This window comes from Sphingomonas faeni (assembly GCF_023195535.1).
Taxonomy (GTDB): domain Bacteria; phylum Pseudomonadota; class Alphaproteobacteria; order Sphingomonadales; family Sphingomonadaceae; genus Sphingomonas; species Sphingomonas faeni_B.
In genome coordinates, this window is sequence record NZ_JALPNF010000002.1 from 170,705 (window position 1) to 226,272 (window position 55,568).

General features: G+C 64.9%; 56 protein-coding genes and 2 pseudogenes (2 of these 58 running past the window's edge). 24 read left to right on the forward strand and 34 right to left on the reverse strand.

Going from position 1 to position 55,568, the window contains the following annotated elements; all coding sequences use genetic code 11:
- The 4 genes and pseudogenes from rpoD to SPHN_RS05225 all read left to right on the forward strand — a co-directional run.
- Positions 1-906 carry the 3' portion of an RNA polymerase sigma factor RpoD gene (rpoD, locus tag SPHN_RS05210; protein ID WP_248521739.1) on the forward strand. Its footprint begins 1,122 nt before the window's first position, so 906 of the gene's 2,028 nt are visible here — the last part of the coding sequence; its start codon lies off the left edge, out of view; it ends in the stop codon at positions 904-906.
- A 140-nt stretch (positions 907-1,046) separates the two neighbouring features.
- Positions 1,047-2,222, forward strand: a pseudogene (locus SPHN_RS05215) (DUF262 domain-containing protein).
- The gene (locus SPHN_RS05220; protein WP_248521741.1) at positions 2,212-2,841 is read left to right on the forward strand and encodes an MAE_28990/MAE_18760 family HEPN-like nuclease; all 630 of its coding nucleotides are present in this window, start codon (positions 2,212-2,214) and stop codon (positions 2,839-2,841) included. The pseudogene SPHN_RS05215 and the gene SPHN_RS05220 overlap by 11 nt, the downstream one beginning before the upstream one ends.
- A 66-nt stretch (positions 2,842-2,907) precedes the next feature.
- The gene (locus SPHN_RS05225) at positions 2,908-3,447 is read left to right on the forward strand and encodes a pseudouridine synthase (RefSeq protein ID WP_248521742.1); all 540 of its coding nucleotides are present in this window, start codon (positions 2,908-2,910) and stop codon (positions 3,445-3,447) included.
- A gap of 332 nt (positions 3,448-3,779) precedes the next feature.
- Here SPHN_RS05225 and rplS read toward each other — a convergent pair whose 3' ends face one another.
- Positions 3,780-4,172 carry a 50S ribosomal protein L19 gene (gene rplS / locus SPHN_RS05230; protein WP_248521743.1) on the reverse strand — a complete coding sequence of 131 codons (393 nt, stop codon included), beginning with the start codon at positions 4,170-4,172 and terminating at the stop codon, positions 3,780-3,782.
- On the reverse strand, positions 4,169-4,900 hold the full coding sequence (gene trmD / locus SPHN_RS05235) for a tRNA (guanosine(37)-N1)-methyltransferase TrmD (RefSeq protein WP_248521745.1): 732 nt from the start codon (positions 4,898-4,900) through the stop codon (positions 4,169-4,171). The genes rplS and trmD overlap by 4 nt, the downstream gene beginning before the upstream one ends.
- Before the next feature lie 108 nt (positions 4,901-5,008).
- Between trmD and SPHN_RS05240 the strand changes: the two genes are divergently transcribed.
- Entirely contained in the window at positions 5,009-5,914 is a 906-nt protein-coding gene (locus tag SPHN_RS05240) for an NAD(P)/FAD-dependent oxidoreductase (protein ID WP_248521747.1), read from the forward strand.
- Between the two features lie 98 nt (positions 5,915-6,012).
- Here SPHN_RS05240 and rimM read toward each other — a convergent pair whose 3' ends face one another.
- The 4 genes from rimM to ffh form a co-directional block, all read right to left on the reverse strand.
- On the reverse strand, positions 6,013-6,513 hold the full coding sequence (rimM, locus tag SPHN_RS05245; RefSeq protein WP_432715055.1) for a ribosome maturation factor RimM: 501 nt from the start codon (positions 6,511-6,513) through the stop codon (positions 6,013-6,015).
- On the reverse strand, positions 6,491-6,631 hold the full coding sequence (locus SPHN_RS05250) for a hypothetical protein (RefSeq protein ID WP_168371615.1): 141 nt from the start codon (positions 6,629-6,631) through the stop codon (positions 6,491-6,493). The genes rimM and SPHN_RS05250 overlap by 23 nt, the downstream gene beginning before the upstream one ends.
- A 223-nt stretch (positions 6,632-6,854) precedes the next feature.
- A complete protein-coding gene (rpsP, locus tag SPHN_RS05255; protein ID WP_187504196.1) occupies positions 6,855-7,301 on the reverse strand; it encodes a 30S ribosomal protein S16 in 447 nt (148 codons plus the stop codon).
- A gap of 115 nt (positions 7,302-7,416) precedes the next feature.
- Positions 7,417-8,958, reverse strand: a complete 1,542-nt coding sequence (gene ffh, locus SPHN_RS05260; protein ID WP_248521751.1) for a signal recognition particle protein — start codon at positions 8,956-8,958, stop codon at positions 7,417-7,419.
- A gap of 311 nt (positions 8,959-9,269) precedes the next feature.
- Here ffh and SPHN_RS05265 point away from each other — a divergent pair, with 311 nt between their 5' ends.
- The 4 genes from SPHN_RS05265 (at position 9,270) to SPHN_RS05280 (ending at position 14,182) form a co-directional block, all read left to right on the forward strand.
- Entirely contained in the window at positions 9,270-10,895 is a 1,626-nt protein-coding gene (locus SPHN_RS05265) for a putative bifunctional diguanylate cyclase/phosphodiesterase (RefSeq protein ID WP_248521753.1), read from the forward strand.
- Positions 10,896-11,207: 312 nt separating this feature from the next.
- Entirely contained in the window at positions 11,208-12,455 is a 1,248-nt protein-coding gene (mtaB, locus tag SPHN_RS05270; RefSeq protein WP_248521754.1) for a tRNA (N(6)-L-threonylcarbamoyladenosine(37)-C(2))-methylthiotransferase MtaB, read from the forward strand.
- Positions 12,452-13,387, forward strand: coding sequence for a signal recognition particle-docking protein FtsY (gene ftsY / locus SPHN_RS05275; RefSeq protein ID WP_248521755.1), 936 nt, complete (start codon positions 12,452-12,454; stop codon positions 13,385-13,387). Before mtaB ends, ftsY begins: the two co-directional genes overlap by 4 nt.
- Before the next feature lie 183 nt (positions 13,388-13,570).
- On the forward strand, positions 13,571-14,182 hold the full coding sequence (locus tag SPHN_RS05280; RefSeq protein ID WP_332797730.1) for a septation protein A: 612 nt from the start codon (positions 13,571-13,573) through the stop codon (positions 14,180-14,182).
- Between the two features lie 145 nt (positions 14,183-14,327).
- Here the strand turns inward: SPHN_RS05280 and SPHN_RS05285 are convergent, their stop codons facing one another.
- The 9 genes from SPHN_RS05285 to SPHN_RS05325 form a co-directional block, all read right to left on the reverse strand.
- Complete coding sequence (locus SPHN_RS05285; RefSeq protein ID WP_248521757.1) at positions 14,328-14,942, reverse strand: superoxide dismutase; 615 nt, start codon at positions 14,940-14,942, stop codon at positions 14,328-14,330.
- 134 nt (positions 14,943-15,076) lie between these two features.
- The gene (locus SPHN_RS05290; protein ID WP_248521758.1) at positions 15,077-15,691 is read right to left on the reverse strand and encodes a DUF1989 domain-containing protein; all 615 of its coding nucleotides are present in this window, start codon (positions 15,689-15,691) and stop codon (positions 15,077-15,079) included.
- Between the two features lie 5 nt (positions 15,692-15,696).
- Positions 15,697-16,404, reverse strand: coding sequence for a guanitoxin biosynthesis heme-dependent pre-guanitoxin N-hydroxylase GntA (gene gntA, locus SPHN_RS05295; RefSeq protein WP_248521759.1), 708 nt, complete (start codon positions 16,402-16,404; stop codon positions 15,697-15,699).
- 142 nt (positions 16,405-16,546) lie between these two features.
- Complete coding sequence (locus tag SPHN_RS05300; RefSeq protein WP_248521761.1) at positions 16,547-16,894, reverse strand: hypothetical protein; 348 nt, start codon at positions 16,892-16,894, stop codon at positions 16,547-16,549.
- Positions 16,891-17,688, reverse strand: coding sequence for an SDR family NAD(P)-dependent oxidoreductase (locus tag SPHN_RS05305; protein ID WP_248521763.1), 798 nt, complete (start codon positions 17,686-17,688; stop codon positions 16,891-16,893). The genes SPHN_RS05300 and SPHN_RS05305 overlap by 4 nt, the downstream gene beginning before the upstream one ends.
- A 15-nt stretch (positions 17,689-17,703) precedes the next feature.
- Positions 17,704-18,468, reverse strand: a complete 765-nt coding sequence (locus tag SPHN_RS05310; protein ID WP_248521765.1) for an SDR family oxidoreductase — start codon at positions 18,466-18,468, stop codon at positions 17,704-17,706.
- 139 nt (positions 18,469-18,607) lie between these two features.
- Positions 18,608-19,651: a phosphotransferase family protein gene (locus tag SPHN_RS05315; RefSeq protein WP_248522383.1), complete on the reverse strand. Its 1,044-nt coding sequence runs from the start codon at positions 19,649-19,651 to the stop codon at positions 18,608-18,610.
- Between the two features lie 20 nt (positions 19,652-19,671).
- A complete protein-coding gene (locus tag SPHN_RS05320) occupies positions 19,672-20,754 on the reverse strand; it encodes a Zn-dependent alcohol dehydrogenase (RefSeq protein WP_248521767.1) in 1,083 nt (360 codons plus the stop codon).
- A gap of 228 nt (positions 20,755-20,982) precedes the next feature.
- Positions 20,983-22,266, reverse strand: a complete 1,284-nt coding sequence (locus SPHN_RS05325; RefSeq protein WP_056062247.1) for an acyl-CoA dehydrogenase family protein — start codon at positions 22,264-22,266, stop codon at positions 20,983-20,985.
- A 156-nt stretch (positions 22,267-22,422) separates the two neighbouring features.
- On the opposite strand from SPHN_RS05325, the gene SPHN_RS05330 reads away from it, so the two are divergent.
- Positions 22,423-23,667: a TetR/AcrR family transcriptional regulator gene (locus SPHN_RS05330; protein WP_248521768.1), complete on the forward strand. Its 1,245-nt coding sequence runs from the start codon at positions 22,423-22,425 to the stop codon at positions 23,665-23,667.
- A gap of 96 nt (positions 23,668-23,763) precedes the next feature.
- Positions 23,764-24,138 (forward strand): hypothetical protein, encoded by a 375-nt coding sequence (locus SPHN_RS05335; RefSeq protein WP_248521770.1) that lies wholly within the window; start codon positions 23,764-23,766, stop codon positions 24,136-24,138.
- 162 nt (positions 24,139-24,300) lie between these two features.
- On the opposite strand, the gene SPHN_RS05340 is transcribed toward SPHN_RS05335, so the two are convergent.
- Entirely contained in the window at positions 24,301-25,605 is a 1,305-nt protein-coding gene (locus SPHN_RS05340; RefSeq protein WP_248521772.1) for a spinster family MFS transporter, read from the reverse strand.
- A 450-nt stretch (positions 25,606-26,055) separates the two neighbouring features.
- Between SPHN_RS05340 and SPHN_RS05345 the strand changes: the two genes are divergently transcribed.
- Positions 26,056-26,751 (forward strand): glutathione binding-like protein, encoded by a 696-nt coding sequence (locus SPHN_RS05345; protein ID WP_248521774.1) that lies wholly within the window; start codon positions 26,056-26,058, stop codon positions 26,749-26,751.
- A 404-nt stretch (positions 26,752-27,155) separates the two neighbouring features.
- On the opposite strand, the gene SPHN_RS05350 is transcribed toward SPHN_RS05345, so the two are convergent.
- Together SPHN_RS05350 and SPHN_RS05355 are read right to left on the reverse strand one after the other, a co-directional pair.
- Positions 27,156-27,953 carry an SDR family NAD(P)-dependent oxidoreductase gene (locus tag SPHN_RS05350; RefSeq protein WP_248521776.1) on the reverse strand — a complete coding sequence of 266 codons (798 nt, stop codon included), beginning with the start codon at positions 27,951-27,953 and terminating at the stop codon, positions 27,156-27,158.
- The gene (locus SPHN_RS05355; RefSeq protein ID WP_248521778.1) at positions 27,950-28,564 is read right to left on the reverse strand and encodes a glutathione S-transferase family protein; all 615 of its coding nucleotides are present in this window, start codon (positions 28,562-28,564) and stop codon (positions 27,950-27,952) included. Before SPHN_RS05355 ends, SPHN_RS05350 begins: the two co-directional genes overlap by 4 nt.
- A gap of 75 nt (positions 28,565-28,639) precedes the next feature.
- Here SPHN_RS05355 and SPHN_RS05360 point away from each other — a divergent pair, with 75 nt between their 5' ends.
- The 5 genes from SPHN_RS05360 (at position 28,640) to SPHN_RS05380 (ending at position 33,936) form a co-directional block, all read left to right on the forward strand.
- Complete coding sequence (locus SPHN_RS05360; RefSeq protein WP_248521780.1) at positions 28,640-30,223, forward strand: class I adenylate-forming enzyme family protein; 1,584 nt, start codon at positions 28,640-28,642, stop codon at positions 30,221-30,223.
- 91 nt (positions 30,224-30,314) lie between these two features.
- Positions 30,315-31,091: an acyl-CoA thioesterase gene (locus SPHN_RS05365; RefSeq protein ID WP_248521782.1), complete on the forward strand. Its 777-nt coding sequence runs from the start codon at positions 30,315-30,317 to the stop codon at positions 31,089-31,091.
- A 133-nt stretch (positions 31,092-31,224) separates the two neighbouring features.
- The gene (locus tag SPHN_RS05370) at positions 31,225-31,773 is read left to right on the forward strand and encodes an EF-hand domain-containing protein (protein ID WP_248521784.1); all 549 of its coding nucleotides are present in this window, start codon (positions 31,225-31,227) and stop codon (positions 31,771-31,773) included.
- A 69-nt stretch (positions 31,774-31,842) separates the two neighbouring features.
- Positions 31,843-32,562: a response regulator gene (locus SPHN_RS05375; RefSeq protein WP_151992536.1), complete on the forward strand. Its 720-nt coding sequence runs from the start codon at positions 31,843-31,845 to the stop codon at positions 32,560-32,562.
- Positions 32,563-32,586: 24 nt separating this feature from the next.
- Entirely contained in the window at positions 32,587-33,936 is a 1,350-nt protein-coding gene (locus SPHN_RS05380; RefSeq protein ID WP_248521786.1) for a sensor histidine kinase, read from the forward strand.
- Between the two features lie 118 nt (positions 33,937-34,054).
- Here SPHN_RS05380 and SPHN_RS05385 read toward each other — a convergent pair whose 3' ends face one another.
- The 6 genes from SPHN_RS05385 to rpsU form a co-directional block, all read right to left on the reverse strand.
- On the reverse strand, positions 34,055-35,350 hold the full coding sequence (locus SPHN_RS05385; protein ID WP_248521788.1) for an MFS transporter: 1,296 nt from the start codon (positions 35,348-35,350) through the stop codon (positions 34,055-34,057).
- Complete coding sequence (locus tag SPHN_RS05390; RefSeq protein WP_248521790.1) at positions 35,350-37,485, reverse strand: M3 family metallopeptidase; 2,136 nt, start codon at positions 37,483-37,485, stop codon at positions 35,350-35,352. The genes SPHN_RS05385 and SPHN_RS05390 overlap by 1 nt, the downstream gene beginning before the upstream one ends.
- A gap of 105 nt (positions 37,486-37,590) precedes the next feature.
- On the reverse strand, positions 37,591-37,773 hold the full coding sequence (locus tag SPHN_RS05395) for a hypothetical protein (protein ID WP_132740535.1): 183 nt from the start codon (positions 37,771-37,773) through the stop codon (positions 37,591-37,593).
- Positions 37,774-37,820: 47 nt separating this feature from the next.
- Entirely contained in the window at positions 37,821-38,537 is a 717-nt protein-coding gene (locus SPHN_RS05400; RefSeq protein ID WP_248521792.1) for a Crp/Fnr family transcriptional regulator, read from the reverse strand.
- Positions 38,538-38,724: 187 nt separating this feature from the next.
- Positions 38,725-39,303 (reverse strand): FKBP-type peptidyl-prolyl cis-trans isomerase, encoded by a 579-nt coding sequence (locus tag SPHN_RS05405; protein WP_132740541.1) that lies wholly within the window; start codon positions 39,301-39,303, stop codon positions 38,725-38,727.
- A 160-nt stretch (positions 39,304-39,463) separates the two neighbouring features.
- Positions 39,464-39,670, reverse strand: coding sequence for a 30S ribosomal protein S21 (gene rpsU, locus SPHN_RS05410; protein ID WP_055878578.1), 207 nt, complete (start codon positions 39,668-39,670; stop codon positions 39,464-39,466).
- A gap of 165 nt (positions 39,671-39,835) precedes the next feature.
- Here rpsU and cysS point away from each other — a divergent pair, with 165 nt between their 5' ends.
- Positions 39,836-41,263 carry a cysteine--tRNA ligase gene (cysS, locus tag SPHN_RS05415; RefSeq protein WP_248521794.1) on the forward strand — a complete coding sequence of 476 codons (1,428 nt, stop codon included), beginning with the start codon at positions 39,836-39,838 and terminating at the stop codon, positions 41,261-41,263.
- Positions 41,264-41,267: 4 nt separating this feature from the next.
- Here cysS and SPHN_RS05420 read toward each other — a convergent pair whose 3' ends face one another.
- The 9 genes from SPHN_RS05420 to SPHN_RS05460 all read right to left on the reverse strand — a co-directional run bounded on the left by SPHN_RS05420 (position 41,268) and on the right by SPHN_RS05460 (position 48,678).
- The gene (locus SPHN_RS05420; protein ID WP_248521795.1) at positions 41,268-42,209 is read right to left on the reverse strand and encodes a DUF979 domain-containing protein; all 942 of its coding nucleotides are present in this window, start codon (positions 42,207-42,209) and stop codon (positions 41,268-41,270) included.
- Positions 42,206-42,859 (reverse strand): DUF969 domain-containing protein, encoded by a 654-nt coding sequence (locus SPHN_RS05425; RefSeq protein ID WP_248521796.1) that lies wholly within the window; start codon positions 42,857-42,859, stop codon positions 42,206-42,208. Before SPHN_RS05425 ends, SPHN_RS05420 begins: the two co-directional genes overlap by 4 nt.
- 5 nt (positions 42,860-42,864) lie before the next feature.
- The gene (bla, locus tag SPHN_RS05430) at positions 42,865-43,794 is read right to left on the reverse strand and encodes a subclass B3 metallo-beta-lactamase (RefSeq protein ID WP_248521798.1); all 930 of its coding nucleotides are present in this window, start codon (positions 43,792-43,794) and stop codon (positions 42,865-42,867) included.
- Positions 43,795-43,868: 74 nt separating this feature from the next.
- Positions 43,869-45,425, reverse strand: a complete 1,557-nt coding sequence (gene guaA, locus SPHN_RS05435) for a glutamine-hydrolyzing GMP synthase (RefSeq protein ID WP_248521800.1) — start codon at positions 45,423-45,425, stop codon at positions 43,869-43,871.
- Between the two features lie 239 nt (positions 45,426-45,664).
- On the reverse strand, positions 45,665-46,087 hold the full coding sequence (gene rplQ, locus SPHN_RS05440; RefSeq protein ID WP_248521802.1) for a 50S ribosomal protein L17: 423 nt from the start codon (positions 46,085-46,087) through the stop codon (positions 45,665-45,667).
- Positions 46,088-46,267: 180 nt separating this feature from the next.
- A complete protein-coding gene (locus tag SPHN_RS05445; protein ID WP_031395236.1) occupies positions 46,268-47,338 on the reverse strand; it encodes a DNA-directed RNA polymerase subunit alpha in 1,071 nt (356 codons plus the stop codon).
- Between the two features lie 97 nt (positions 47,339-47,435).
- Positions 47,436-47,825, reverse strand: a complete 390-nt coding sequence (rpsK, locus tag SPHN_RS05450) for a 30S ribosomal protein S11 (protein WP_031395237.1) — start codon at positions 47,823-47,825, stop codon at positions 47,436-47,438.
- Positions 47,826-47,909: 84 nt separating this feature from the next.
- Complete coding sequence (gene rpsM / locus SPHN_RS05455; RefSeq protein ID WP_056015521.1) at positions 47,910-48,278, reverse strand: 30S ribosomal protein S13; 369 nt, start codon at positions 48,276-48,278, stop codon at positions 47,910-47,912.
- A 154-nt stretch (positions 48,279-48,432) separates the two neighbouring features.
- The gene (locus SPHN_RS05460; protein WP_248521804.1) at positions 48,433-48,678 is read right to left on the reverse strand and encodes a hypothetical protein; all 246 of its coding nucleotides are present in this window, start codon (positions 48,676-48,678) and stop codon (positions 48,433-48,435) included.
- A gap of 148 nt (positions 48,679-48,826) precedes the next feature.
- On the opposite strand from SPHN_RS05460, the pseudogene SPHN_RS05465 reads away from it, so the two are divergent.
- Positions 48,827-48,991 (forward strand): annotated as a pseudogene (locus SPHN_RS05465) (DUF4160 domain-containing protein); the annotation flags it as partial.
- Positions 48,992-49,058: 67 nt separating this feature from the next.
- A complete protein-coding gene (locus SPHN_RS05470) occupies positions 49,059-49,484 on the forward strand; it encodes a DUF2442 domain-containing protein (protein ID WP_248521806.1) in 426 nt (141 codons plus the stop codon).
- A 7-nt stretch (positions 49,485-49,491) separates the two neighbouring features.
- Here the strand turns inward: SPHN_RS05470 and mutL are convergent, their stop codons facing one another.
- Positions 49,492-51,297 (reverse strand): DNA mismatch repair endonuclease MutL, encoded by a 1,806-nt coding sequence (gene mutL / locus SPHN_RS05475; protein WP_248521808.1) that lies wholly within the window; start codon positions 51,295-51,297, stop codon positions 49,492-49,494.
- A gap of 171 nt (positions 51,298-51,468) precedes the next feature.
- Here mutL and SPHN_RS05480 point away from each other — a divergent pair, with 171 nt between their 5' ends.
- The 4 genes from SPHN_RS05480 to mrdA all read left to right on the forward strand — a co-directional run.
- On the forward strand, positions 51,469-52,512 hold the full coding sequence (locus tag SPHN_RS05480; RefSeq protein ID WP_055878614.1) for a rod shape-determining protein: 1,044 nt from the start codon (positions 51,469-51,471) through the stop codon (positions 52,510-52,512).
- 105 nt (positions 52,513-52,617) lie between these two features.
- Entirely contained in the window at positions 52,618-53,490 is an 873-nt protein-coding gene (gene mreC / locus SPHN_RS05485; protein WP_248521810.1) for a rod shape-determining protein MreC, read from the forward strand.
- 10 nt (positions 53,491-53,500) lie between these two features.
- Entirely contained in the window at positions 53,501-54,031 is a 531-nt protein-coding gene (gene mreD / locus SPHN_RS05490; protein WP_248521812.1) for a rod shape-determining protein MreD, read from the forward strand.
- 26 nt (positions 54,032-54,057) lie between these two features.
- Positions 54,058-55,568, forward strand: partial view of a penicillin-binding protein 2 gene (mrdA, locus tag SPHN_RS05495; RefSeq protein WP_248522385.1) — the 5' portion only. 532 nt of this gene lie beyond the right edge of the window; 1,511 of the gene's 2,043 nt are visible here — the first part of the coding sequence; it begins with the start codon at positions 54,058-54,060; its stop codon lies beyond the right edge, outside the window.

Genomic DNA, 55,568 nt, shown 5'->3' on the forward strand with positions numbered 1-55,568 from the left:
GAGAACTGGCTGGCGACGGTCAACAAGGTCGACAAGAAGTGGACCGCGTTCGTCCTCAACGAGGGCGAGGCGGTCGAGCGCATCCGCGCCGAGATCGCCGACATCACGCAGCAGACCGGCATGGCGCTCACCGAGTTCCGCCGGATCGTCAACATGGTCCAGAAGGGCGAGCGCGAGGCGCGGATCGCCAAGAAGGAGATGGTCGAGGCAAACCTGCGGCTGGTGATCTCGATCGCCAAGAAATACACGAACCGCGGCCTGCAGTTCCTGGATCTCATCCAGGAGGGCAATATCGGCCTCATGAAGGCGGTCGACAAGTTCGAGTATCGTCGCGGCTACAAGTTCAGCACCTATGCGACCTGGTGGATCCGCCAGGCGATCACCCGATCGATCGCGGATCAGGCGCGGACCATCCGTATCCCGGTCCACATGATCGAGACGATCAACAAGCTGGTCCGCACCAGCCGCCAGTTCCTACATGAGCAGGGCCGCGAACCGACCCCGGAGGAGATGGCCGAGCGCCTCTCCATGCCGCTGGAGAAGGTGCGCAAGGTGATGAAGATCGCCAAGGAGCCGATCAGCCTCGAAACGCCGATCGGCGACGAGGAGGATTCGCACCTCGGCGACTTCATCGAGGACAAGAACGCGATCATCCCGGTGGACGCCGCGATCCAGGCGAACCTCAAGGAGACGGTCACGCGCGTGCTGGCATCGCTCACCCCGCGCGAAGAGCGCGTGCTGCGCATGCGCTTCGGCATCGGCATGAACACCGATCACACGCTCGAGGAAGTCGGCCAGCAGTTCTCGGTCACCCGCGAGCGCATCCGCCAGATCGAGGCGAAGGCACTGCGGAAGCTGAAGCACCCGTCGCGTAGCCGAAAAATGCGGAGCTTCCTCGACCAGTAAGGGCTTGGGAATTGTCGATCCAGTTATGGGGTCGTGGTGTAACAACCACGGCCCTTTTTCGTTGGACAACCGTATTGTACGATGGGCCCGCTCAATGTTAGGGTTAGCAAACGCACACTAAATTGGCCGGGACGTTATTCATGACGCTAGAAAAAGAAATAGAAAAAGCGTCTAGGCAAGTATCAACTGACGCCTTTAGCCTTACTATTGGCGAATTGATTAATATGTATCGCGATGGCGATATAATTATAGATCCGGATTTCCAGAGACTATTTCGTTGGGATATCGAAAGGAAATCTCGCTTAATTGAATCGATACTAGTAAGAATTCCACTTCCATCGATTTTTGTTTTTTAGCTCCCTAATAGCCGATGGGAAGTAATTGACGGACTCCAGCGACTTTCAACTATTCTTGAATTCACAGGCGAGCTTAAAGATCCCGATACTAAAGATTCCATAGTTCCGAGAGCTTTGGTCGGCACACAATACCTTCCATCTTTGAGGGGGTCTTTCTGGTCTGACGATTTGAAGAAATCTCAACTCGCGATTGACGCCCTTCGCAAGGTCAGTTCGCCTGAAAGCTGGATCGATAATACTGCTTTTTATTACGCTTTTGACGGCGATACGCAGCGCGCCATCAAGCGAACTAAGATCGGCATTCAGCTTTTAGAGAAGAAGAGCGATCCAAAGAGCAAATACGATCTCTTTCAAAGACTGAACAGCGGTGGCCTAAGCGCCAATGACCAAGAGCTGAGAAACTGTGCGATCGTTATGGTAAATGCCGACTTCTTTGGCGAGATGAAAGCATTTGCCTCGTCCGAGGTATTTAAAAAACTTATTCCTCTTGGAAACCGATCCATTGGAAAATCGAACGACCTTGACAATCTATCGAAGATTATTGCGTTCTCTTTCAAAGATTACCGGATCGGCGTGGATATTGAGGAATATGTAACGCAATCAATGGTAGAATTGGCGAATGAAGGCAAAGAACGTCGTGATGAGGTTTTCGCAACACTGCGTGACGGCATTGATCTCTTAGTCGCTTCATGCGGATACAACGCACTACGTCCATACAGGGACGGCGAGTTTATTGGCCGTATCGGAAGAACATCGATCGAAATAATTTTAGTAGGAATGCTAAAGAATCTTACCGCGATCAAACAAAAGGCTAATCCAAAAGACTTTATTCGCGAACGCATTACTGCCTTTTGGGCATCTGATGACGCCAAAAAGTTTTCGGCAGCTGGCATCGCAGGTACCGATCGAGTTCAATATACGGTACCATTAGGCATCAAGCTTTTTTCCGATGCTGCCTGAAACCGCCTTAACCGAGCGACTTCAAAGCGACATAACCTGGAGAATTATAGAACTTTCAGAGATAGTGAGAGCATGCGGTGAGGCATCAGGCACTCGGCAAAGCGCATTGCTGCGCGCATCAATACCTGTTCTTTATGCACATTGGGAAGGGTATTTTGTTCACGCAGCAAACTCTTACTTAAACTTTGTAGGTGATAAGCGAATACTATTGGTTGATCTTAGAAACGAGTTCTGGGCACTAACCATACGCAAGCGCTACCGTGCCCAACAGGTCGCCGGATCCATTCAATTTAACCGATTTTTGCTTGATATACGCTCAGAAGGGGACAGGCTTTTTAAAAAGGGGAACTTCGAGCGTATAAACGGTGCTTCGAACCTCAAGGTTGAGGTTTTGCAATTTTGTTGCATATGCCTCGGTATTAACTCCGACTGCTTTTTGGAGTATTATGACTTTATAGATAAAGATCTCCTCGATTCACGAAATCATATCGCTCATGGCTCGTCTCTTAAGTTTGCTCCAGAGAGGATTGGAATATTTCGCGATAAGGTTGTTGAGTTGATGAGAATAACTCAGACAGAAATTGAGAATGCTGTTGCGACCGAAAGTTACAAGAAATGAGACTGTTTTGATGAGCAGTCGGCGTAGAAACTAAAAGCTGTCATTGACATCACTTAAAGCCCCGCCATGCCCCGAGTAATCCTGTTCAACAAACCGTACGACGTCCTCAGCCAGTTCACCGACGTGAACAGTCCGACCCCGCGCGCGACGCTGTCGCAGTTCGTCGACGTGCCGGGCGTCTATCCGGCGGGGCGGCTCGACCGCGATAGCGAAGGGCTGTTGCTGCTGACCGACGACGGTCGCCTCCAGGCGCGGATCGCGGACCCGAAGTTCAAGCTGCCGAAAACCTATCTCGTGCAGGTCGAGGGCGATGCCGATCCCGCCGCGCTCGACCGGTTGCGACAGGGCGTCGTGCTGAAGGATGGCCCTGCCCGCGCCGACGTCGAGCGGATCGACGCGCCCGACCTCTGGCCGCGCGTGCCGCCGATCCGGGTCCGCGCGAGCATCCCCGATTGCTGGCTGAAGATAACGATCCGCGAAGGCCGCAACCGCCAAGTCCGCCGCATGACCGCCGCGATCGACCACCCCACGCTGCGGCTGGTCCGGTGGAGCATCGGCGAGTGGACCTTGGCGGATCTGGCACCGGGGACATGGCGCGACGCCTGACGGGCGGTTGAGGCGGGCTGACGGCGGCCTGCGGGCCACCAGACACCGGTACGCCCCTTCAGGCGCGATATTCGCGATCGCGATCGCCCCCCTCACACACTCCGTCATCCTGACGAAAGTCAGGACCCAGAGCCAAACAGCGCAACGTTCGTTACCCTGGGTCCTGACGTTCGTCAGGATGACGTAGTGGGGTTGGGTCATGCCCGGCCAGCGCTAGGCACCGATGGCTTGCAATTGCTCGTGACGCGCTGACTGCCTCCACCCCGCACACAACGAAAAAGGGCGCGGGGACCATCGCCCCCGCGCCCTTCCTCAACTCTAGCAGGCTCCGATTAATCGGCGGCTGCGGTGCCCTTGGCAGGGCGCGTGTCGCGACGCTCGGCGATACGCGCTGCCTTGCCGGTGCGGCCACGCAGGTAATACAGCTTGGCGCGACGCACGGCGCCCTTGCGGACGACTTCGATCGAATCGACGTTCGGCGAGTAGAGCGGGAAGACGCGCTCGACGCCCTCGCCGAAGCTCATCTTACGCACGGTGAAGTTCGAGCCCATGCCCTTGTTCGAGCGCGCGATGCAAACGCCCTCGTAGTTCTGAATACGCGTGCGCTCGCCTTCGACGACCTTCACGCCGACCTTCAGCGTATCGCCAGGGCGGAAATCGGGGATCGTCTTGTTGGCCAGGAACTTCGCGATGTTCTCGGCTTCGATCGTCTGCAACAGGTTCATGTCTCGTCCTCGTGTCGCTGCGCGCCAGAGGGCGACTGAACCCGAGCACCCTCATGGCGCTCCCAAAGGTCCGGTCGCCGTGACCGTGTATCGATCTCCGCACGGCGTTTGCGCCATGCCGCGATCTTCGCATGATCCCCCGATCGCAGCACCTGCGGGATCGTGCGCCCTTCCCATATCTGAGGTCGGGTATAGTGCGGATATTCGAGCAGCCCTGTTTCGAAGCTCTCGTCATCCCCACTAGAAGCCGCGCCCATTACGCCGGGCAGCAGCCGAATGCAAGCATCGAGCAACACCAGCGCCCCCATCTCGCCGCCCGACAGGATGTAGTCGCCGATCGAGACTTCCTCGATATCGCGTGCCTCGAACAGCCGCTCGTCGAAGCCCTCAAACCGACCGCAGAGAATGGTGACGCCGGGGCCTTGCGCGAGTTCGCGCACCCGCTCCTGGGTCAGCGGCTTGCCCCGAGGCGTCATCGCCAGCACCGGCCGCCCATCCGCAACGCTGTCGATCGCGGAGGCCACCACGTCGGCCCTGAGTACCATCCCGGCCCCGCCCCCCGCCGGCGTATGGTCCACCGACTTGTGCTTGTCCGTCGCGAAGTCCCGGATCTGTACCGGCGAGCACGACCACCGCCCCTCCCCGAGCGCCCGGCCCGCAAGCGACGTCCCCAGCGGCCCGGGAAACATCTCCGGATACAACGTCAATATCGTGGCAGCGAAAGTCACAGCGTCCAATTCTCTAAGCGTTTGCGCCAGCGTGCAGCGCCAACTTCGCCCAGCACCTATACGGATCGGCGCAGCGGAACAATTACGCTGGCGAAACGCTCGCGGGGGATGGACGATTGCATCATCATCGGCGCCGGCCCGGCGGGGCTGACCGCGGCCATCTATCTTGCGCGATTCCATCTCTCGATCCGGCTGTTCGATTGCGGCAGCAGCCGCGCAGCGTTGATCCCGTGCACGCATAATCATGCAGGATATCCGGAAGGTATCCGCGGGACAGATCTGCTTGCGCGCATGCTGGCGCAGGCGGAGAATTATGGAGCGGTGCGCGAAGGCGTGCGGGTCGATGCGATAGAGGTCGACGACGACGGCTTCACCGTGCGGCTGGGCGATCGCCGCGCCCGAGCCCGAAGTGTCCTGCTCGCAACCGGGGTCGTGAACAATCGTCCGGACATGCCCGACGCTATCCACGACGAAGCACTCGAAGCCGGCCTCTTCCGCTATTGCCCGATCTGCGACGGTTACGAGGTCACCGACAAGCGCGTCGGGGTGATCGGCACCGGCGACCACGGCATGCGCGAGGCGCTGTTCCTGCGCGGATATACCAAGGACGTGACGCTGATCGCGCCTGAAGGTGGGCACGATCTCGATCCGAAGTGCGAAGCGGCGCTCGACGACGCCGGGATCGTCCGGGTCGGTGGCCCGTGCGGCAACTATGCGATCGAAGGGGGCAAGCTGGCTCTCGATACGGTCGAGGGGCGGCTGGCGTTCGACAGCGTCTATCCGGCGCTAGGCTCGGTCATCCGGTCGGAACTGGCCGTCGCGGCCGGCGCAAGGGCTTCGGAGGATGGGTGCCTGGAGGTCGACTCGCACCAGCGCACCTCGATCCCCGGCCTGTTCGCCGCCGGTGACGTCGTGAAGGGTCTGGACCAGATCAGCCATGCGATGGGCGAGGCCGGCGTCGCCGCCACGACGATCCGCAACATGCTCGCCGACCAGCGGCCGCTGCGGCGGTAGTCAGACACTACAACGGAGGATTGTTTCTCCGCGAAGGCGGGGACCCAGACTGGGCTCCCGCCTTCGCGGGAGAGCAAGGAAGCGGTCGCTAAAGCCTGTTATTCGGCTGCGAAAGACGCTTCGACGACGAGACGGTCGGCATCCCACTCCGGTACCGCTTCGACCCGCATCGGCACCATGAAGCGCTTGCCGGGCTTGTCGTCCACGGGAAGGCGTTCGATCTCGATCACGTCGCCCGCACCGAAATTGTCGATCGCGACGACTCGGCCGATCGCTTCACCATCCGTCGACACGACATCGAGCCCGATCACGTCGGTGTGATAATATTCGCCGTCGTCGAGTGGCGGCAACGATGATCGCGGCACGGTCAGCTCGGTCCCGCGCATCGCCTCGGCGGCATTGCGATCGGCGACTTCGCCGAAGCGCGCGATCATGCCGTTATTGCCGCTGCGGGCGGACTTCAGCGACAGCGCGCCATTGTTGAAGCTCTTATAGCTTCCAAAATTCTCGGCGAAGACCTTCAGCCGCACTTCGCCACCGATACCGTGCGCACCGATGACGACGGCGAGCGTCACGTCATCCTTGCGCGGAGCCTTCATCGCGGCCGGGGGTGTCGTCGGAGCCTTCGGCGGGGTCGTCGGCGGAGACGCCTTGGTTGGTGGCATCTTCGATGTCCTCGGGTGCGGGGGCTGTGCGGGGGTCGGATTCGGGGGCCATCATGCGCTCCTTTTCGGGGGTACCGATGAAGAACGCACGAACGGCGGATCGGGTGCGGAGCGCACCTGTAGTCGGAGCGGGATTACCCGCGTCCTTCGTCACCCCGTACCTGTTCCGGGGTCCACCGTTCCGCGAACCCAATTCTCTCGAATGTGCGGATGCCGGAACGAGCCCGGCATGACGGAGAAGGGGCGGTCGACACGATACCGACCGCCCCCGGATCTTACGAAGCGCTCGTAGCGTCTTCGATTTCAGCAGCGGCGACCTGCTCGGTCTCTTCGTTGCTGCCGGTCGCAGGTGCAGCCTTTGCAGCCGCTTCGGCCTCGGCAGCTTCAGCCGCCTTGGTCGCACGCTCTTCGGCGCGCTCGGTGGCCTTCTCGCCGGGCTTGCCCTTGTTCGGGTTGTTGCGCGCCGAACGCTCGAGCACGCCGGCCTGGTCGAGGAAGCGCGCGACGCGGTCGGTCGGCTGCGCGCCGACGCTCAGCCAATGCTTCGCGCGGTCGGCGTCGAGCTGCACGCGCTGCTCGTTGTCCTTGGCGAGGAGCGGGTTGTAGTTGCCGATCTTTTCGATGAAGCGGCCGTCACGCGGGCTACGCGCGTCGGCAACGACGATCTTGTAGTAAGGACGCTTCTTGGAGCCACCGCGCGCGAGGCGAATATTGATTGCCATGTCGTAATTCCTTCTTGGATTTCGTCACCCCAGCGGAAGCTGGGGTCTTGTGGTTGGTGTCGCGCCCTATCCGCATGAGATCCCAGCTTTCGCTGGGATGACGGACATGGGCAGGTTATTTCTTCTTCAGAAAATCTTCGAAACCGGCAGGCATCTGCGGCATCTTGGGGCCACCAAGCCCTGGCAAACCGCCGCTACCGCCCGGAAGGCCACCAGCGCCAGCCTTGTTGAGCATGTCGCCCATCTGCGGCCCGCCGATCGCGTTGCCGATGCCGCCAAGGCCGCCGCCGAGGCTGCCCTTGCCGAGCATCGCCATCATGCCCTTCATGCCGCCCATCTTCTTGATCTTCTTCATGGCGGTCGACATTTCGAGGTGCATCTTGAGCAGCTTGTTGACCTCCTGAACGGTCGTCCCGGAGCCCTTGGCGATGCGGATCTTGCGCTTGGCGTTGATCAATTCGGGCTTGTTGCGCTCCTTGATCGTCATCGATCCGATCATCGCGTCCATGTGCACCAGCACCTTTTCGCCACCGACCGACGCGACCGCGCCCTGCGCCTTCTTCATGCCGGGGATCATCCCCGCCAGCGCGCCGAGCCCGCCCATCCGCTGCATCTGCGCCAGCTGGGCACGCAGGTCGTTCATGTCGAACTGACCCTTGGCCATCTTGGCGGCCATCCGCTCGGCGTCTTCCGCTTGGATAGACTCCGCGGCGCGCTCGACCAGGCTGACGACGTCGCCCATGCCCAGGATGCGGCCGGCGACGCGCTCGGGATGGAACGCCTCGAGCGCATCGAGCTTCTCGCCGGTGCCCGCGAACTTGATCGGCTTGCCAGTGACCGCGCGCATCGACAGCGCCGCGCCGCCGCGGGCATCGCCGTCCATGCGGGTCAGCACGATACCCGTCAGCGGCACCTGATCCGAGAAGTTCTGCGCGACGTTGACCGCGTCCTGACCGGTCAGCGAGTCGACGACGAGCAGGATCTCGGCGGGCTTCGCGACGTCGGCGACCGCCTTCATCTCGTCCATCAACGCCTGGTCGACATGGAGTCGACCCGCGGTGTCGAGCATCAGGACGTCATAGCCCTGCAACTTGGCCGCCTGCATCGCGCGGCGGGCGATATCGACCGGCTGCTGGCCCTGCACGATAGGCAGCGTCGCGACATCGATCTGCGTACCGAGCGTCGCCAGCTGCTCCTGCGCGTTCGGGCGGTTGACGTCGAGCGACGCCATCAGCACCTTTTTACGCTCGCGGCTGCCTTGCCCGAAATTGGCCTGTCCTGCCGCAAGCCGCTTGGCGATCTTGGCGGTAGTGGTCGTCTTGCCCGAGCCCTGGAGGCCGACCATCATGATCACGGCCGGCGGGGTGACGCCCAGCTCCAGCTCGGAAGCCTCGGAACCGAGCATCTCGACCAGCGCATCGCTGACGATCTTGACGACCTGCTGCCCCGGCGTGACCGAGCGGAGGACATTCTGGCCGATCGCCTTCTCGGTCGCCTTGTCGACGAACTCGCGCGCCACGGGCAACGCGACATCGGCTTCGAGCAACGCGACGCGCACCTCGCGCATCGCCGAACGCACGTCCGCTTCGGTCAGCGCACCCCGGCCGCGAAGGCGGTCGAAGACGCCGCCAAGTCGATCGCTCAGGCTTTCGAACATCGAAATACTCCCATACACCGCCACCAAACGCAAAAGCGCCGGCGGGCGAAACCTCGCCGGCCAGCGTGCATCCTTGGATGCTCGTCCTATGCGCTCCGTAACGGAACGTGATGGGCCACTTACTGGAATGCCGCCGGAGATGCAAGATCGGGGCGTGGGTTAGAATTATCGAGCGCTCACTTCCTTGTTCTCCCGCGACGTGATCAACCAATCGCAGCCACGCCACGCCCTGTCCCGCGCTAACGCCGCCTTAACATCTCCTACACCTCTCGCATGGCACACCGGCAACCAATCAAGGACCGGACACCCCAATGACCGCAAAGTCGGCGGCGACGCGTGCGCCCCGCAACATCAGTCGGGAATTCATGACCGGCGCCGTAACCGGCGCCGCGGTTCTGCTACTCGTCGGCACCGGCGGAGCGGTCCTGGGCAAAGCGATCGCGCACCTGCACGGCAGCACCGCGGTCATCGACCGGACGCTGATCGCGGCGATGCTTCTCAACATTGCGCTGATTCTGTTCGGCTGGTTCCGCTACCGTGCACTCGCCGAGGAACTGAGCGATCTCACCGACGCCGGCCACCGCGCGCAAGCCCTGGCGCAACGCGATCCGCTCACCGGCTTCCTCAATCGCCGCAGCCTGTCCGAGGACGGCGCAACACTGTTCGCCAGTGCCCGCCGCCGCGGCAAGGCGATGGCCATGCTGACGATCGACGTGGATCACTTCAAGGGCGTCAACGACCTGCACGGCTATGCGGTCGGCGACCTGCTGCTCGCCTATGTCGCGGAGACGATCGCGGCGATCGCGCCGGGCGCCAGCCTGCTCGCACGGCTCGGCGCGGACGAATTCGCCTGCACCTTCGTGTTCGACGCCGCGCACAAGAACGTCGCCGACCGGATCGCCGAGCGCATGGTGACCGGCCTCGCGCTCCCGTTCCGCGCCAACGGCGTCGACATCCATATGAGCGTGTCGATCGGTATCGCCCGCTCGGACGTCGACTGCGCCTCGGTCGACGCGCTGTTGCGAAACGCCGACATCGCGCTCCACGCCGCCAAGACCGCCGGACGCAGCCGCCATGCCTGGTTCGACCATTCGATGGAGCGCTCGCTGCAACTGCGCGGCGAGCTCGAATCCGGCCTGCGCAACGCCATCCCTGCGCAGGAAATCGTCCCCTATTTCGAGCAGCAGGTCGACCTGACCACCGGCCGCATCACCGGCTTCGAAGTGCTCGCACGCTGGGAACATCCGACACGGGGCACGATCGCGCCCGACGTCTTCATTCCCATCGCCGAGGAGATCGGGCTGATCGGCGATCTCTCGCTGTCGATCATGCGCCAGGCGTTTGCCGCCGCGCGGGACTGGGACGCGGGACTGAGCCTGTCGGTCAACGTCTCGCCGCTGCAACTGCGCGATGCGTGGCTGGCGCAGAAGATCATCAAGACGCTGGTCGAGACGGGCTTCCCCGCCAGCCGGCTCGAGATCGAGATCACCGAGAGCGCATTGTTCGACAACCTTCCGCTGGCGCAGTCGATCGTGGGCAGCCTGAAGAACCAGGGCATCCGCCTCGCGCTCGACGATTTCGGCACCGGCTATTCGAGCCTCGCGCATCTGAGGGCACTGCCATTCGACAGGATCAAGATCGACAAGAGCTTCGTCACCTCGATTCTGGATAATCCGGAGAGCATGGCGATCGTGAACACCATCGCGCGGCTCGGCGACAGCCTCAACCTACCGACCACCGCAGAGGGCATCGAGGACGCCGCAATCGAGGAACGCCTGCGCGCGATCGGGTGCGCGAAGGGCCAGGGGTATCTCTACGGGCGACCGCTCGGCGCGGCGCAGGTCCGGCGGTTGCTGGCAGAGAAGCGCCTGCTGGCGCAGCGGCCGGATCGCGATGTACCGCCGCCCCGGGGGACTGCACCGCGATTGGCGGGGTAAGGTTTTTTTCGCCCTCTCACACGCCACCACCCCGGCGGAGGCCGGGCCCCAGTTGGACAGGTCGCAGTAACGAAGGACCGTCCTTCACCACCATTGTCTCCCAATTGGGCCCCGGCCTCCGCCGGGGTGGTGTGCCGTGTATAAAGCTGCTCCCTAATTCTCGTTCTCCCGCGCAGGCGAGAGCCCAGGGCCAAGCAGTGGTCCGGTTGGTACCCTGGGCTCCTGCGTTCGCAGGAGAACGGAAAGTCCGACACCCTGGCGCCGCAACGCAAAGCGTGGACTTCGCCCCCCACCCCTCCTAAATCGCGCTCCATGCCATTTGCCCCGCTGCCGGAGGTCATCAGCCTCGGCTGCCGCCTCAACATCGCCGAAAGCGAGACCATTCGCGCGCTCGTCGCCGGGCGGGACATGGTCGTGGTCAACAGCTGCGCGGTAACCAACGCCGCCGTGAAAGCCACGCGCGTCGCGATCCGCCGTGCGAAACGCGACCGCCCCGAGGCCCAGATCGTCGTCACCGGGTGCGCCGCGCAGATCGACCCCGCCAGCTTCGCCGCCATGCCCGAGGTCGACCGCGTCGTCGGCAATGCGGACAAGCTGCAGTCTTCGGCATGGCAGACCCACGACGCGGTGGTCGTGTCCGACATCATGCAGGTCCGCGAGACCGCGCCGCATCTTGCCGCCAGCTTCTCCGCGCACGCCCGCGCCTTCGTCGAGGTGCAGAATGGTTGCGATCACCGCTGCACCTTTTGCGCGATCCCGTTCGGCCGCGGCCCCAGCCGCTCGGTCCCCGCCGGCGCGGTCGTCGATCGGATCTCGGGCCTTGTCGACGCCGGGCACCGCGAGATCGTCCTCACCGGCGTCGACCTCACCAGCTATGGCCCCGACCTTCCCGGTACGCCAACGCTAGGCCAGCTGGTCGAGCGCATCCTGCACCACGTGCCAAAGCTCGAACGCCTGCGCCTATCCTCGCTCGATGGCATCGAGATCGACGACCGCCTGTTCGCCCTGCTAACCGGCGAGCCGCGGATCATGCCGCACGTCCATCTCTCGCTCCAGGCCGGCGACGACATGGTCCTCAAGCGGATGAAGCGGCGGCATTCGCGTGCAGAAAGCGTCGCTCTGGTCGAGCGCCTCAAGACCGCGCGCCCCGATATCGCGATCGGCGCGGACCTGATCGCCGGCTTCCCGACCGAAGACGCGACGATGTTCGCCAACACGCTTGCGCTAATCGACGACTGCAACATCGTCCACCCGCACATCTTCCCCTATTCGCCCCGCGCCGGCACCCCCGCCGCACGGATGCCGCAGGTCGAGCCCGAAGTTCGCCGCCACCGCGCTGCGCTTCTCCGGGAGGCCGGCGAAAGATCGCGAACCACCTGGTTGCAAACCTTGGTCGGCACCCACCAGGACATGCTCGTCGAACGCCCCGGCGACCGCGGCCATATCGGCAATTTCGCAGAAGTCGTACTGGACGAACCCGCCTTACCCGGCGACATCGTCCGCATCACGATCACCGGCGTCACGAGCGACCGCCTCAGCGCAACACGAGAACCATCATGAGCACCACCCCAACCTGGCACGACAAGCTGATCGGCGGCTTCAAGCGCACCTCCGACCGGCTCGTCGGCAACCTCGCCGGCCTCGGCGGCGCGCGGCTCGACAACGCGACGCTCGACGACATCGAGGAAGCACTGATCGCGTCAGATCTCGGCCCCGAGACCGCCGGCCGGATCCGCCACCGCCTCGCCGAAGACACGTTCGAGCGCAACATGGAGGAACTCGGCATCCGCGTGATCGTCGCGGAAGAGGTCGAGAAGGTCCTCGCCACGGTCGCCAAGCCGATCGAGATCGACGCCTTCCCGCGCCCGCAGGTGATCCTCGTCATCGGCGTCAACGGATCGGGCAAGACCACGACGATCGCCAAGCTCGCGCATCTGCTGATGGAGCAGGATTACGGTGTGATGCTGGCCGCGGGCGACACGTTCCGCGCCGCCGCGATCGGCCAGCTCCGCACCTGGGCCGAGCGCGTCGGCGTGCCGATCGTGACCGGCCCCGAGGGCGGCGACGCGGCGGGCGTGGTTTGGGACGCGGTCAAGAAGGCGACCGAGACCGGCATCGACGTACTGATCGTCGACACCGCCGGCCGCCTCCAGAACAAGCGCGAGCTGATGGACGAACTGGCCAAGATCCGCCGCGTCCTCGGCCGGATCAACCCGGAGAGCCCGCACGATATCGTCTTGGTGCTCGACGCCACCACCGGCCAGAACGCGCTCCAGCAGATCGAGGTCTTCAAGGAGGTCGCGGGCGTCACCGGTCTCGTGATGACAAAGCTCGACGGCACCGCGCGCGGCGGCGTCCTGGTCGCGGCGGCGGAGAAATACGGCCTGCCGATCCATGCGATCGGCATCGGCGAGGGGATGACGGATCTGCGGCCGTTCGATGCCAACGAGGTCAGCCGGATCATCGCGGGCGTCGAAAGCGTTCGGAAGTAACGCGCGGAACTGTCCGTCGATACGCCGCCTCGACAAGCTCGACGGCTACTCGGGACGAACGGGTGGTTGGACTCACATGCCTACCCCCATCCCGTTCGTGCTGAGTAAGGATCGAGCTTGTCGAGAGCCTGTATCGAGGTACATGCCCGCACGCACACCTCTCCGCCAGGAACCAAAAACCCAGTGACCAAGCCCCCCCTATCCCCCGGCCTCCGCATGGCCATCGACTATGGCCCGCTGGCGATCTTCTTCGCGGTGAACTTCCTCACCCCTGGCCTGCCGATCGTTCGTGTCGTTGCCGCGACCACCGCGTTCATCATTGCCACCGTCGCCGCGATGATCGTGTCGAAGGTGAAGGCGGGCCATATCTCGCCGATGCTGTGGCTGTCGGGCGCGCTGATCGTCGTATTCGGCGGGCTGACGATCTATTTCCACGACCAGCGCTTTATCCAGATGAAGCCGACGATCATCTACGCGATGTTCGCCGCCATCCTGACCTTCGGGCTCGTCACCGGCCGCCCGCTGCTCCAGTCGCTGCTCGGCACCGCCTATCCCGGCCTGTCCGCCGATGGCTGGCGCAAGCTGACGCGCAACTGGGCAGTGTTCTTCGTTTTCATGGCGGTGCTGAACGAAGCGGTGTGGCGCAACACGACCTGGGATTTCTGGGTCGGCTTCAAGCTCTGGGGTGCGATCCCGCTGACGTTGCTGTTCGCATTCGCCAACATCCCGATGCTGTTGAAGCACGGATTGCAAACGGGCGACAAAGCCGTGACCGACCTGCCGCCCGAAGGGTAACTTAACTATCCGTCATCCCAACTTAAACACGTCATCCCAGCGAAAGCTGGGATCTCCCGGTTCTAGCTGAGACAACCGCCAACCGGGATACCCCAGCTTTCGCTGGGGTGACGGTGGTTATTGGGTAGGTTTGCTCGAGTTGAGCTCAGCCCGCGACCTTCGCGTAGCGCTCACCGACGACGTCCCAGTTCACGATATCCCACCAGGCCTTCAGATAGCCTGGACGATCGTTCTTGTACGTCAGGTAATAGGCGTGCTCCCACACGTCGTTGCCGAGCAAAGGCGCGCCCGGCTCCTTGGCGTCGTCCATCAGCGGGTTGTCCTGATTCGGCGTGCTCGTGACCTTCAGCTTGCCGCTGTCATCGGCGATCAGCCATGCCCAACCCGACCCGAACTGCCCCGCACCCTTGGTGTTGAACTCTTCCTTCAACTTGTCGAGGCTACCGAAATCGCGATCGATCGCCTCGGCCAGCTTGCCCGACGGGGCCTGGCCGGCCTTAGGTGCCATCGTCTTCCAGAAGAAATCATGGTTCCAGAAACCACCGCCATTGTTGCGGACCAACGGCGGCTGCGACGAGATCATGCCAAGGATATCCTCGATCGACTTGCCGGCGAGAGCCGAGTCCTTCTCGACGCCCTCGTTCAGCTTCGCGGTGTACGCGGCGTGATGCTTGTCATGATGAAACTTCATCGTCTCCTGGTCGATCACCGGCTCGAGCGCATCATAGGCGTACGGCAGCGGTGGGAGTTCGAAAGCCATGGGGATTCTCCTTTATGGGGTCGGACGCTCAACGCCCGCAGCCATCAAATGGTCCCCACAAAGTCGTTACGCAAGCAGTCACGATCGCTTGCTCGAGGCACCGGACACAGGCGCAACGGGCAAAGCCGCTAAGCCTAAGTCAGTCGCGGATTCGGACCGATGGCATAATGGATCGGCTTGAAGGTCCCGCCATTCGAGTCCGGCGCCGAACAGGCCGTGAGACCGATCACGAGATCCATCGCGGCGCGAAACACGATCTGATCGCCGGCCTTGCTGATCGGCGGCAAGACCTGCAGTTTCCCGGTTTCCGCATCGATCGGCACGTTCATGAAGCAGTTGAACGCGGTAGGAATTCGGTCAGGCAGAACGCCGTAGGGCGCCAAAGCCGCAGCGAGATTGCCAAAACAGCCGCGATGCGGGGGCAAGGTCGGATAGAAATGATGAAACGTGTCGTACGAACACGGCGTCAGCAGAAAGTCATGTCGCCCGACATCGTCGGCGACGATCTCCAGCATCGGCTGCGAGCGGTTCGAATACAGCACATGCCCGGTCGTCAGATAGATCGTCTCGGCATAATCGAGCGTCCTGCCCGAAGAAATGACCTCGTCCAGATCGTCTGCCGCGAACGCCAGCAAATCCGCGACCTGCTCCCCCCGCGGATCAATCACCGTCAAGATCTCGCCCCGCGCCAGCCGGAAGGCCGTGCCGCTCCGCTCGGGGATCTCGACCACCGCGAGCGCATCGGTCACGCCATTCACTGCGACGACCCCTGATAGGAAAACGGGCAGCGCCACACATCGTCGACCGAGCGCCCGCTATACTGACGCGCCTCGCTCATTTCGCCGTGGCGCGTGAGCATGGGATTCCGCGATCCTGCGATCGCCTCGTCCCGAATCATGATCTTTTCGCGCATCGTCTCGTAACGGCCTTGCGCGCGCAGGGTCGTGAACTGATCATGGAGATTGAACACCATCGACGGACGCGCGAACTGTCGCGCGGGGCGGCTGGCATTGGGATGCAGGCCAACCACGAAGAACGCCTCGCCGCCAAAGCTGAGCGAGAAATGCGGGCTGTCCGGATCGGCGCTCACTCGCTTGTCGTAATCCTGCCCGCGCCAGACATCCTTGTCGGATATCGACTGGATACGGTTCCACAAATGCCGCTCGAAGGTCGGCTCGTCGAACGTCACCGGCTCGTCGAACACAACCGCGAAACTGCGGAACAGCGCCGGGTCCGCGCGGTACGCCGCCGCAAAGGTCAACAACCCGTCATGGATACGAACGTCGTCCCACGCACTGTCGATCCGGTTGCACGACAGCACTTCCAAGGTCCCCTTGGCCACCGCGGCTTTCGCGCCGACGCACGGGAAACTGGCCTCGGCGATGTGATCGCGGAGCAGCGCGACGTGCGCGTCCTGATCCTTGTGACGCCAGGGGAATAAAGATGATTGCTGGATTTCCATAGGGCGAAGGACGCTTTTGAACGCCGCCCGTTCCTTCCATTGCCGTGGGTTAAGGCGATTACCCACCCGTTTCGACGCAGATCATCGCCGCATCCTATAGTAAATTTCGTGTCATCGTAGAGACTTGAACGAGGCAGCCGTCTTATAGACGGGACGCCTTTATTGTAGCGAACCATGCCGCATAGGGGGTCGTCCTGGCCATATGTCGGTTCAAATCGGGAGCCTCGTCCGTCCACCACACCGGACCTCTTTCGCCGAGATGCCGCTTGGCCACGTCAACCGCAGCGTGCGCCGCCTGTTCGGCGTCCGCATCGTCGTTTCGACGAGCCTGCGCCACCGCACGACGGGCGTTCATCAGATCATGCACGAATCGATCCCGATCCGCATCGGACAGATCGGGGTTCGCCTTGCGCCACAACCGACCGCGGACGACGATATAGCGACCGTCGGGCGTCGACAGCGGCGGGTCCTCGTCCGCGCTTCGGGTCATGCGGCGGTCTTGCCATACTCCTGTCGCGTCACCGGGTGGCTCGACGACAGGCCGCCATCGACCGCGATCGCCTGGCCGTTGACGTAGCTGGCGTCGTCGGAGGCGAGGAACAGCGCGACTTTCGCCAGTTCCTCGGGCTGCGCGCCGCGGTGGAGCGGGTTGAGGCGGCCGACGCGGTCCATCTTGTTCGCCTCGCGCGCATAGTCGAACACGGGTTTGGTCATGCCGGTCTCGGTCAGGCCTGGGCAGATCGCGTTGACGCGGACGTTCGAGCCGGTGAGCTGCTGCGCGGAGACGGCGGCGAGGTTGATGACGCCGGCCTTGGACGCGGAATAGGCGGGCGAGCCGGCGCCGGAGCGGATGCCGGCGACGCTGGCGGTGAGGACGATCGCGCCCTTGCCGCGCTCGGCGATGCGCGGGGCGGCGTGCTTGATCGCGAGGAACGGGCCGATCAGGTTGACGCGGAGTACTTCGGTGATGAGCGCGACGTCGGTATCGAACAGGTTCGCCATGCCGCCCGAAATGCCTGCGTTAGCAAACATGACGTCGAGCCCGCCGAAGCTGTCGCAGGCCAGCGCGATCGTGCGGATCACGTCTTCTTCAAGGCCAGCGTCAATGCGGATCGGTTTGGCAGTGCCACCTGCCTCGGCGATCAAGTGGGCGGTTTCATCCGCGCCCTCGGTCTTGTCGGCTACGATGACCTTGCCCCCTTCAGCCGCGAACAGGAGCGCGGCGGCGCGGCCTATGCCCGATCCTGCGCCGGTGACGATGATCGACTTGTTCTCGAAACGCATGGGGTTCCCTTCCGGTTAGATCGTGACGCCGCCGTCGATGACCATCGTCTGGCCGGTCATGAACGCGCTGGCCTGCGAGGCAAGGAAGACGACCGCGCCGGCGATCTCTTCGGGCTCGCCGATTCGGCGGAGCGGGACGCGCGTATTGGCCGCCTCGATCCGGTCGGGGTCTTCCCACAAGGCGCGCGCGAAGTCGGTCTTGATCAGGCCCGGCGCGATGCAGTTCACGCGGACGTTGGACGGGCCGAACTCGACCGCGAGGTTACGCGCGAGCTGCATGTCGGCGGCCTTGCTGATGCAATAGGCGCCGATCACCGGCGAGCCGCGCAGGCCGCCGATCGACGAGATGATGATTATGCTGCCGCTGCGGCGCTCCAGCATCTCGGGCGCGACCATCTGGATCAGCCAGTGGTTGGAGACGATGTTGTTGTCGAGGATTTTGCGGAACTGGTCGTCGGCGATGCCGGCTTGGGGGCCGTAATAGGGGTTCGAGGCGGCGTTGCAGACGAGGGTGTCGATGCGGCCGAAGTGGGCTCGCGTTTGGTCAACGAGGTGCTGGAGGGCTGCCTTGTCGGAAATGCTCGCGGCGATCGCGATCGCGGTACCGTCGCCGTGCTCGGCGTTGAGCTCCGCGGCGACGGTGTCGCAGGCGTCCTGCTTGCGACTGGAGATCACGACTTTCGCACCGTGACCGGCGAGTTCGCGCGCGGATGCGAGGCCGATCCCGCGCGACGATCCGGTGACGATGGCGACCATCCCGGTCAGATCGAACTGCGACATCTTCTGCTCCCGTAGCGACTTATCCCAACCAATTCCGTCACCCCAGCGAAAGCTGGGGTATCCCGGTTGGCTGGTGCTCCGATCCAAACCGGGAGATCCCAGCGTTCGCTGGGATGACGGGAGGATTGGGGGGCATGAACTAAGCCCCCGCCTTCACTGCGAAGCCCCAGGCCGCGTCCGCCAGCCCGTGGATCTTCGCCACCGTCTTCTCCGCCTGCGCGCTCGAGGCGGTGCCGTCGACGATGCGCTTCTTGATGCCCTGGACGATGCCGGTCAGCCGGAAGAGGTTGTAGGCGAAATACCAGTTGAGATCGGGGACGCCGTCCCGGCCGGTCGCGGCGCAATAGCGTTCGACGACCTGCTCGATCGTCGGGATGCCCGTCTCCGGCCCGGTCATGCCTAGCACACCTGAGCGTCCCTCGGGTTCGGTCACCCAGCTCATAAGCAGATACGAGAAGTCGGCGAGCGGATCGCCGAGAGTCGACAACTCCCAGTCGAGAACAGCAGTGACTTTCGGCTCTGACGGCGCGAAGATCATGTTGTCGATGCGGTAGTCGCCGTGGACGATCGAGGTACGCGTCTGCTCGGGGAGCGTGCGCGGGAGCCATTCGATGAGGCGTTCGACCGACTCCATGTGCTCGGTCTCTGCGGCGCGGTATTGCTTGGTCCAGCGACCGACCTGGCGCTCGAAATAATTGCCGGGCTTGCCGTAGTCGCCGAGCCCCGCCGCCGCGTAATCGGTGTTGTGGAGCGCGGCGAGCGTGTCGACCATCGCCTCGTAATGAGCAGTCCGCTCGGGCGGGGTCGCGCCGGGCATCGCGCCGTCCCAGATCGTCCGGCCCTCGACCATCTCCATGACGTAGAAGGCCGAGCCGATCACAGCCGCATCTTCGCAAAGGCCGTAGGGCCGCGGGACCGGGAAGCCGGTCGGATGCAGCCCCGCGATCACGCGGTATTCGCGGTCGACGGCGTGTGCGCTGGGCAGGATCGGCCCAAACGGTTTCCGACGCAGGACATAGGCGCGCTCCGGCGTGTCGAGGCGGTAGGTCGGGTTCGACTGGCCGCCGGCGAACTTCGCGTAGGTGAGCGGGCCGGCATAGCCCGGCACGTTGGCGGTCATCCAAGCCCCAAGCGCGTCGAGGTCGAGCTTGTCGCGCTCGCCGACTTCGATCGTGCCGACCATGCTGGTGGCAGCGTCGCTCGTCACGAGAAGGTGATCACGCTGCGGGTGGTGTCACCGCGACGAAGCTCGTCGAACGCGTCGTTGATCCGCTCCAGCGGCATCCGGTCGGCGATGATCGTGTCGAGGTCGAGCAGTCCGCGCATATAGAAATCGACCAGCCGCGGGATGTCGACGGGGAAGCGGTTCGAACCCATGAAGCCGCCCTGAAGGCGCTTGCCCGACAGCAGGTCCATCGCCGACAGGCCGACCTTCTCGCCGAGCGGCATCATCCCGAGGATCGTCGCGGTGCCGCCCCGGCGCAGGACCTTCACCGCGGTGGCCGCCGACTGCGTACGCCCGACCGCCTCGATCGCGTGATGAACGCCGCCCATGGTGATTTCGACGACCTGCTCGGCGGCAGTGTCGGACAGCGCATCGATACTGTGCGTCGCGCCAAGTTTCTCCGCCATCGCGCGCTTCTCGGGGACGGGATCGAGCGCGATGATCTTCCCCGCGCCTGCGATCTTCGCTGCGTTCACCGCCGCCAGCCCGATGCCACCGCAGCCGACCACGCACACCGTCTCGCCCGGCGTCACGTCGGTGGTGTTGAACACCGCCCCCGCCCCCGTCGTGATCGCGCAGCCGAGCAACGCCGCGCGGTCCATCGGCATGTCGCGGTCGATCGCGACGCAGGCGTGTTCATGGACCAGCATCATCTCGGCATAGGCGCTGAGGTTCAGCATCTGCGCGATCGGCCGGTCACCGAGCATGAGACGTGGTGCGGCGCCTTTGGGACGACGCACGCTGGCATCGATGCACAGCGACATCCGCCCGGTAACGCAGAATTCGCACTGGCCGCAGAATGCGGAGAGACAGGTGACGACATGGTCGCCGACCTTCACGCCGCGCACTTCGTCGCCGATCGCCTCGACCACGCCGCAGGCCTCATGGCCGGGGATGGTCGGCATCGCGTGCGGATAGGCGCCGTCGACGAAATGCAGGTCGGAGCGGCATACGCCGACCGCCATCGTGCGGATCAGCACCTCATGCGCGGTCGGCTTCGAGACGGTCACGTCCTCGATGCTGAGCGGGGTATTGGCTTCGAAAAGGACTGCGGCTTTCATGTCTGCCTTTCGTTGATTTCTGTAGTCGTCATTTTAGCCCCAATCGCTTTCACGCCGCCGGTCGCGCCGCCGCCCGTCTGCCAATAATCCCGTCACCCCAGCGAAAGCTGGGGTATCCCAGTTGGCGGGCGCTGCGACCTGAATGGGGAGATCCCAGCTTTCGCTGGGATGACGGGCGGGGGGCGTCCTTCGACTTCGCTCAGGACGAACGGGGGGATGGGGGTGGGTTTACCGGCTCACCCCGACATCCCCGCTCGACACGCCACCTTTGCGGAAGTCGCCGTATTTCCCGAACTCGTTGCGTGCGATCGAGCGGTTGTGGACCTCGTCCGGGCCATCCGCGAACCGGAGAGTCCGCATCGCCGCCCAGTCATGCGCCAAGCGGAAGTCACCCGAGACGCCGCCGCCGCCATGCGCCTGGATCGCATCGTCGAGAATGCGCAACGCCATGTTGGGCGCGGCGACCTTGATCATCGAGATCTCGATCTGCGCAGACTTGTTGCCCGCCTTATCCATCATGTCCGCCGCCTTGAGGCAGAGCAGACGAGTCATCTCGATGTCGATGCGCGCGGTCGCGATCCGCTCCTCCCACACCGAGAAGTCGGCGATCCGCTTGCCGAACGCCACCCGGTCTAGCAGCCGCCGCGCCATCGCCTCGATCGCGGTCTCGGCAACACCGATGGTGCGCATGCAATGATGGATACGCCCCGGCCCAAGCCGCCCCTGCGCGATCTCGAACCCGCGCCCCTCGCCGAGCAGCACGTTCTCGACCGGCACGCGGACGTTCTCCAGCACCACTTCGCCATGCCCATGCGGCGCGTGATCATAGCCATAGACCGACAGCATACGCTTGATCGTCACGCCAGGCGTGTCCATCGGCACGAGGATCTGGCTCTGCTGCTGGTGCCGCGATCCCTCGAACGACGTCTTGCCCATCACGATCGCGATCTTGCAGCGCGGATCGCCGACCCCGCTCGACCACCATTTGGTGCCGTTGATGACGTAGTGATCGCCATCGCGGACCATCGACGTCTCGATGTTGGTCGCATCCGACGACGCCACCGCGGGCTCGGTCATCAGGAACGCCGAACGGATCTCGCCGCGCATCAGCGGGCCGAGCCACCGGTCCTTCTGCTCGCGCGTGCCATAGCGGTGAAACACCTCCATGTTGCCGGTATCGGGCGCCGAGCAGTTGAAACACTCGCTCGCCCAGCTGACCTTGCCCATCTCCTCCGCGCATAACGCATATTCGAGATTGGTGAGCTGCGTGCCTTCGAATTCGAACGAATCGTCGACGTGCGTCTGGCCCGAATGCGGCGGCATGAAGAAATTCCAGAGCCCCGCGGCCTTGGCCTTCTCCTTCATCTCCTCGATCACCGGAATCACCTTCCAGCGCTCGCCCTCATGCGCCTGCTGGTCGTAATCGGCCTGTCGCGGGCGGATATTCTGGTCGATGAAATCCCGGACCCGATCCCGGAAATACGTCTCTCGTTCGCTCAGCGTAAAATCCATGCGGGCTCTCCGTTCGTCATCGCTTTGGAGGCGGGTTAGACCATACCGCGTATTCGGTAAAGCGTGCGGAGGGCCTCGGAAAGCATGTTTTCAAGTCCGCCCTGAAAGCGCCTAAAAAGCACTGTATCTTCAAATCGAAGCTGTTAGGGTGTTTCGATGAAGGTTCCGGCAGAGGCCAGCGACGAGAGCGAACAGGGGACCAAGCGCTTCCGTGCGAAGCGTGACGCGATCCTCGCCGCGGCGGCAGAAGCGATCAACGAACAGAGTGCCAAGGGCATGACGTTCGCGGACGTGGCGCGGCGCGTCGGGCTCAATACGACGAGCGTTACCTATTATTTCAAGCGCAAGGAAGACCTTGCCGCCGCTGCGTTTGAGAACACGCTCGAATCGCTGATCGCGATGCTCGACGTGGCGATGGAAGAGGCTACGCCGGAGGAGCGCGTGCGGCGCTATCTCGCGCTCAACATGGACCGGCTCGCCCGCATCCAGCGCGGCGAGGAGAAGGCGTTCGCGGTCCTCTCCGATCTGCGTGCGACCGAGGAGCCGATGCGCGGCCGGCTGATGGCGGGCTGGCGCGAGGTGTTCCGTCGGACGCGGCTGTTGTGGGGACCGACCTCATCGCGCGCGCAGACCGACCTCAACGGCGCGCGCGCGCACGTGCTGCTCGAGAACACGTTCTGGCTGCCGATCTGGTTGACGCGGTACGAGCCCGATCAATACGGCCGCGTCGAGGAGCGGCTGATGGATGTGTTCGCGCACGGCATCGCGGGCAAGGATGCGCGCTGGTCCCCTACCCTGCTCGACCTCAGCCATGACGAGGCGGAGCCTGGCCGCGAGGCGTTCCTGCTCGCCGCGACGCGCCTGATCAACGAGCTCGGCTATCGCGGCGCGTCGGTGCAGAAGATCGCGTCCGAACTGAACGTCACCAAGGGTAGTTTCTATCATCATCTCGATGCGAAGGACGACCTCGTCATCGCGTGCTACCGCCGCAGCTTCGACACGATCGCCGATGCGCAGAGCCGCGGTGAAGCCGAGGGCGGGAGCTACTGGCACAAGCTGTCGAGCACCGTCGCAACCTTACTCGACGTGCAGTTCGCCGAGCGCGGGCCGTTGCTGCGTACCACGGCGCTGAGCGGCCTGCCGGTCGGCGTGCGCAACGCGATGGTCGATCGATCGAACGGCATCGCGCGGCGCTATGCGGGCATGATGATGGACGGGATCGGCGAAGGGTCGATCCGCGCGGTCGATGCACTGATCGCGGCGCAGGCGCTGATGGCGCTCCAGAACGCGGCGTTCGACATGCGCAAATGGGCCTCGACGATGCCGCGCGAGCGGGCGATCGCGATGTATGCCTCGACGCTGATGTACGGCCTGTTCGACGATCGGCTGGCGAAGGCCTGACCGTTCTGCCCGGACTGGCCGACGTTCGCAGCCGGAACGGTTTGGTTACGCCGCGTTAACCGCTGAAAGGTGATTTCTGGCCTCCACGGAGGCCGTATGCACACCATAACGACCGATCTTGCGACGGGTATCATCGAGGTCGACGCGTCAGGCTTCTGGACGATCGCGCATGTCGAGGAATTCCTGCGCGACCTGGAGCGCGAGGGACGGCGCGTGCTGGCGACCGGCAAGCGTCATATGCTGCTCTGCAATTTTTCGAAGTCCGCGATCCAGCCGCAGGAGGTGGTTGCGATGCTGCAACGCGTCGCCGTGTCGATGCCGCTAAAGTCGCGCAAGGTCGCACTGTATACCGACGGCAAGCTCGCGCGGTTGCAGGTCAAGCGGATCGCGTCGGTGCGCGACGACATGGCGGTGTTCGACGACCGGGCGACGGCGCTGGCGTGGATGCTGGAAGACGGGCCCAACGGATAGCTCGAGTAAGCAGTAACCCCTCAATCATCCTGCGGCCGCACAGGGAGCGCCCCCCCCCGCCCACGCCGTCATCCTGACGAAAGTCAGGACCCAGAGTTACAGACGCCGTCCCCTACGATCCTGGGTCCTGACTTTCGTCAGGATGACGGACGGAGCGGGCGCCTATCTGGCCAAATCTTCGTCCCGCTTCAGCAGAACCCCCGCGCGCCAGTAATGGAACAGCGCCCACGGCGTCATCAGCACGATGATCACCAGTGCATAGCGCAGCGAATCCTCGCCGAATCCCGGCTTCAGCAGATCGCTCAGCCACCCCACCAGCGTCGGCCCCAGCCCTAGCCCGACCAGGTTGATCACCAGCAGCGTGATCGCCGCCCACATCGCGCGGATCTGCAACGGCGCGAGATGCTGGATCAGCGCGAAGCTCGGCCCAAGATACGAATTGGCGAAGATCAGCGAGACGAAATAGCTGCCGATCGCGATCGCCGGCGCATCGATCAGGTAGAAGGCCAGCGCGAACGGCAGCGACAGCCCCTTCATCCCCAGCACGACCCAAGCCTGGACATGCAGGCCGTGGCGCTTCGCCAGCACGTCTGCGATCTTGCCGCCCGCAAGCGCCGAGACCGCACCGAACAACGCCCCCGGCAACGCGACATAACGCGAGATATCGAGCATCGACACGCCCAGCGAGCGCTGCATATAGCTCGGCCCCCAGCCGGTAAGCGCGTAGCCGATCATCGACGTGAGCGTGACACCGACGACCAGATGCCGCGCCGGGGCACTCGCCCACATCGACGCGAAGCCTTGCGCGACGCTCGGCATCGGCTTCACCTCGGTCGCGCGGGCGGCATCGGACAGGCCGCGGCGCGGCTCGACCATGAACAGGCGGACGAGGACCGCGAGCGCGATCCCCGGTAGGCCGACCGTCATCATCGCGATCCGCCAGCCGTAAGAGTGCGCGACGACTCCGCCGATCAGCGTGCCGAAGCCTGCGCCGAGTACCACGCCGAGCGAATATACCGCCATCGCGCTCGCGCGCTTCTCGGGCGGATACAGGTCGGCGATGATCGAATGGCTGGGCGGGCTCGACCCCGCCTCGCCGATGCCGACGCCGATCCGGAACAGCATCAGCTGCGTGAAATTCTGCGCGAGCCCGCACAGCGCGGTCATCGCGCTCCAGATCGTCAGGCTGGCGGCGATGATGTTGCGGCGGCTGGTCCGATCCGCGAGTCGCGCGACCGGGATTCCCAGCGTCGCATAGAAGATCGCGAACACGAGCCCCGACAGCAGCCCGAGCTGCGTATCGGTCAGCAACAGGTCCGCCTTGATCCGCTCCAGCAGGATCGCGAGGATCTGGCGATCCATGTAACTGAAGAAATAGGTGAAGGTAAGCAGCGCGAGCGTCAGGCCCCGTCGCTTCATCGCCAAGGCATCGGCGATCTCGGGATGGGACTGATACGCGACGGCCATCGGCAATACCTCGAAGTCGAAACAGACCTTACGCTAGGGCATGGGGAGCGTACCAGACAAGCTAAAGCTGCAATCCCCGCACATCTGCGACGAGCCGAGTGCATGACGATGCCGGGCGGAATTGTCGCGACGAAGTAAGGTCTTGCGAGTTTCGGGATATAATCGGTGGTTCGCGAGAAGGACGGCGGAAGATGCGTCCTCATTCGGGTCGCTCTTCCGCCTTATCCCCTCTCCAACGTCGTGGCCGGGCTCGTCTCCGCATCGTCGATGGAGCGAAGCGTCCGGGCAATCTGAATACCGGGTATGCGGCCCCCTCGCATAGATTCGCGGCGTTGCAAAGCGACTTTTGCCCGCCGCCGCATTCTTGGCAAAATCCGACAGCCGTGTCGCGCTTGCTGCACGCGCTGGCCTGCACCATCAGCGGGACGACACACTCGACGGAGTGCCCCGATGATCGACCTGTTTTACTGGCCCACCCCCAACGGCCACAAGATCACGCTGTTGCTCGAGGAAACGGGGCTCGAGTATACGATCAAGCCGGCAAACATCGGTGCGGGCGAACAATTCGCGCCCGATTTCCTGAAGATCGCGCCGAACAACCGGATGCCGGCGATCGTCGATCACGCACCCGCCGATGGCGGCGAACCCATCGCGATCTTCGAATCGGGTGCGATCCTTCTGTATCTGGCGGAGAAGACTGGGCGGTTCGGCGGCGGCGACCTGCGCGGGCGGACTGCGGTGAACCAGTGGCTGATGCGGCAGATGGGGGGGCTGGGGCCGATGCTCGGGCAGAATCATCACTTCAATCGGTATGCCCCGGAGAAGATTCCGTACGCGATCGATCGCTACGTGAAGGAGACCAACCGACTGTACGGCGTGCTCGACCGCCAGCTCGAAGGGCGCGACTTCATCTCGGGCGAGTATTCGATCGCCGACATGGCGGCGTACCCGTGGATCGTGCCGTACGAAGCACAGGGCCAGCGGCTGGAGGATTTCCCGAATTTGAAGCGCTGGTTCGAATCGATCGCGGCGCGGCCGGCGACGATCGCGGCGTATGAGAAGGGCAAGGCGGTGCATGACATCAGCGTCCCGATGACCGACGAGGCGAAGAAGACGCTGTTCGGGCAGACTGCTGCTGCTCGGTAGGGAGCTCCCTACTGCTCGGCAATCGTCTGGACTACCGCCACGTCCAGATGATGACACCACCCCGGCGAAGGCCGGGGCCCAATTGGAGGACGTCACTGAGCAGCGGAAGCGCATAATTGCTAAAGCCACGCCAATTGGGCCCCGGCCTTCGCCGGGGTGGGAGCTTGGCGGTAGGAACCGCTCGATACTCGACTAGCCTCTCGTTCACCCAGATTAGTCTGACGTAACGATCCTCCCCCGCCAGGGGGAGGTGGCTGGCTCTTGCCAGACGGAGGGGGCGGAAAGGAGCGGCTCCTGTTCCGTGTCCTCCCCCTCCGTCGCCTACGGCGCCACCTCCCCCTGGCGGGGGAGGATTGAAGTTGTTGCGCTTCCCACGGTCATTCAGATCTTCCAGCTCGCACCCCTCACCCGTCCCGACCCGGCCTCCGAGACAGGGCGACGTCGAGATGCCCGCCGCCATCCAGCAGCAACACCTCGCCCGTCATCGCCCGGCTCATCGGATCGAGCAGCATCTCGATCGGCCCCGCGACGTCGTCGGGCCCGGTCGCAAAACCCATCGGCACCGACGACGCGACCTTGGCGTTGAGTTTCGCGAACCCCTCCTCGCCCAGCTTCTTCTCGTACCAGCCGGTCGCGACATACCCCGGCGCGACGGCGTTGACCCGGATTTCCGGCGCGAGGACACGCGCGAGGCTCTTCGTCATCGTCACCAGCGCGCCCTTCGATGCGGCATAGGCGACCGACGATCCCATGCCGAACACGCCCGCGACGCTCGCGACGTTGACGACCGCGCCCATCGGGCTCGCGCGCAACGCCGGGGCGCAGGCGCGGACCATCTGGAACGGAGCGATCGCGTTGAGCCGGTAGATGTCGAGGAAGTCCTCGGCGTCGAGCGCATCGAGATCCTCGTGCGCGGCGAACTTCGTGCGGCCGGCATTGTTGACCAGGAAGTCGATCCGCCCGAACGCGTCGGTGGCAGCCTTGGCCAGCGCTCGGCAGGCAGCGTCGCCGACGATGTCCGCCTGCACCGCGATCGCGCCCTGCCCGACTTCGACCGCCAGTGCCTCGGCCTCGTCGCGGCTGGTCGCGTAGTTGATGACGCACGACACGCCACGCGCCGCCAGCCGCCGCACGACCGCCGCGCCGATCCCGGTGCCGCCGCCCGTCACTACCGCGACGGCGCCTCGCAAGGCATCGCTCATGCCTGCGCACTCGGACGAGCCGACGCACGGGCATGCCAATCCTTCAGGTGCGTCAGTTCGTCGGGTACCGCGATGCCGACGAACTTCGCGAAGTCGATCGTCGTCAGCAGGACGATGTCGGCGATCGTATAGCGCTCGCCATCGAGCCAGTCGCGACCATCGAGCGCATGATCGAACTCCGTCATCGCCGCCAGCACGCGCGGGCGCTGGCTCTCGCCGAACTCGGTATATTGCGGCTGGACGATCCGCGCGGTCCAGGGATGCGTGTGCAGCCAGACCATCGACAGCGGCGTCATCAGGCGGAGTTCGATCCGCCGCGTCCACATATCGATCTCGGCGATGTTGTGCGCGCCGTGGCCGAACAGCGGCGGTTCGGGGTGCAGCACCTCGAAATAGCGGCAGATCGCGACGCTTTCGGTCAGCACGCGGCCATCGTCGAACGCCAGCGCGGGCGTCTGGCCGAGCGCATTGACCGACAGGAACGACGCCGACTTGTGCTCGGCCTTGGGGATCGAGATCTGCGCCATCGGCACCCGGACGTGCTTTTCGGCGAGGAAAATGCGGACGCGACGCGGGTTGGGCGCTGGCAGCGCGCTATCGTAGAACAGCAAATCCGTCTCTCCTCGATTCCGGTTTTCGAATATACCGTATGGCATTGCCGGACGGGTTCGCCTAGCGATGCGCGGATGACGACTGCCGCAGACATGCTCGCCACGGGCTTCGCCACGCTGCCCGATCTGATCCACGCGCATGCGCTCGAACGGGGGGATCGCACCGCGGTTGCCGATTCTCAGGGTAGCATAGACTATCGGACGCTCGATTCGACGATGGACCGGGTCGCGGCGGCGTTGCAGCGCGACGGGGTGGCGCGGGGAAGCGCGGTGGCGATCGTGGCGGCGCCGACGACGGACTATGCGGCCGCTTTCCTTGGCGCGGTACGCGCAGGGTGTGTCACGACGCCGATCGCGCCGTCCGCTACGCCGGCGGCGATCGCGGCGATGATCGCCGATAGTGGCGCGCCGGTCGTGTTCCTCGACGCGGAGAATGCGCAGGCGCTGGAGGGACAGCAACTGACGGCCCGCCCGATCTTGTTCCCCCGCGAAGGCGGGAGCCTAGACTGGGCCCCCGCCTTCGCGGGGGAACAAGCTTACTCGGACTGGCTCGCTCCAGAAGGCTCAAGACCGGCCGCCGTTGCGATCGCCCCCGAAGACCCGTTCAACATTATCTATTCTTCCGGCACCACCGGAACGCCGAAGGGCATCGTCCAGAGTCACGCGATGCGCTGGGCGCATATCGCGCGCAACACCGCCGCCGGGTTCGACACCGCGGTGACGATGATCGCTACCCCGCTCTATTCGAATACTACCCTCGTAAGCTTCTTGCCGACGCTCGGCTGGGGCGGCACCGTCGTGCTGATGAAGAAGTTCGAGGCGCGTGCGTATCTCGAACTCGCCGAGCGGTACCGCGCGACGCACACGATGCTGGTCCCGGTCCAGTATCAGCGGATCATGGCGCTGCCCGATTTCGACGACTTCGACCTGTCGGCCTTCCGCTTCAAGACCAGCACCAGCGCGCCCTTCTCCGCCGCGCTAAAGGCCGACGTGGTCGCGCGTTGGCCGGGATTGCTAGTCGAATTCTACGGCATGACCGAGGGCGGCGCGAGTTGCGCGCTGAACGCGACCGCCAACCCGACCAAGCTCCACACCGTCGGCCCGCCAATGCCGGGCCATGAGATCCGCCTGATCGACGACGACGGCAACGAGGTCGCGCCGGGCGAGATGGGCGAAGTCGTCGGTCGCAGCCCCGCGATGATGAACGGCTATCACGGCCGCTCCGAAGCGACGCGCGATGCCGAATGGCATGACACGGACGGCAACCGCTACATCCGCCACGGCGACGTCGGGCGGTTCGACGAGGACGGGTTCCTCACGCTGATGGACCGGAAGAAGGACCTGATCATCTCGGGCGGGTTCAACATCTATCCGTCCGATCTGGAGACGGTGCTGGCGCAGCATCCGGCAGTGGCGGACTGCGCGGTGATCGGAATGCCGTCGGAGGCCTGGGGCGAGACTCCGGTCGGCTTCTACGTCCCGCGCGATGGTGCAAGCGAGGATGCGCCTTCGATCCTGGCGTGGGCGAACGCGCAGCTCGGCAAAACGCAGCGGCTGTCGGCGCTCCACGTCACGGACGAACTGCCACGCAGCGCGATCGGCAAAGTGCTCAAGCGCGAACTCCGCGATCAATTAGCGGCCTCCCTTCCGTCATCCTGACGAAAGTCAGGATCCAGAGCCACGAATGCTCCGGCGCGCGGCTTTGGATCCTGGGTCGAGCCCAGGATGACGAAGGATGAAAGGATCAGAAATGACCAGTCTCAAACAGGCGATCGACGCGCTGGAGCCGACCGAGGGCGGCTGGCGCGGCACCGTGCCGGAGAACTGGCTGCAAGGCCGCACGGCGTATGGTGGCTTCTCCGCCGCGCTCGCGCTCCACGCCGCGCAGAAGTCCGACACCGACCTGCCGCCCCTGCGGTCCGCGCAGGTGTCGTTCATCGGGCCGCTGTCGGGTGACATCACGATCCGGGCGAGCCGGTTGCGGCGCGGTCGCAACGCGGCATTCGTCCAGGCGGATGTCGAGAGCGCGGCCGGGCTGGGTCTGCGTGCGACCTTCGTCTTCATGGGCGTGGTGGAGTCGCGCGTCGATCATCAGACCGGCGGGGCGCCCGACTTCCCGATGCCGACCGCCGACACGCAGACCTTCCGCGGCCACAGCGCGGTGGCGTTCTCGCGCAATTTCGACCTGCTCGACCGCCGCGACGACAGTGTCGGCCCCGCCGAGTGGCTGCGCTGGGCAAGGCTGGTCGAACGTGACGGGCTCGATCCGATGGTCGAACTGGTCGCGCTCGCCGATTGCCTGCCCCCCGCTGCGCTGAAGCTTCTCGGCGGCCCCGCCCCGCTCAGTTCGATGACATGGCTGCTCAACATCCTCGGGCCGCAGCCGGTGACGCGCGACGGCTGGTGGCTGCTCCGCGCGACCACCGATTACACGCGGGACGGCAGCTCCAGCCAGCAGATGGCGATCTGGAATGCCGACGGCACGCCGGTCGCCGAACAGATGCAGAGCGTCGCGATCTTCGCCTGACGCTGGCGGAGGGGGCGTGCGCGCCCGACATATCTTGCGACACATTGGCAGCCCGGCGGCAAAACGCTGCGACAACCGGGGTTTAGACCGGCGTCATTCAGTGGGAATTCGTCCCACACAGCCGGAGTCCGACATGCGCAAGACCGTCCTTACCCTGATGCTCGCTGCCAGCGCGATCACGTCCGCTGCCAGCGCGCAGACCGCACCCGCCCCTAGCCCCGCTACGCCCCGTCCGCCGATGCGGCAGGATGCGAACCGCGACGGCGTCATCACGCGCGCCGAGGCGATCGCGCAGGCCGACGCCCGGTTCGCGCAGATGGATACCGACCGCGACGGCCGCGTCAGTGCCGGCGAGATGCGCGCCTATCGCACCGCGATGCACGACCGGATAGTGGCGAACGGTCGCGACGTGCCCGTGCCCCCGCCGGGCGGTCGCAAGCATGACGGCATGGGTCGCGGGATGGACCCGAACCGCGACGGCAGCGTGACGCGCGAGGAGTTCGAGGCACGCGCGCTCAAGCGGTTCGATCGGATGGACGCCAACCACGACGGCACGATCGACGCGACCGAGCGCGCCAATGCCACCGAGATGCGCCGCGTCGACCGGCGCGAACGCCGCGAGGGCGTCACGCCACCAGTGCCCGCGCCCGCCCCCGTCCCCGCCCCCGCCCCTGCTCGATAATCCGGAAAGGGGGGAGGCACCGCGTCCCGGTGCTTCCCCTGGACAGCCGCCATGCTAGACACTGCCCCGATGGGAGATATGCCGCATCTGCTGCTCGTCGACGACGAGCGCTCGATCCGCGAGCCGTTGGCCGCGTACCTCACCAAACAGGGGTTTCGCGTCACGCAGGCGGGCGATGCGGAAAGCGCGCGGACGCGGCTGACCGCCTATGCGATCGACCTCGTCATCCTCGACATCATGATGCCGGGCGAGGATGGGCTGTCGCTGTGCCGCCACATCGCCGCGACCAGCGACGTGCCGGTGATCCTGCTGACCGCGCGGACCGAGGAGACCGACCGGATCATCGGGCTGGAGATGGGCGCCGACGATTACGTGGTGAAGCCGTTTTCGCCCCGCGAACTCGCGACCCGCGTGAAGGTCATCCTGCGGCGGGCGACCGCGGGCGGTGCGCGGCAGCATGCGCCCGAGGCGAATGCGTATGCCTTTGCCGGCTGGGTACTGAAATCGGGCGAGCGTGCGCTGGTCGACCGCGAGGGCGTGTCGGTGCCGCTGTCGACCGGCGAATATAATCTGTTGCTCGCACTCGTCACGCGGCCGCGCCAGGTGCTCACCCGCGATCAACTGCTCGACCTGACGCAGGGGCGCGAGGCGGCCGCGTTCGACCGCGCGATCGACAACCAAGTCAGCCGCCTGCGCCGCAAGATCGAGGCGGATGCGAAGTCGCCCGAGCTGATCAAGACGGTATGGGGCGGCGGCTACACGCTCGCCGCCGAAGTGACCCGGCTGTGATGCGCCGCCCGTGATCCGGCAACCATGATCCGGCCTTGGCCGCGGAGCCTCGCGGGCCAGATGGCGTTGCTGATCGCACTGGCGCTGTTCGTCGCGCAGGCGATCAATTTCGGGTTGGTTCTGCGCGATCGGATCGAATTTCGTCTTTCTCAGGCTACCCGGCCGGTCGCGACGCGGATCGCCGATGCGCTCGACCGCGAGGCGCATGGCGGTCGTCCCCTCGTTTCAGACCGTGGTCGCGTTCGCCGGCTTGCCGCCAACCCGATCCCGCCATCGGGGTATGAGCGCCACCCCGAGGTAGCCGCGGAGCTACGCCGCCAACTCGCGGATCAGGGCGTCACGGTCGGACGGATCGATACCGGGCTCCAGCCGTCGGCGTCCGACACCGATGGGGATCTCAACACCCGCTACCGAGCCGGGGTCCGCCGTAGCAACCGCGATGGTGCCACGTTGCTGATCGCGCTCGAACAGCCCGGCCGCGGCTGGCTGACGATTACCGCGCCCTGGCCTCAGCCGGGCTGGCGGCTGCTGGTCGCGTTGCTGAGCCAGACCGCGATCCTCTACATCGTCGTCCTGTTGCCGGTGCTGTGGATCGTGCGCCGAATGTCGCGACCGTTGCGCGATCTGCGCGAGGCGGCGGAGCGGTTCCGGCCGGGCGAACCGAGCCCGCCGCTCCCTGCGCGCGGTCCCGACGACGTCGCCGCGCTGATCACCGCGTTCAATGCGCTCCGGCTGCGCGTGACGGGGATGCTCGACGAGAAGGACCGGATGCTTGGCGCGATCGGCCACGACCTGCGCACGCCGCTGGCGGCTCTGCGCGTGCGGATCGAGTCGGTCGAGGACGACACCGACCGCGCGAAGATGATCGACACCGTGGCGGAGATGAACCGGACGCTCGACGACATCCTGTCGCTCGCGCGGCTCGGGCGGCCGAGCGAGCCGCCGACCGATGTCGATCTGGCCGCGCTGGTCGACGCGGTGGTCGAGGATTTTCGCGATCTCGGCTGCGAGGTGAGCTTCGTCGAAGCCGACCGGCTGCGGATGCGCCTGCGCCCGTCGCTGATGCGCCGCGCGGTGCGCAATCTTATCGAGAATGCGGTGAAATACGGCGTCTCGGCGGAGGTGCGCGTCGAGGCGGGTGCGCAGTCGGTTGCGATCGTCGTGGCAGATCAGGGCCCCGGCATTCCGGAGGACCGGATGGGCGACGTGTTCGACGCCTTCACGCGGCTGGAGAGTTCGCGCAACCGCGAGACGGGGGGGATCGGGCTTGGGCTGGCCCTGGCGCAGGCGATCGTGCGCGAGGCTGGCGGGGAGATCCGCCTGGTCAACCGAGCCGAAGGCGGCCTCGACGCGATCATCGAACTACCGCGTTAATTCTACTCCCTCTCTCCTCCGGGCATAGGGTCGGGTGAGGGGCAGTTCCGGGTGTTGTCCTGCTTGGCTGCCCCTCACCCCAGCTCTCTCCCCGCAGGGGAGAGGGAGTAGCGCGCGCCTAATCCTCCAGGATCTGGCTATGCGTCCGCGTGTCCTTCATGCGGAGGTACACGATCAGCGACACGCCAATCATCGCGGTCACATACCAATAGAATCCACGCTCCATGCCCTCGTTCTTGAGCCACAGCGCGACATATTCCGCGGTGCCGCCGAACATCGTGTTCGCCAGCGCATACGGCAAAGCCACGCCCAGCGCGCGGACATGCGCCGGGAACAGTTCCGCCTTCACCACCGCGTTGATCGCGGTGTAGCCGGTCACGATGAACAGCGACCCGACCACCAAGCCGAACGCCAAATAGGGGTTGGTCGCGGTTTCGAGCACGGTGAAGATCGGCACCGTGCACAGCACGCCGGCGATCCCGAACCCGACCATCAGCGGTTTCCGCCCGATGCGGTCCGACAACGCCCCCGCCAAGGGCTGGAACGCCGCATACAGCGCCAGCGCCGCGGTCATGATCAGCGTCGCGGATTCGCGGCTAAACCCGCTGGTGTTGACCAGGAACTTCTGCATGTACGTGGTGTACGCGTAGAAGGCGAGCGTACCGCCCGCGGTCAGCAGCAGCACGGTGAACGCCTCGCGCGGGTATTTGCTGAACAACAGCCACCCGCTCGATTTCGGCGCGCCGTCCGACTTGGCGTTCTGATAGCTCTCCGTCTCGAGCAGCCCGCGACGAATACGGAACACGACCAATGCCAGCACGCCGCCGATCGCGAACGGAATGCGCCAGCCCCACGCGTCGAGCTGCCCTTCGCTGAGCGTCGACTGCAACAGCAGCAGCACACCGAGCGCCAGCAACTGCCCTGCGATCAGCGTGACGTACTGGAAGCTGGAGAAGAAGCCGCGCCGCGACTTGCCCGCCATCTCCGACAGATACACCGCACTCGCGCCATATTCGCCGCCGACGCTGAGGCCCTGCATCAACCGCGCGAGGATCAAGAGCGCGGGTGCGATCCAGCCGATCGTCGCGAAGCCCGGCGTGATCGCGATCAGGAACGAACCCGCGCACATCAGCGTGACCGACAGCGTCAGGCCTGATTTGCGCCCGTGGCGATCGGCATAGATGCCCATCACCCACGCGCCGATCGGTCGCATCAGGAAGCCGACCGCGAACACCGCGGCGACGCTCATCAGCTGCGCGGTCGAATTGCCCTTCGGGAAGAACACCGGCGCGAAATACAGCCCGAATGCCGAATAGACGTACCAGTCGAACCATTCGACAAGATTGCCCGCCGACCCGCCGAGGATCGATTTGAGACGGTGGTTCTTCTCAGGCGGAAGTGTGCTGCTCGCCATCATTTAGCTCCCTGCGCCGCTTGTGTCGGGACGAAGCCGCGCTTCTTGAGCAGTGCGTTCACGTCCGGATTGCGACCGCGGAAGGCGCGATACGCCTCGGCACGATCGGTTTCGTTCCCCGTCGACAGCAGCACCTTCGCGAACTTGTCCGCGGTCGCCTTGTCCCACGGGCTGCCCGCTTCCTCGAATGCCGCGAACGTGTCGGCGTCCATCGTCTCGGACCAGAGGTAGCTGTAATAGCCCGCCGAATAGCTGTCCGACGCGAACAGATGCTGGAACTGCGGCACGCGGTGACGCATCACCAGCTGCTTCGGCATGCCGATCTCGGCCAGCGTCGCGGCCTCGAACTTGTCCGGGTCGATCACGCCGTCCGGCACCGTGTGGATCTTCATGTCGACAATCGCCGACGAGAGATATTCCGTGGTCGCAAAGCCCTGGTTAAAAGTGCGCGACTTCTCGATCTTGTCGAGGAGGTCCTGCGGCATCGCCGCCTTGGTCTGGTAATGCCGCGCGTACTTGTCGAGCACGTCGCGGGTCAGCAGCCAATGCTCGTTCACCTGGCTCGGATATTCCACGAAGTCGCGCGGCGTGCCCGCGAGCCCCGGATAATAGACGTTCTGGAGCATCGCGTGGATCGCATGGCCGAACTCGTGGAACAGCGTCTGCGCATCGTCGAGGCTGATGAGGATCGGCTCGCCGGGCGCACCCTTGGCGAAATTATTGTTGTTCGACGACAGCACGAGCTGCGCCGGCGCGAGGCCACGCTGGCCACGATACGTGTTCGCCCACGCGCCCGACCGCTTGCCGGTCCGCGCGAAATCGTCGCGATAGAACAGCCCGACGTCCTTGCCGGCCTTGTCCGTCACGCTCCAAACCCGCATGTTCGGTTCGAACACGGGAACGGTGCCGGTGATCTCCTTGAAGTTCAGCCCGTACAGCCGGTTGGCGGCGTACAGCGATCCCTGGATGATGTTGCCGAGCTCGAAATACGGCTTCAGCTGCGCCTGATCGAGGTCGTACCGCGCCCTGCGGACCTTCTCCTGGTAGAAGCGGTAATCCCACGGCTCGATCGTCAGCGACGTGCCGGCAACCTTCTGCATGTCCGCAACCTCCTCGGCGACACGCCCCTTCGCGGCGGGCCAGACGCGCATCATCAGGTCCATCGCCGCGGCGGGGGTCTTGGCCATCGTGTCCTGCATGCGCCAGTCGGCATGCGTCTTGAACCCGAGCAGGTGCGCGCGGTCGGCGCGCAGCTTGACGATCTGCGCGATCGTCGCGTTCGTGTCGTTCGCATCGCCATTGTCGCCGCGGTTGACGAACGCACGCCACACCTTCTCGCGCAGCGCACGGTCGGTTGCATAGGTCAGCACCGGATCGACCGCCGACCGCGTGTTGACGATCGCGAAGCCCGGCAGCTTCCGCTCGGCGGCAGCGGCCTTCGCGACCGCCTTCACGCTGTCGGGCAGCCCGGCAAGCTGCGCCTCGTCGGTGACCGAGATTGCCTTGCTCTCGTCGGCCAGCAGCTCCTCGCCGAACGTAGAGAACGCGGTCGCGAGCTGCTGGTTATACTGCGAAAGCTGCGCCTTCTGCGCATCGTTCAGCTTGGCGCCCTGCCGCACATAGCTGTCGTAGATCCGGGTGACGAGCCGGATCTGCTGCGCGTTCAGCCCGCTCGAATTGCGCGTATCGTAGATCGCCTGGATCCGCGCGAACAGCGGCTTGTCGAAGGTGATCGCATCCGATGCCGCGGAGAATTTCGGCGACCATTCGCGGTCGAGCTTCTGGTAGGCGGGCGTGTTCATGTTGCCGGTCATCACGCCGAACAGCGTCATCACCTGGCCGTAGCGCTTGCCGGCAAGCTGCATCGGCACGATCGTGTTGGCGAAGGTCGGCTTGGCCGGATTGTCGGCGATCTTGCGGTAGTCCGCGGTGCGCTCGGCCAGCGTCGTCTCGAACGCCTGCGGGAACAGCTCGGGACGAACCTTGCTCCAGGGCGGCACCCCACCGGTCGGGCCGGTCCAGTCGGCAAGCAAGGGGTTCGCGGCGGGTGTCATGGTGGCTGCACCAGTCTGCGCGACGACGGATGTAGACGCCATCAGCGCAACGGCACTGGCGGCGAGGTATAGAAACTGCACATGGATCTCCCGGTCGATGTACCGGGTAGCATAGTGATAAAGTCACACAGAGGAAGCCGCGCGGGGTAATTAGCCCCCGCCGGGCTCGCCAGGCATGCTTGGTGCTCAGTCCAGCGGCAGTTCGTCAGTCGCCTGGGTCGCCGCGATTTCGGCCGCTGCGATCAGCCGCCGCCCCGTCTCCGCAGCCGCCTCGGGGGTCATCGCGATCGCCAGTCCATCGGGTCCATCTAGCGTGACCACGCCGTTTTCCGCCGCGGCGACGCCGGGGATGGTTTCAGGCTCCAACATGATCGCGCTCCCGGCAGCGGTCCCCTCGACAGGCTGCTTGGTTGCAGTCAGTCGCCTTTGGAGCCGTACAGATATTGTGGTTCGAACTCCGCAACGGCTGCGAGCGCCTTCCGATCCAGAATACGGACCTCATTTGCCTTGAATGTCAGCATATTTTTTTCACGCAGTGCTCTCAACACGCGGTTGACGTGTACCCCCGTCAGCCCGCTGGCCTCGGCGATGTCCGGCTGGGTCATCGGCAGCATGAACCGGCCATCGGCCGCAAGGCCGACCATCTCGAGCCGTTCGTTGAGTTCGCAGAACAGATGCGCGACCCGACCCTCGGCACCCAGGCGACCCAGTCTGAAAATCCACTCGCGGTGCATCGCGGCGTCGAGCAACGTACTGAACCAGAGCTTTTGGGTGAGGTGCGGATAGCGTTCGGTGATCGCCTGCAGCGTATTATGATCGTAGCAGGCGATCTTGACCGGCCCCAACGTTGCGATGTCATGATCGAGCCGCTTCATCGGGAAGGCATGCAGGTCGACGAAATCGCCCGGGACATGCACCGCGACCAACTGCCGCTGCCCCTCACGGTCGTCCATATAACGACATACGAACCCTTCGAGCAGCAACGTGCTGGTCTCGATGATCGCGCCTGCGCGTACGATCTGCTTCCGGGCGGCGACCTGCCGCACCGACCCGATGCTGTCCTCCAGCACCCGCTTTTCTTCGTCGCTCAGTTCGTGCCGGCCACGACCCAACAGAAATTTACCCGAGATCATCCAAGTCCCCTCTTCGTTCGACCTCGTACCGTGGCCGAACCTAGAAGAACAGATCGGGACCCGTACTGATCTTCATCAAGCCCTAACCGAGGATGAAACCCGACAAGCTCTACATCAGGCGATTTCAAGGCCGACGGGTCGCGCGCCGACCGAACGGCGCAGCGACTCCATGCCAGCCTAGCCGAAATCAAGGCTGGACGGGGACCGCACCGGGAGCACCCGGGGCGCCGCCCGGCATGCCGCGCTGCTGCATCTGGGCCTGCGCCTGCATCTGCTGGACGACGCTCTGCGGCAGGAAGTCGAGCAGTTCGACGTCGAATACGAGCGTCGAGTTCGCCGGGATCGGCCCGGTCGCCTTGTCGCCATAGCCAAGCGAGGGCTTCATCCAGAAGCGATACTTCGCGCCCTTCGGCATCAGCTTGAGCGCTTCCGAAAAGCCAGGAACCACGCCGGTGACGGGCATCGGCGTCGGCTGCTGCGACTTGTCGAAGGTCGTGCCGTTGAGCAGCTTGCCCTCGTAATTGACGAGCGCAACGTCCGCATCGGTCGGCTTCGCAGCGCCAGTCTTACCCGGCGCCAGCACCTTGTACTGAAGACCCGATGCCGTCACCACGACACCGCGGGCACGAGCGTTGCGCGCCAACGGATCATCACCCTGCCGCGCTAGCGCGACAGCCGCGATCAACGCGAGCGCGATCCCAACCCAAAGATAGACGAGATAGCTGCGCTTGGTCGGCTGCAGCGGCACGGCGGTGACGGTCGACATCGGATCTGGCCCCGGTCATCTGGTCACGCCGGAGCGCCGCGCGTGCCGTTGTAAAGTCTTGCGACTGAATCATCACGGGGTTGCGACGATCACAACCCCGAACATCGTGATCCCGCACCCGATCGCACGATGACGATCGATCCGCGGGACCGGTCAACGCTTACCGTGCGCCGTCACGCTCGGCGCGCTTGCGGTCGAGCTTGCGCGAGCGACGGATCGCTGCTGCACGCTCGCGCGCGCGCTTCTCGGACGGCTTCTCGTAATGACGGCGCAACTTCATCTCACGATACACGCCTTCGCGCTGCAGCTTCTTCTTAAGCGCGCGAAGGGCCTGGTCGACGTTGTTGTCGCGTACGATGATCTGCATAAACCCGTTTAGCTCCGGTCGAATAGATTTAGCCGTCGCGAACAGGTCCGCGCCGCATGAACCGTGGCCCCTACCAGCGCCTGCCCGAGGTTTCAAGCCTGTGCACCCGGCCCCCGTTGAATCGCGTCGTTTGCGAGACCCGTACCGTAGCGCTAGGAGCGGCGCATGACCCGAATTCCCCTTACGCTCTATAACAGTCTCTCGCGCGCGATCGAGACGTTCCGGCCGATCGATCCGACCAATGTCGGCATCTATTCATGCGGGCCGACGGTCTACAACTACGCACATATCGGCAATTTGCGCGCGTATGTCTTCACCGACACGCTGAGCCGCGTGCTGACGTGGAAGGGCTATCCGCTCACGCACATCATCAACATCACCGATGTCGGGCATCTGACCTCGGACGCGGACGTCGGCGACGACAAGATGGAGGCGGCGGCGCGTGCGAGCGGCCAGGATATCTGGGCGATCGCAAAGCACTATACCGATGCGTTCAAGCAGAACCTCGTCGACCTCAACATCCGCGAGCCGAGCAAATTCCCGCTCGCCACCGATCACATCGCCGAGATGATCGCGTTCGCGGAGTCGATTGCCGAGCGCCATTGCTACGTCCTGCCCGACGGCCTGTACTTCGATACGACCACGGTGCCCGATTATGGTCGCCTTGCGCGATCGCAGGACGATGACGGCGAGGGACGAATCGATCCGGTCGCAGGCAAGCGCCACCCGCAGGACTTCGCGATCTGGCGGACGTCGGCCGCTGGCGAGAACCGCCAGATGGAATGGGATTCGCCCTGGGGTCGCGGTGCGCCGGGCTGGCATCTCGAATGCTCGGTGATGAGCAAGAAATATCTCGGCGCGACGTTCGACATCCACACCGGCGGGATCGACCACCGCGAGATCCACCACCCGAACGAGATCGCGCAGAACCAGGCGCATTGCGAGTGCGGCGATACCGGCGCGACGCTCTGGATGCACAACAACTTCCTGGTCGAGCGGTCGGGCAAGATGTCCAAATCGGGGGGCGCGTTCACCACGCTGCAGACGCTGATCGATCGCGGTTTCCACCCGCTCGCCTACCGACTGATGTGCCTTCAGGCGCAGTATCGCAGCGAGCTCGAATTCTCGTGGGAGAACCTCGCCGCGGCCCAGACGCGGCTGAAGCGGCTGGCGATAACGGTCGACGCCTTGCGCCAGCGACCGCCGGGTGGCCCCTCGGGGAGCGCCCTCGCCTATCGCGATCGTCTTGATGCCGCGGTGTCGGACGATCTCTCGACGCCGCGCGCGCTGCCGATCCTCGACGAGATGCTCGGCGACAAGCGAGTCGCGCCGGCGGATCGGCTGGACGCGTTGATCGATTTCGACGCGGTGCTGGGCCTCGACCTCGCGACGATCCGCCGCGAGGATCTGCGCATCCGCCCGGCCGATGCGAAGCTGGACGAGGCGACGATCGACGCCCGGCTCGATGAACGGCGGGACGCGCGCGCGGCGAAGGATTTCCCGCGCTCCGATGCGATCCGCGACGAACTGGCGGCGGCGGGCGTCGAGGTCATGGACGGCGATCCGCTCGGCTGGGACTGGAAGCTCGGCTAGAGGTTCAGCGGAAGCCGAGCCAGTAGAGCAGACCGATGTTGACCGCGAGCAGGGGCAAGGCGGTCGGTATCTGCGCGCGGATGACGGCGTTCTTGTCCTTCAGTTCGAGCAGCGCGGCGGGGACGAGATTGAAGTTGGCCGCCATCGGCGTCATCAGCGTGCCGCAGAACCCGCTGAGCATGCCGATCGCGGCGACCACTGCGGGGTCGCCGCCGTAATGGCGCACGAGCAGCGGGATGCCAATCGCCGCGGCCATTACCGGGAACGCCGCGAACGCATTGCCCATGATCATCGTGAACAGCGCCATGCCGAGCGTATAGGCGAGCACGGCGCCGATCAGGCTGCCCTCGGGGATCGCGTGGCCGGCGAGTTTGCCAACGACGTCGCCTACGCCGGCGAGCGCGAAGACCGCTCCCAGGCTGGCCAGCATCTGCGGGAGGACGGCGGCCCAGCCGATCGCGTCCATCAGCTGGACGCCTTCGGCGAGCGGTGTCGCGATGCGAGGGCGGAACCAGAGGTGCATCGCGATCAGCGCGATCAGGACGCCACAGGTCAACGCGACGAGCGTCGCCTGCTTGGGGTCGACGAGGCTCGGGACGGCGCGGAACAGGACGGTGCCGCCGAGTGCCGCCGCGGGGATAATCAGTGCGGGCAGGAATATCCGGTTGCCGAGCCTTGCGGCTTCGGCGCGGCGCTCGTCGAATGTGGTCGTGGCACGCCCGCCCCGCCCCATCGCGCCCGATCCAGCGATCGCGACAAGGGCGAGGACGAGAACGCCGTTGCCGATATCGCCGAGCTTTCCACCTAGCAGGAAGCTGATCGCCAGCACCGCGTAGAACGCCGCGTTGCCGAAACGCTTCGGGTTGGCGCGATCGGTCGCGCTCAGGATCGCAAAGGCCGCAAACATCAGACCGGCGACGCCGTAGATGAAGCCGGTGCCGATCATCGGGCTCGCGCCAGTCTGCGATCGAGCAGCCAGAGGCGGAAACCGTGGATCAGGAACGCAGCGATCGCGGTCGGTATTGCCCACATCGAGAGGTGGAGCGGCTGGATGACGATGCCGTAGCCCTCCAGCACGCCCTTCATCAGCAGGATCGACCCGATCGCGATGAAGATGTCCTCGCCGAAGAACAGTCCGATGTTGTCGGTCGCCGCCGCCATTGCGGGGATGCGGTCGCCGCCGGGCGCGACGCCTTGCGCCTCGGCGGCGGCTTCGGCCATCGGCGCGACCAAAGGACGGACGCTCTGTGCCGGGCCGGCGATCGAGGTGAGGCCGAGCGCTGCGGTAAGCTGTCGGAACAGGAGGTAGCCGATCAGCAGGCGGCCGACCGTCGCGCCTCTGAGCTTCGCGATGGCGAGCCGCGCGCGCTCCTGCAGCCCGTGGCGTTCGAGCAGTCCGATTACCGGCAGGACGATGTAGATCACGGTGACGTAGCGGTTCTCGTTGAACGCCTTGCCGAACGCGGCGAGGATCGCGAGCGGGGCGATGCCGGCGGCTAGGCCAGTGACGAGCGCGGAGACGGCGACGACGAGCAGCGGGTTGAACCGGAGCAGGAAGCCGGCGACGATCACCGCGATGCCGCACAGGACCAGCATGCCGTCTAGCGCGCCTGCTTGGCGAGGTCGGCGTCGAACGCGGTCTTGGCCTCCGCGACGATCTTCGGGAGCAATGTGGGGTCGATGAACGCGGTGGTATCACCGGCCTGGCGGCGTTTGCCGCGGGCGATCACATCGGCCAGTTCGGGATGCGACGGGAGAACGATATCGGCGTGCAGCGTGCCGAGCATCGCGATGCTGCGGCGGTAGTCGGCGACGATGCCGGGATAGGCGCGGTTGCCGATCAAGCGGTTGCCCGCGACGCTGACGCTGCACGGGAAGACCACGGCGAGCGGGCGCGGCTTGGCGAGGATGCGCATCGTCCAGGTCGTGCAACCGGGCGTGTGGCCGGGTGTCGCGCGCGCCGTCAGCGTGGTGGTGCCTAAGGTGACCGTCTCGCGATCACGGACACCGCGATCGACGTCGACCGCGGGGAAACGGATCACCCCGTAGTTGGTCTCGCCCGGTGGCACGCCGGTTTCGAGTGCGCGGACGTCACCGGCACCAGCCACGACGCGCGCACCGTTCGCGCGCTTGATCGCGGCGACTCCGGCCGCGTGATCGAAGTGCGCGTGGGTGACCAGAATCAGCTTGACGTCGCGGAGCGGCACGCCCGCCGCGACGATGTTGCGCTCGACCATGCCCGCATTTTCGGCAAGCGTACCGTCGAGCAGGATCGCGCCAGCGCTGGTCTTAATCAGGTACGCGGCAATGCCTTCGCTGCCGACATAGGTAATCGGGCCGGCGATCGGGAACGGCGCCTGCGGGCGCGTCCAGGCTGGCGGGTCAGCCGCGCCGAGGAAGAGCGGTGCGCTGGCGGCAATCGCTATTGCGCCGACCAGTGATTTGGTGCGGCGACCTAACGATCCTCCCCCGCCAGGGGGAGGTGGCGGGCGTAGCCTGACGGAGGGGGCGGTAAGCGCTAACGTCTGCATCATGTCCTCCCCCTCCGTCTGGCAAGAGCCAGCCACCTCCCCCTGGCGGGGGAGGATTGCGTCGTGCGTCTAGCTTATTCCCACTCGATCGTGCCGGGGGGCTTCGAGGTGTAGTCGTAGGTTACGCGGTTGATGCCCTTGACCTCGTTGATGATCCGGGTCGCGACGCGCGGCAGGAAGTCGCCGGGGAACTGGAACGCCTGTGCGGTCATGCCGTCCGTCGAGGTCACCGCGCGCAACGCCAGCACGTTGTCGTAGGTGCGGCCGTCGCCCATCACGCCGACGCTGCGGACCGGGAGCAGCACCGCGAATGCCTGCCAGATCGTATCGTAGAGCCCCGCCGCGCGGATCTCCTCGAGATAGATCGCGTCGGCCTTGCGCAGGATGTCGCAGCGTTCCTTGGTGACTTCGCCGGGGATACGGATGGCGAGGCCGGGTCCGGGGAACGGGTGACGGCCGACGAAGATCTCTGGGAGCCCGAGCTCGCGGCCCAGCACGCGGACCTCGTCCTTGAACAGCTCGCGCAACGGCTCGACGAGCTTCAAGTTCATCCGCTCGGGCAGCCCGCCGACATTGTGATGGCTCTTGATCGTCACTGACGGGCCGCCGGTGAAGCTCACGCTTTCGATCACGTCCGGATACAGCGTCCCCTGCGCGAGGAACTCTGCGCCGCCGAGCTTCTTCGCCTCGGTATCGAACACGTCGATGAACGTCTTGCCGATGAACTTGCGCTTCAGCTCAGGATCGGTGATCCCGGCGAGGCCGCTGAGGAACAACTCCTCGACGTTCACGTGGATCAGCGGGATGTTGTAGGCGCCGCGGAACAAGCTGACGACCTGCTCGCTCTCGCCCGCACGCATCAGGCCGTGGTCGACATAGACACAGGTGAGCTGCTCGCCGATCGCCTCGTGGATCAACACGGCGGCCACCGCCGAGTCGACACCGCCGGACAGGCCGCAGATGACGCGACCCTTGCCCACTTGCGCGCGGATCTCGGCGATCTTGGTCTCGCGGAACTCAGCCATCGTCCAGTCACCGCTGAGCCCGCAGACGTGGCGCGCGAAGTTGGCGATCAGCTTGCCGCCATCGGGGGTGTGGACGACCTCAGGGTGGAACTGCACGCCGTAGAACTTACGTGCCTCGTCGGCGACGATCGCATAGGGCGCGCCGGTCGAGACCGCGACGGGGGTAAAGCCGGGCGGGATCGCGTCGACCTTGTCGCCGTGGCTCATCCAGACCTGATGGCGCTCGCCTTCCGCCCACAGCCCATCGAACAGCGCGCAGTTGGACTTGACCTCGATGAACGCACTGCCGAACTCGCCGCCGTCGCCCGAAACGATCACGTTGCCGCCAAGCTGCGCGGACATGACCTGCTGGCCGTAGCAGATGCCGAGGATCGGAATGCCCGCCTCGAAAAAGCGCTGCGGCACGCGTGGTGAGTTCTCGGTCGTGACCGAGGCGGGGCCGCCCGAGAGGATGATTCCCTTGGGCTGCATCCGGTCGAACGCGGCCTCGGCGGACTGGAAGGGGGCGATCTCGCTATAGACGCCAGCCTCGCGCACGCGGCGGGCGATCAGCTGGGTTACCTGGCTGCCGAAATCGACGATGAGAATGCTGTCTGGGTGCTCCATGTCGGGCGCATAGCCGGATGGACGCGTTAACGAAAGAGGCCGCGCCTCCCGGATGGGAAACGCGGCCTCTGATCGGCGGTAAATCTGATCCTCCTCCGCAAGGGGGAGGTGTCGCCGAAGGTGACGGAGGGGGAGGACACGCAACCGAGGTTGTCGCCGCCTCCCCCTCCGTCAGGCTGTGCCTGCCACCTCCCCCTGGCGGGGGAGGATTGGAAGGTCAGCGCTTCGGCGGAAACAGATTATGCCGCTTCGTTGTAATCCTCGTCCGACATCACCGGACCCGAATCCTGGCCCTTCGCCGAGACGTCGCGGTCGACGAACTCGATGACGGCCATCGGCGAGGCGTCCGACATGCGGATACCGGCCTTGATGACGCGGGTGTAGCCGCCGTTGCGATCCGCATAACGGGTCGCCAGAACGTCGAACAGCTTGATCAGCTGCGCATCGTCGAGCAGCTTGCCGTGCGCGAGACGACGGTTGGACAGGCCACCCTTCTTCGCGAGCGTGATCAGCTTCTCGACGTAAGGACGCAGTTCCTTCGCCTTGGCGACGGTGGTGGTGATCTGCTCGTGCTTGATGAGCGCGGCGCTCATGTTGCGGAACAGAGCAAGACGGTGGGCCGAGGTCCGCTGAAGCTTACGGCCGCCTACGCGATGGCGCATGTTTAATACCTTTTCGTTCGTTCAGGGGCCGTATGAGGTACCCGGGAGCTGGTGGGGACGAAGAGCCCACCCAAATTACCGTCATCCCAGCGAACGCTGGGATCTCCATGAGGAGCGGACCGGACCCGAACCGCGATACCCCAGCTTTCGCTGGGGTGACGGCATGGGATCCGGAAGCGCTTACCCCATAATCTCCTGCTCGAGCTTCTTGGCCATCTCTTCGATGTTCTCAGGTGGCCAGCCCGGGATTTCCATGCCCAGGCGAAGACCCATCGACGACAGCACTTCCTTGATCTCGTTCAAGGACTTGCGGCCGAAGTTAGGCGTACGCAGCATCTCGGCTTCGGTCTTGCCGACCAGATCGCCGATGTAGATGATGTTGTCGTTCTTGAGGCAGTTCGCCGAGCGTACCGACAGCTCCAACTCGTCGACCTTCTTGAGAAGGTAACGGTTGATCTGCTGCGTGTCGCCTGCTGGCTCCGCACCACCGGCAGCGGGTGCTGCCTGGCCGATCGGGGCCGACGAACGCGTGACCGACGAATCGTCGAAGTGGACGAACAGCGCGAGCTGGTCCTGGAGGATGCGACCGGCATAGCCGACTGCGTCTTCCGGGGTGATCGTGCCGTCGGTTTCGATCGTCAGCGTCAGCTTGTCGTAATCCAGGTCCTGACCGACGCGAGTCGGGTCGACCTTGTACGAAACCTGCCGTACCGGCGAATACAGCGCATCGACCGGGATCAGACCGATCGGCGCATCGGCCGGGCGGTTTGCGGTCGCGGGCACGTAGCCCTTACCGATGTCGGCGGTCAGCTCCATGTTGAGCGTCGCACCCTCATCGAGGTGGCAAATCACGAGATCCTTGTTCATGATCTCGATGTCGCCCGAGACGGCGATGTCGCCGGCCTTGACTTCACCCGGACCCGTTGCCGAGAGCTGGAGGCGCTTGGGCCCCTCGCCCTGCATGCGGATCGCGATCTGCTTCACGTTGAGGACGATGTCGGTCACGTCCTCGCGGACGCCGGCCAGAGACGAGAACTCATGCAGCACGTTCTCGATCTTGATCGAGGTGACGGCCGCGCCCTGTAGCGACGAGAGCAACACGCGACGCAGCGCGTTGCCGAGCGTCAGGCCGAAGCCACGCTCGAGCGGCTCGGCGATGAAGGTCGCCTTGCGCTTGGTGTCGCCACCGGCCTTTTTCTCCAGGCCGCTGGGCTTCTTGAGTTCCTGCCAGTTCTTTGCGTTGACAGACACATGCTTCCCCTAATTTGGGGGCCGGCGAACGGGTGTGTCCGCCGACCAATAAAATACACCCGTGCGGCGCGATCAACCGCGCACGGGAGGCGGAGAATCAGACGCGACGACGCTTCGAAGGGCGCACGCCGTTGTGCGGGATCGAGGTCACGTCGCGGATCGACGTGATCTGGAAACCGACTGCCTGAAGCGCGCGCAGGGCCGATTCGCGACCCGAGCCGGGGCCCTTGACCTCGACTTCGATCGTGCGGACACCGTGCTCGGCGGCCTTCTTGCCGGCGTCTTCCGCTGCGACCTGGGCCGCGTACGGAGTCGACTTGCGCGAGCCCTTGAAGCCCATTGCGCCGGCCGACGACCACGAGATCGCGTTGCCCTGGGCATCGGTGATCGTGATCATGGTGTTGTTGAAGCTGGCATTCACGTGAGCGACGCCAGAGGTGATGTTCTTGCGCTCGCGCCGCTTAATGCGCTGAGGTTCGCGTGCCATGGTGTATTTCCTGACCTGTATCTGCGTGACGCCGGGCGGTCTGTAGGGACCAGCGCCGGCGGAGTAATCCATTGAAAAAGTGGATTACTTCTTCTTGCCGGCGATCGGCTTGGCCTTGCCCTTGCGGGTGCGCGCATTGGTATGCGTGCGCTGGCCGCGGACCGGGAGGCCCTTGCGATGACGCAGGCCGCGATAGCAGGCGAGATCCATCAGGCGCTTGATGTTCATCGAGGTCTGGCGGCGCAGATCGCCCTCGACGGTGTGATCGGCGTCGATCGTCTCGCGGATGTGCAGGACTTCCTGGTCGGTCAGGTCCTGAACACGTGCGGTGTCGGCGATGCCGAGCTTCGCGACAATTTCCTTGGCCTTGGTCGAACCGATGCCGTGAATATAGGTCAGCGCGATCACCACGCGCTTGTTGGTCGGGATATTAACACCCGCGATACGTGCCATGAACTTGGTTCTCCTGCTCCACGAGGTTCGGCATGGCTGCACAGACCCCATCTCTTAGCGATGAACCGAAACGCACGATAGCGACGAACGCAAACAAGCGCCGCCGGAACCGTCGTGTCGGGGAGAGTTCGAATAAGCGCGCGCCAACGCGCTGTCAAGCGAGCGGTTCCACGGGCGCAGGCACGTCTCGGCGCATCGCGAGCCAGCGGCGGAACGCGACGACCGTCCAGATGATTTCGACCACCCCGAACGGCCACGCACCCTGCAGGAAGCCGTAGACCGAGCCGAGCACGCACCCGAACGCGAAGCCCAGCGTCCACCAGTGCGACCCGGCCTCCTTGGCGTAGCATAGCAGGGTGAACGAGACTGCGGCTAGGCCGAATAGGGAGAGGGAGTCCATTTGCGGCCTTGTGCCCGGAATGGCGCGACAATGCCAATGTCAGGCCTGACCTTATAAATACTCCTCGCATGCCAATCCCTAGTGGGACCGACCAAGCACACATCGCCGCCCCGATTGCACAAACCCATCCGATGGGTTATTTGTAGTAATGGTTGTGGTTCATCGCGCTCTCGGATCTCGGTTCGTGATCTACACCCTGGATCACGAACCCGCGCACGTTCACATCACCGGCGCAGGACAGGCGAAGATCAATCTGCTCGGTGCCGATGGCAAGCCGGAGATGGTCCAGAGCATCGGCATCAAGCGCGCCGACCTGCGCCGCCTGATGGCTGAAGCGATGGAGCATCAGGCGCACTTTCTCGCGGCATGGGAGACGATACATGGCTCAAAAGACTGCCCCCCAGCTCGAAGCGCAGTTCGACGTGGCGGAAGCGCGTGGGCAGGACTTGATGACAACCGCGGTGCGGGCGGCAGAAGCCCGGTACGATCACGCAACCGGGCGCGTGACGCTCGAACTGACCAACGGCTGCGCCTATGCCTTCCCGGCCCAACTCGTCCAGGATTTGAATGGCGCGACCGACGATCAGCTTGCCGACGTCGAAGTCGACGGTCTGGGGTTCAATCTCCATTGGCCGGCTCTCGATGCCGATCTCTACGTACCGGCGCTGGTGTCGGGCCTGTTCGGTACGCGTGACTGGATGACGCGTGAGTTGGCTCGACATGCGGGTCAGGCGACATCGCCCGCCAAGGCCGCAGCAGCACGGGCGAATGGCGCGAAGGGCGGACGCCCTCGCAAAGCCGCTTAACGCCCGGTTACTTCCGCCCAAACAGCTTCTCGATGTCGCCGTGGGCGAGTTTCACCCAGGTGGGGCGGCCGTGGTTGCATTGGCCGGAATGGGGGGTGACTTCCATTTCTCGGAGCAGCGCGTTCATTTCGGGCACGGACAATATGCGGCCGGCCCGGACCGAGCCGTGGCAGGCCATCGTGCCGGCTACCGCGTCTAGGCGTTCTTTTAGGGAGAGGGCTTCGTCGAACGCGGCGAGTTCGTCGGCCAGGTCGGTGACGAGGCCTTTGGGGTCGCTTTGGCCGAGGAGCGCGGGGGTGGCGCGGACCAGCATCGCGTGGGGGCCGAAGCGTTCGAGGTCGAGGCCGAATTCGGAAAGTTCTTCGGCGCGGGATTCGAGGCGGTCGCAGGCGGATTCGTCGAGTTCTACGACTTCGGGGATCAGGAGCGCCTGGCTGGCGATGGTGCCGCCGATCAGGGCTGCGCGCATGCGTTCCAGGACGAGGCGTTCGTGGGCGGCATGCTGGTCGACGAGGACGAGACCGTCTTCGGCTTCGGCTACTATATAGGTCTTGGCGACCTGGCCGCGGGCTACGCCCATCGGGAAGGCGGTGGTTTGGGGTGGGGGTGTCCAGGCGGGTTCGGCTCTTGCCTGCGGAGGGGACGCGAAGAAGGTTGGGCGGGCGTCGTTGACCGCGCCGTAGCTTCTACTCTCCAGCGGGAGTCTTTGGGGCGTGCCCTCACCTTCCCATCCGCTTTGCGGACGGGCCCCTTCCTCTCCCCCGAGGGGAGAGGAGGCTTGTTCGGGTTGCCACATCGCGAGGGCGGACTCGCTGGCGCGTTGGCTGCGGTGGCCGGCTGCGTCGAGGGCTCGGCGGAGACCGGAAACTATCAGGCCTCTTACCATCGCCGGATCGCGGAAGCGGACTTCGGTCTTGGCGGGGTGGACGTTGACGTCCACCTGATCGGTGGGGATGTCGAGGAACAGCGCCACCACGGCGTGGCGGTCGCGGGGGAGCATCTCGGCATAGGCGCCGCGGATCGCGCCCATCAGCAGGCGGTCCTTTACGGGCCGTCCATTGACGAACAGATACTGGTGGTCGGCGATGCCGCGATTGTAGGTTGGCAGGCTGGCGACGCCGCCGAGCACCAAGCCCTCACGTTCGAGGTCGATCGCGACCGAATTGTCGGCGAGCGCGCGATCGGTGAGCGTCGCCACCCTGCCCGGCCGATCCTCGACCTGCATCGCCGACAGCGCGCGGCGGCCGTCATGCTCCAGCGTAAAGCCGATATCGGGCCTAGCCATTGCGAGCCGGCGGACGACGTCCAGGCAGGCGGCGTACTCGGCGCGGGGGGAGCGGAGGAACTTGCGGCGGGCGGGGACTCGGGCGAACAGGTCCTCGACCACCACCCGCGTACCGGGCGGGAGCGCGGCGGGGCCTTCGCGCTCGACGCGGCCATTGTCGACGGTCCGCGCCCAGCCTTCGGCGCCGCGAATCCGGCTTTCGATCGTCAGCCTTGCGACGCTCGCGATCGACGGCAACGCCTCGCCGCGAAAGCCCAACGTCACGACCGATTCGATAAACTCGTCGGGCAGTTTCGAGGTGGCGTGGCGTTCGAGCGCCAGGGCCATGTCGGCGGGGGTCATCCCGCAGCCGTCATCGGCCACCTCGATCCGCGAAGTCCCTCCTTCGACAAGGATAATCGCGATACGCCCCGCGCCTGCGTCGATCGCGTTTTCGACTAACTCCTTCAACGCGCTGGCGGGTCTTTCCACCACTTCACCGGCGGCGATGCGATTGACCAGATGCTCGGGGAGACGCCGTATTGACATGGGTTTGCGTCTAGACCAAGCGACGGCATCCCGCGACCCGCAAACGCCACTTAATATAGTATAGGCACCCGGTGCTCGAAACCACCGGCGGGCTCCGCGAGATGATGTGTGTGCGCATGTTTTGCTGGCGGTCCGCCCGTCCGGCGGACAGGATTACGGGACCCTGATTGAATGGCCTTCTACTCGCGTTTCTTCAAGTTCATGTCGCACGACATGGCGATCGACCTCGGCACCGCGAACACCGTCGTCTACGTCCGTGGCCGCGGCATCGTCCTGAACGAGCCGTCGGTGGTCGCGGTCGAGACGATCAACGGGATCAAGCGCGTCAAGGCGGTCGGTGACGACGCCAAGATGATGATGGGCAAGACGCCGGGCAACATCGAGGCGATCCGGCCTTTGCGCGACGGCGTGATCGCGGACATCGACGTCGCCGAGCAGATGATCAAGTATTTCATCCAGAAGGTGCACGGTCCGCGCAAGTTCGCGCGCTGGCCTGAGATCGTGATCTGCGTGCCGTCGGGCTCCACCAAGGTCGAGCGCCGCGCGATCCGCGATGCAGCCTCGAACGCGGGTGCGTCGCAGGTCTGGCTGATCGAGGAGCCGATGGCGGCGGCGATCGGCGCGGACATGCCGGTCACCGAGCCGATCGGCTCGATGGTCGTCGACATCGGCGGCGGCACGACCGAAGTCGCGGTGCTGAGCTTGCGTGGGCTCGCCTACACGACGTCGGTGCGCGTCGGCGGCGACAAGATGGACGAGGCGATCGTCTCGTACGTGCGCCGCAACCATAATTTGCTGATCGGCGAAGCGACCGCGGAGCGGATCAAGAAGGAGGTCGGCATCGCCAAGCCGCCGGTCGACGGCATCGGCATGATCATTCAGATCAAGGGTCGCGATCTCGTCAACGGCGTGCCCAAGGAGATCCAGATCAACCAGGGCCAGATCGCCGAGGCGCTCAGCGAGCCGGTCGCGACAATCGTCGAGGGCGTCCGCGTCGCGCTGGAGAACACTGCACCCGAGCTGGCCGCGGACATCGTCGACCAAGGCATCGTGCTGACCGGCGGCGGCGCGCTGCTGCAGGGGCTGGACGAGGTGCTGCGCGACGAGACCGGCCTGCCGGTGACGGTCGCCGAGGACCCGCTGACCTGCGTCGCGCTGGGCACTGGTCGTGCGTTGGAGGACCCGCTGTTCCGCGGTGTCCTGATGAGCGGCTAAACGGTTGGTTTTGCTGTAAGACACACGGATATGAAATCGCGCCGTTCGAGTCGTGGGGATCGCCGCCTGCGCCTCGGCGACGCCAGAGGACAGGGGGACAGGCGCATGGCGCCAGCCCGCGACCGGCGCACGGGGTTTTCCCGGCGTCGACAATATAGTGTGTTCCTAGGCTATGTGCTCGCCGTCGCCGGAGCGGTGGTGGGATTGGTGCTGCTCGTCGCGTCCACCTTCAATCCACCTGCGTTTTCGGCACTCCGGATGGGCGTCGCCGGCGTCACCACGCCGGTCTCTACGGGATTCGCTGCGGTCGGGTCGTCGATCTCGGGCATCCCCGGTGCGATCGGCAATTACTTCTTCGTGAAGCAGGAGAACGTCGCGCTGCGGGCGGACCGCGCGCGGACCCGCGCGCTGCTGATGCGGGCGCGGACGATCGCTTATGACAACCGTCGATTACGCAACCTCCTGGCAATCCGCGAACGTTCGCCGGAGCCGGTGGTCACTGCCCGCCTCGTGAGTTCGAGCGCGTCGAGCGGGCGGCGCTATGCCCTGCTCAACGCCGGCCGGTGGAGCGGCGTAAAGCCCGGCATGCCGGTACGCGGTCCCGATGGCCTGATCGGGCGGGTCGTCGAGACCGGGCCAAACGCGGCGCGCGTGCTGTTGCTGAGCGACGGCGACAGCATCGTCCCCGTCCGCCGCACCCGCGATGGCCTGCCCGCGATCGCGGCGGGGCGCGGCGACGGGATGATCGACATCCGCTCGGTCAACGCGACCAACGTCCGCTTCAACGCGGGCGACATCTTCGTCACGACCGGCACCGGCGGCATCTACGGCCCCGGCGTGCCGGTCGCGCGCGTTACCAAGGCCGGCTCGGATTCGGTGATGGCGCGCACCTTCGCCGATCCCGACACGCTCGATTTCGCGCTGGTCGAGAAGGTGTTCATGCCGGTCCCGCCGCCGCGCCCGATCGCCCCGCAGTGAGCGTGCCGCGATGAGCCGCCCCCGCGTCGTCGACAGCGTCGACTACAAGCCGTTCGAAACCAAGCTGCCCGCCAGCCGCGCGCGGGCAATCCCCTGGGCGACGGTCATGGCCGGATCGCTGGTCACGATCATCCCGGTGGTCGCGACGATCCCCCTCCTCCCGCCGTTCGGGTTCGTCATGCTGCTGGCGTGGCGGCTGCTCGCGCGGTTCGCGTTCCGGCCCTGGGCGGCGGCCCCGCTCGGCTTTTTCGACGATCTGGTTAGCGGCCAGCCGCTCGGCAGCGCGGTGCTGATGTGGTCGCTCGCGTTCGTCGCGATCGACATGCTCGAACAGCGCCTGGCGTTCCGCGATTATTGGCAGGACTGGCTGATCGCGAGCGGCCTGATCGCGGCGTGCATCCTGGGCGGGCGGTTCATCGCGGTACCGGTCGGCGCGCATGTCGATACCGTGCTGATCGCGCAGATCGTCGTCACCATGCTCTGCTTCCCGCTCGCCGCGCGGATCGTCGCCTTCATCCAGAACAAGCGGGGCGGCGAGTGAGGAACACCCCGCGGATCGTCACCGAGATGTCGCAGGCCTACACCTTCTCCAGGCGTGCGTGGATGCTGGGCGCGGCGCAGGGGGCGGTCGGGCTGATGCTCGCCGGGCGGATGGCGTGGCTGTCGGTCGCGCAGAACGAGCGCTATACGATGTTGTCGGAGAGCAACCGCGTCAACATGACGCTGCTGCCGCCGCGGCGCGGCTGGATCGTCGACCGTCACGGCGTGCCGATCGCCAACAACCGCACCGATTTCCGCGTCGACATCATCCCCGATCGCCTCCGCGACAAGGAGCGCGTGCTACCGCTGCTCGGCCGCATCCTCCAGCTCCCGCCCGAGGAAGTCGAACGGATCGCGATCGACCTTGAGCATGCCGCCGGGTTCCAGCCGGTCCAGGTCGCGGAGAATCTCGACTGGGAGCGGTTCGCCGCGGTCAGCGTGCGGCTGCCCGAACTCCCCGGCGTCGCGCCCACCCGTGGCTTCGCGCGCAGCTATCCGGCGGGCGCCGCGGTCGCGCATCTGACCGGCTATGTCGGCGTGCCCAATGCCGAGCAGTACAAGAAGACGCGCGACCCGCTGCTCGTCACGCCCGGCTTCAAGCTCGGCAAGGACGGGCTGGAGAAGATGCTCGAGGCGGAGTTGCGCGGCGTCGCCGGGGCCAAGCGCGTCGAGGTCACCGCGCGCGGCAAGCTGGTCGCCGAGCTCGCCACCAAGCCCGACGTGCCCGGCAAGACCGCGCGGCTGACGATCGATGTCGGCTTGCAGGAATACGCGGCAAGGCGGCTCGGCACCAACTCCGGATCGGTCGTGGTGATCGACACGCGCACCGGCGAGATGCTCGCGATGGTGTCGATGCCGGCCTATGATCCGAACAGCTTTTCGGACGGGATCAGCCATCTCGAATGGCAGATGCTGAGCGACGACGATCACGTGCCGCTGATGAACAAGGTGACGCAGGGGCTGTATCCGCCGGGATCGACCGTCAAGCCGATGAACGGCCTCGCGCTGATGAACGCGGGCGTCGATCCATCGACCCGCATCAATTGTTCGGGCGCGATGCGGCTCGGGACCAGCGTGTTCCATTGCCACAAGAAGAGCGGCCATGGCCCGCTCGATCTCAAGAACGCGATCATGCAGAGCTGCGACATCTATTTCTACGAGATGGCGCGGCGGGTCGGCTACAACGCGATCGCCCCGGTCGCGCGCGTGCTGGGGCTCGGCCAGAAGTTCGACCTGCCCTTCTCGACGCAGCGCTACGGCACGGTCCCCGATCCGGCGTGGAAGCTGAAGAAATACAAGCACGACTGGACCGTCGCGGACTCGCTGAACGCGTCGATCGGCCAGGGCTATGTGCTCGCCAACCCGTTGCAGCTCGCGGTGATGGCGGCGCGGCTCGCATCGGGCCGCGCGTTGCAGCCGAGCATCCTGGCGAACCACGTCCACCGCGACTCCCCTGCCCTCGCAATCGATTCCGAGCATCTCGCGCGCGTCCGCGATGCGATGTTCGGGGTGATCAACCAGGGCGGCACCGGCGGCGC

What these genes read in the sequence shown, in the direction of transcription:
- SPHN_RS05220 (WP_248521741.1), top strand. Translation starts at nt 2,212, where the DNA reads ATGCTGCCTGAAACCGCCTTAACCGAGCGACTTCAAAGCGACATAACC.
- SPHN_RS05225 (WP_248521742.1), top strand. Translation starts at nt 2,908, where the DNA reads ATGCCCCGAGTAATCCTGTTCAACAAACCGTACGACGTCCTCAGCCAG.
- rplS (WP_248521743.1), bottom strand. Translation starts at nt 4,172, where the DNA reads ATGAACCTGTTGCAGACGATCGAAGCCGAGAACATCGCGAAGTTCCTG.
- SPHN_RS05240 (WP_248521747.1), top strand. Translation starts at nt 5,009, where the DNA reads ATGGACGATTGCATCATCATCGGCGCCGGCCCGGCGGGGCTGACCGCG.
- rimM (WP_432715055.1), bottom strand. Translation starts at nt 6,513, where the DNA reads ATGAAGGCTCCGCGCAAGGATGACGTGACGCTCGCCGTCGTCATCGGT.
- SPHN_RS05250 (WP_168371615.1), bottom strand. Translation starts at nt 6,631, where the DNA reads ATGGCCCCCGAATCCGACCCCCGCACAGCCCCCGCACCCGAGGACATC.
- rpsP (WP_187504196.1), bottom strand. Translation starts at nt 7,301, where the DNA reads ATGGCAATCAATATTCGCCTCGCGCGCGGTGGCTCCAAGAAGCGTCCT.
- ffh (WP_248521751.1), bottom strand. Translation starts at nt 8,958, where the DNA reads ATGTTCGAAAGCCTGAGCGATCGACTTGGCGGCGTCTTCGACCGCCTT.
- SPHN_RS05265 (WP_248521753.1), top strand. Translation starts at nt 9,270, where the DNA reads ATGACCGCAAAGTCGGCGGCGACGCGTGCGCCCCGCAACATCAGTCGG.
- mtaB (WP_248521754.1), top strand. Translation starts at nt 11,208, where the DNA reads ATGCCATTTGCCCCGCTGCCGGAGGTCATCAGCCTCGGCTGCCGCCTC.
- ftsY (WP_248521755.1), top strand. Translation starts at nt 12,452, where the DNA reads ATGAGCACCACCCCAACCTGGCACGACAAGCTGATCGGCGGCTTCAAG.
- SPHN_RS05285 (WP_248521757.1), bottom strand. Translation starts at nt 14,942, where the DNA reads ATGGCTTTCGAACTCCCACCGCTGCCGTACGCCTATGATGCGCTCGAG.
- gntA (WP_248521759.1), bottom strand. Translation starts at nt 16,404, where the DNA reads ATGGAAATCCAGCAATCATCTTTATTCCCCTGGCGTCACAAGGATCAG.
- SPHN_RS05300 (WP_248521761.1), bottom strand. Translation starts at nt 16,894, where the DNA reads ATGACCCGAAGCGCGGACGAGGACCCGCCGCTGTCGACGCCCGACGGT.
- SPHN_RS05305 (WP_248521763.1), bottom strand. Translation starts at nt 17,688, where the DNA reads ATGCGTTTCGAGAACAAGTCGATCATCGTCACCGGCGCAGGATCGGGC.
- SPHN_RS05310 (WP_248521765.1), bottom strand. Translation starts at nt 18,468, where the DNA reads ATGTCGCAGTTCGATCTGACCGGGATGGTCGCCATCGTCACCGGATCG.
- SPHN_RS05315 (WP_248522383.1), bottom strand. Translation starts at nt 19,651, where the DNA reads ATGGTCGGCACGATCGAAGTCGGCGAGCGCGACAAGCTCGACCTCGAC.
- SPHN_RS05320 (WP_248521767.1), bottom strand. Translation starts at nt 20,754, where the DNA reads ATGAAAGCCGCAGTCCTTTTCGAAGCCAATACCCCGCTCAGCATCGAG.
- SPHN_RS05325 (WP_056062247.1), bottom strand. Translation starts at nt 22,266, where the DNA reads ATGGATTTTACGCTGAGCGAACGAGAGACGTATTTCCGGGATCGGGTC.
- SPHN_RS05330 (WP_248521768.1), top strand. Translation starts at nt 22,423, where the DNA reads ATGAAGGTTCCGGCAGAGGCCAGCGACGAGAGCGAACAGGGGACCAAG.
- SPHN_RS05335 (WP_248521770.1), top strand. Translation starts at nt 23,764, where the DNA reads ATGCACACCATAACGACCGATCTTGCGACGGGTATCATCGAGGTCGAC.
- SPHN_RS05340 (WP_248521772.1), bottom strand. Translation starts at nt 25,605, where the DNA reads ATGGCCGTCGCGTATCAGTCCCATCCCGAGATCGCCGATGCCTTGGCG.
- SPHN_RS05345 (WP_248521774.1), top strand. Translation starts at nt 26,056, where the DNA reads ATGATCGACCTGTTTTACTGGCCCACCCCCAACGGCCACAAGATCACG.
- SPHN_RS05350 (WP_248521776.1), bottom strand. Translation starts at nt 27,953, where the DNA reads ATGAGCGATGCCTTGCGAGGCGCCGTCGCGGTAGTGACGGGCGGCGGC.
- SPHN_RS05360 (WP_248521780.1), top strand. Translation starts at nt 28,640, where the DNA reads ATGACGACTGCCGCAGACATGCTCGCCACGGGCTTCGCCACGCTGCCC.
- SPHN_RS05365 (WP_248521782.1), top strand. Translation starts at nt 30,315, where the DNA reads ATGACCAGTCTCAAACAGGCGATCGACGCGCTGGAGCCGACCGAGGGC.
- SPHN_RS05370 (WP_248521784.1), top strand. Translation starts at nt 31,225, where the DNA reads ATGCGCAAGACCGTCCTTACCCTGATGCTCGCTGCCAGCGCGATCACG.
- SPHN_RS05375 (WP_151992536.1), top strand. Translation starts at nt 31,843, where the DNA reads ATGGGAGATATGCCGCATCTGCTGCTCGTCGACGACGAGCGCTCGATC.
- SPHN_RS05380 (WP_248521786.1), top strand. Translation starts at nt 32,587, where the DNA reads ATGATCCGGCCTTGGCCGCGGAGCCTCGCGGGCCAGATGGCGTTGCTG.
- SPHN_RS05385 (WP_248521788.1), bottom strand. Translation starts at nt 35,350, where the DNA reads ATGGCGAGCAGCACACTTCCGCCTGAGAAGAACCACCGTCTCAAATCG.
- SPHN_RS05395 (WP_132740535.1), bottom strand. Translation starts at nt 37,773, where the DNA reads ATGTTGGAGCCTGAAACCATCCCCGGCGTCGCCGCGGCGGAAAACGGC.
- SPHN_RS05400 (WP_248521792.1), bottom strand. Translation starts at nt 38,537, where the DNA reads ATGATCTCGGGTAAATTTCTGTTGGGTCGTGGCCGGCACGAACTGAGC.
- SPHN_RS05405 (WP_132740541.1), bottom strand. Translation starts at nt 39,303, where the DNA reads ATGTCGACCGTCACCGCCGTGCCGCTGCAGCCGACCAAGCGCAGCTAT.
- rpsU (WP_055878578.1), bottom strand. Translation starts at nt 39,670, where the DNA reads ATGCAGATCATCGTACGCGACAACAACGTCGACCAGGCCCTTCGCGCG.
- cysS (WP_248521794.1), top strand. Translation starts at nt 39,836, where the DNA reads ATGACCCGAATTCCCCTTACGCTCTATAACAGTCTCTCGCGCGCGATC.
- SPHN_RS05420 (WP_248521795.1), bottom strand. Translation starts at nt 42,209, where the DNA reads ATGATCGGCACCGGCTTCATCTACGGCGTCGCCGGTCTGATGTTTGCG.
- SPHN_RS05425 (WP_248521796.1), bottom strand. Translation starts at nt 42,859, where the DNA reads ATGCTGGTCCTGTGCGGCATCGCGGTGATCGTCGCCGGCTTCCTGCTC.
- bla (WP_248521798.1), bottom strand. Translation starts at nt 43,794, where the DNA reads ATGCAGACGTTAGCGCTTACCGCCCCCTCCGTCAGGCTACGCCCGCCA.
- guaA (WP_248521800.1), bottom strand. Translation starts at nt 45,425, where the DNA reads ATGGAGCACCCAGACAGCATTCTCATCGTCGATTTCGGCAGCCAGGTA.
- rplQ (WP_248521802.1), bottom strand. Translation starts at nt 46,087, where the DNA reads ATGCGCCATCGCGTAGGCGGCCGTAAGCTTCAGCGGACCTCGGCCCAC.
- rpsK (WP_031395237.1), bottom strand. Translation starts at nt 47,825, where the DNA reads ATGGCACGCGAACCTCAGCGCATTAAGCGGCGCGAGCGCAAGAACATC.
- rpsM (WP_056015521.1), bottom strand. Translation starts at nt 48,278, where the DNA reads ATGGCACGTATCGCGGGTGTTAATATCCCGACCAACAAGCGCGTGGTG.
- SPHN_RS05460 (WP_248521804.1), bottom strand. Translation starts at nt 48,678, where the DNA reads ATGGACTCCCTCTCCCTATTCGGCCTAGCCGCAGTCTCGTTCACCCTG.
- SPHN_RS05470 (WP_248521806.1), top strand. Translation starts at nt 49,059, where the DNA reads ATGGCTCAAAAGACTGCCCCCCAGCTCGAAGCGCAGTTCGACGTGGCG.
- mutL (WP_248521808.1), bottom strand. Translation starts at nt 51,297, where the DNA reads ATGTCAATACGGCGTCTCCCCGAGCATCTGGTCAATCGCATCGCCGCC.
- SPHN_RS05480 (WP_055878614.1), top strand. Translation starts at nt 51,469, where the DNA reads ATGGCCTTCTACTCGCGTTTCTTCAAGTTCATGTCGCACGACATGGCG.
- mreC (WP_248521810.1), top strand. Translation starts at nt 52,618, where the DNA reads ATGGCGCCAGCCCGCGACCGGCGCACGGGGTTTTCCCGGCGTCGACAA.
- mreD (WP_248521812.1), top strand. Translation starts at nt 53,501, where the DNA reads ATGAGCCGCCCCCGCGTCGTCGACAGCGTCGACTACAAGCCGTTCGAA.